The sequence below is a fragment of the Endozoicomonas montiporae CL-33 genome (assembly GCF_001583435.1).
In the GTDB taxonomy this organism is placed as follows: domain Bacteria; phylum Pseudomonadota; class Gammaproteobacteria; order Pseudomonadales; family Endozoicomonadaceae; genus Endozoicomonas_A; species Endozoicomonas_A montiporae.
The window spans coordinates 532,861-590,531 of the sequence record NZ_CP013251.1; the positions used below are offsets into that span (position 1 = coordinate 532,861).

Here is a 57,671-nt window from a genome sequence, read left to right on the forward strand (position 1 = left end):
ATTTTTCCGGCCAGTGCTTGGTGGGCCAGGTAGTGCCATGGATAAAGACAACATAAGGGTTGTCAGTGACCGCGTCACTGCGGAAGTGACTTTTATCCAGTTGAAAGTGTCCGGTTGTTTGCGGCACAGAATAACCAAGAGAAAGCGCGAACAGCTGCCTGACCCGCTCAACAGCGTGTTGATGCCAAGGGACAGACTGCGGATGTTTGTAAAAGGTAGAAGCTAGCGGTTCCCGGGCCGAGTGCTTATCAAGGCCAAACTTTGGCCCTTTGGCTATTCGGGTCAGGAAGGCGCTTTTTACCAGTCCCTGAGCATCAATCACGGCATCATAACGACGGGATTTCAGTAATGCCTTAAAGCGTTTCCACTCTCCGGACTGAAGGGTTTTCAGCGGGGATTTCCGCCAGCGGCGGATAGCCACCGGAATCACCTTGTCAACAGCCGGGTGCCAGCTGGGAATTTCTGCAAACCCTTCTTCCACCACCCAGTCAAAGCGAATACCTTGAATAGCATTGGCGGCGTCGGTCAGGGCTGGCAGCGTATGAATCACATCTCCCATTGAGGAGGTTTTAATAATAAGAACCTTCACTCCCGGCACTCCAGCAGCTCTTTACCCGTCAGATCCCCCAGAGCTTTCAGCACCATTTCAGGCCCCAGCTTTTTCATACAGTCCATATGACCCAGAGGACATTCACGCTTGAAACACGGGCTGCACTCTAGTCCAAGCCAGAGGGTTTTGCTGTTTTCATTCATTGGTGGAGTATGGGCGGCTGTGGTGGAGCCGTACACGGCTACCAAAGGACGAGACAGTGCGGCAGCAATGTGCATCAGACCGGAATCATTACTGACCACGGCATCGGCTTTTGACAACAAATCCACGGCGTCAGCCAGAGTGGTTTCACCCGCCAGATTACAGCAGTGATCCTGTAACGTTTTAGGCAGATAACTGACAATTTCAGACGTGACCTGACGATCTTTTGCTGAGCCAAATAACCACACCTGCCAACCACGCCGAGCCATGATAAGTGCCACTTCACCATAGTAACCGGCAGGCCATTGTTTGGACGGGCCAAACTCTGCGCCCGGACAAAGCGCCAGTACCGGAGCACCGCTGTTGAGACGATAACGACCCAGGGCGCTATCAAGGTTCGCTTCATTTACTTCCAGTGCCGGGATGGGCAGAGGATCGGGCAGAGCCTGTTTGTCAGGGTAAGCCAGTGCTACAAATCGCTCGATCATCAGCGGGTACTTTGTTTTGTCGAGCGTTCTGATGTCATTCAGCAAGCCGTAGCGCATTTCGCCACGCCAGCCCGTTCGAACCGGTATGCCCGCCAGAAACGGAATCAGAGCTGATTTGAGAGAGTTGGGCAGCAGTATGGCATGGTTGTAACCTTCAGCTTTCAGTGAACGTGCCACTTTTCGGCGCAGTCCCAGATTCAGGCTGCCATGGCCGACAGGCATATCGATCGCCTGTCTGACTTCTGGCATACGTTCCAGAATAGGGCTGCTCCAGCCTGGTGCCAGTACGTCGATAATGGCATTTGGGTACTGTCGTTTCAGGGCAATAAACAGCGTCTGTGCCATCACCATGTCCCCTACCCAGGAGGGGCCGACAATCAGGTACTTCACGGCTTGGACGGTTCCTTGATTCATTGGTATTCGTTATTCACTATCAAATGGCGTGTGCAGCGTTCAGGCACGCTACCGCCAGACAAAGCAGTCGTAACCAGTTCGTCAGAGATCGTTCAGCTTGTCAGTTTTATGTGCAAAAAATACACTGCTTCAACAGGTTTCGAGATACCTCTGCTGCTCTGAGACAGTTTTTGAAAAACTCTAAAGCAGCCCTGAAATAGCTCTTAAGCAACTCTTAAGCAACTCTTAAGCAACTCTTAAGCAAATTGTACCGAAAGGACTGTGCCAAAGAATCAGAGTAAATGCAGCATAAAAAAAAGTGGCGTAAGATTATACGCCACTTTTGTTGGTAAAAACTCAGTAATCGTCGCAAGAATGCCACAATGCAAAGGTCAGATCACTGATTTTACGTAGTCAAGCCATTCGGGAAATAATTCACTTTTACCAGTGACCTGATCAAAGTACATTTTTTGCAGTTTTTCAGTGACAGGGCCGCGTCTGCCGCTGCCGATCACCCGTCCATCGTGCTCTCTGATGGGCAGGACTTCGGCGGCAGTGCCTGTGAAAAAGGCTTCTTCCGCAACATAGACTTCATCACGGGTAATGCGCTTCTCACGAACTTCAAGACCCAGATGCTGAGCAAACCGGATAATTGTGTCCCGGGTAATGCCTTCCAGGCAGGACGTCAGTTCAGGCGTATAAAGAATGCCATCGTCTTTAACAATGAAGATATTCTCGCCACTGCCTTCTGCCACATAGCCTTCATTATCCAGCAGCAGTGCTTCTTCACAGCCACTGTCCAGTGCTTCGCGCAGTGCCAGCATGGAGTTCATGTAGTTACCATTGGCTTTGGCTTTGCACATGGTAATGTTGACATGGTGGCGGGTGTACGACGAGGTGCGAATCCGGATGCCCTGTTCCAGTGCTTCCGGCGACATATAGGACGGCCAGTCCCAGGCGGCGACAATGGTGTGGACTTTCAGGCCTTCAGCTCTTAGTCCCATGCCTTCGGAACCGAGAAAACTCATTGGGCGCAGGTAAGCGGACTCAAGGCCATTCTCGCGGACAACCAGCTTCTGGGCTTCGAGTAGCTCTTCTTTACTGTACTGCATTTTCATGCCCAGGATGTGGGCGCTGCGGAACAGGCGCTCGGTGTGTTCTTTCAGGCGAAAAATTGCCGGGCCGTGCCCGGTACTATAAGCACGTACGCCTTCGAAGACACCCATACCATAGTGCAGTGTGTGTGTGAGAACGTGGGTTTTGGCTTCACGCCAGGGAACCAGTTCTCCGTCAAACCAGATAACGCCATCTTTATCGGCGAAGGACATACCTAAACTCCCGCCTGTTATTCATTTTGATTGGTTTTGTTGGTCCGGCAATGCCGGCATCCATAATGATTCAGTTTTGTTGTTATCAGGCAGCTGTCGAGAAATGGAAACGATAACCGCCTTCGCTGATATACCCATCGCCTTTGAACATGTGGGGGCGTTGGCTGCTCACGGCAACTGCTCCTGCGTTGCTCTAGCTCCTGCGTCCATGCAGTCGTCACTCACCCCGATCACCTACTATCTGTAGGCTCACGGGGCTTCGCTCGTTTGCCGCCTACCCACATCTCCAAATCCAATGGATATAGGGTCATCGGTACTTGGATGCAGTGTGATGACCGTGACCACAGAGTGTGCTGTGGCCGGGTACAGTGCTGCAAGCGCTTCGGTTTATCGCGGGCAGGCAGGGTATTTGAGCATAAAACGGCTGTGAATTCCAAGCTGTCCGACGGTATTCCTGATCCAATATAGAATAGCTATTCCATCCACTCCTGCCAGAGGTTGCCCACTTGGGATCTGAACGGTTCAACAAGGTCGGGTTTGATAAATGACCGTTCATTTAAAAAAGCCCTTGAGTGGCTCGCCTTACGCAGAAATTTATAGGCTTCCCGTAACTGTTTGCCCTGTTCATGACTGATGATATTACTGTGCTCCAGCGATTCCGAGATACGTATGTTGTCGGTGTAGCGGGTAATACCCGGGTGATCATGGGAATAAGCCAGCACGGCGTACTGCATCAGGAATTCAATATCAACAATACCGCCTTTGTCGTGTTTCAAGTGGAAAAGAGGGTTGCCGTCGGCGTCGTTTTTACTGGAGCCAAGATGCTCACGCATTTTGATGCGCATATCCGATACTTCTTTTTGTAATGATGCTTTGTCTCTGGACTGACAGAGAATCTTTTTCCGCAATGTTTCGAAACGGGCCGTCAGGTGTTTATCACCAGCGACCGCTCTTGCCCTGACCAGAGCCTGATGTTCCCAGATCCAGGCATCGTTAAGCTGATATTTTTCAAAGGCAGCTATGGAGCTGACCAGCAAGCCGGATGAACCGGAAGGCCTGAGTCGCATATCGGCTTCATAAAGCGAACCGGATGTCGTCTGTGTTGTCAGGATATGAATAATCCGCTGCCCGAGGCGGGTAAAGAATGTACCACTGTCCAGAGGACGTTCGCCGTCAGTTTCTTTATTGTCGGCCCCGTCATGAACGAAGACTAGATCAAGGTCTGAACCTGGCCCCAGCTCTATGCCGCCCAGCTTACCGTATCCAATTACAATAAAGCCCGGATTGCAGGGGTCTCCATCTCGGTTAGCCGGACGACCATGTCGTTCTATAAGGTTGCGCCAGGCAATATCCACCACCTGTTCCAGAAGAACCTCTGCAATCCAGGTCAGGTAATCACTTTCTTTCATGAGTGGCAGCGTACCCGCTGTCTGGGCTGCAGCCACCCTGAGTACGTGTGCCATTTTAAAGTGCCGCAGTACTTCCATCTGGGATTCAAGGTCATCTTCCGGAATGTGCGCCAGTTGTTGGCGCAGTTCATCCGCCAGCTCTGCCTGTTTGGGCGGATTGTAAAGATTGCCGACATTGAGAAACTCATCCAGCAGAGCCGGATGGCGGGTGATTTGCTCGGCGATCCACGGGCTGGCTGTGCATAAACGACAGAGGTGATCCAGTGCAGCCGGATTTTCCATCAGCAATACCAGATAAGCGGTGCGGCGCAATACACTTTCCACGAGAGGAACCAGTCGTAACAGGCAGACGTCAGGTGCTTCGGTGGTGAGCACCTGTTCCATCAGAATCGGAATAAAAGTATCAAGCCGTTCACGGCTTTGTCTTCTCACACGCGTAATGGCCTTACCGTCACGCAGGGCGAGTAAACGATTGTGAACGGTTTTAACATCGCTGAAGCCTTTCGTTTCCAGCAGACTTATCTCGTCGTCTACTGACAATTCACCATCCCAGAGCATTTTCCAACTTTCAGATGGCGTGGGCTGGTCGTCATCCTGCTCATCCGGGTCGGCAATAACGTGATCAAAGTGATGTACTACACGTGCTTTGTGCTCATCAAGAACCTTAATCAATGTTACCCAGTCCGGGTGTCCCATGCTGTAGGCGACACGGTTTTGTGGTTCCTCAAAGTCGGGAAGATTCTGGGTTTGCTGATCCTTCAGTGCCTGAATGGCGTGTTCCAGGTCGCGCAGGTAGATATAGGCGTCGCGAAGCTCCAGACAGGCTTGTTCTGGCAAATAGTCTGATGTTCTAAGAACATCCAGAACATCCAGCAGGGCTTTGCGTTGCAGGCTGCGGTCGCGACCGCCATGAATCAGCTGAAAGGACTGGGCAATAAATTCAATCTCACGGATGCCGCCATGACCGAGCTTGATGTTGGTTTCCATGCCTTTGCGCTTTACTTCTCTCTGGATCAGCTTTTTCATATCCCGCAGTGCGGTGATGGCACCAAAATCAATGTAGCGCCTGAAGGTGAACGGTTTGAGGGTTTGCAGCAGCTGTTCTCCGGCTGAAACATCGCCTGCCACCGGGCGCGCCTTGATCATGGCATAACGTTCCCAGTCGCGCCCCTGATCCTGATAGTACTGCTCCATGGCCGAAAAACTCATTGCCAGTGCGCCGCTGGAACCATAGGGTCGAAGTCGCATATCTACACGAAACACAAAACCATCAGCCGTTTTGCTGTCGATCACTTTGATCAGTCGTTGCCCCAGTCGGGTAAAAAACTCCTGATTATCAAACGATCGTCGCCCACCAACGGTTTCGCCTTTATGGGGATAGGTGAATATAAGGTCGATATCAGACGACAGGTTTAATTCATGGGCGCCATGCTTGCCCATGCCCAGAATGACCATCTGCTGAGGTTCTGGTTCCTGACCCGGATCACTGCCCATCGGTGTACCAAACCCTTTGCAGCAATCCCGATAAAGCCAGTGCAGTGCCTGATCCACGCAGGCATCAGCCATTGCCGAAAGATCGGCTGTAGTTTGCTGCAGTGAAGCTGTGCGGTTGAGATCGCGCCAGATAATACGAACCATTTCCCGATTACGGTACAGTCGGAGGGCTTTCATCAATTCGGCTTCGGAATGGATGTCTGCCACGATCTCTGACAGTTGAATGTGGTGCAATTCCGGATCGAAGCGGCTTAGAAGGTCGGGGGTGCTCAGCCATTGATACACCAGTTCCGGGTGCTTTATGCATTGCTCTGCAGCAAAGTCACTGCCAGCCCAGGTGTTTGCCAGTTGTTGCAGGAAAGAGCTGTTTGATGGATCACTCAGAATATCGGGAGAAAAACCGGACGGGTCTTCGACGCAGTGAGCACAGAATGCCTGCCAGTGTTTGTTGACCACAGGGGCGATGATGGGTGAGATCGCAATCGGGAAGGACATGGAGCCAATACTCTGCTGCTGAACTGGTACGAAGATTCTAACTAAAACCGGCTGTAGCGAGAACATGAATTCTGCTAAGGTGCATCCTGTATGTATTTAACACAGATTCACAGCAGGCATGTTTGTAAAACGATCAACGCATAACGATAAGTCGTAAAGATGTTGTAGTTTTGTAAATTTACTACACGTTAGTACTGGTACTGATGGTGGAAATTGCTTATCTTGTAGTTATATTACATTTGATCGATATCATTGTTTTAGAAAATTTGCTGCTACGGATTCTCATCGAGCCCCATAACCCCTCAAGAGTTGATCATTTTTGAGATAAATTCGATGGAAGGTGATTAGCTGACTGCTTATTTGCAAACAGCGTCGGCTGGCGTCTTTTGGAAGGAGTCTGTGGCATGGATGTAAATAACGGTGACAAAGGTTAGCCGCAGTCATTCGCTGTGGTCAGGAGCCTGTCGGACTTAAACCTGTCCTTAGGGTTCCGGACTGACCGGGGGGGGGAAATCTGGACTATTCTGTCTTACTCAAGACGTTTTCTGATTGGGCGGGAAGGTTCTCAGGAACTCAGAATAAATCAGAATGAATAGTTCAGGCTGGATCAGGAGTGATCACAAGTCATAACCTTTTTTCGCCAAACGCTCTTTATTTTCGGAGCCGACATTTTCGGAATATAGTATGCACGACATCGATCCTATCGAGACCCGAGAGTGGCTGGACTCTCTGGATTCCGTTCTGGAGAAAGAAGGGGAGGACAGGGCGCATTACCTGATGACTCGCCTGTCCCAGCATGCAAGAGCCAAGGGCACACAGTTGCCTTACGCAATAACAACACCTTACCGCAACACCATTCCTCCGGAGAAAGAAGCCCGGATGCCGGGCGATCTGTTTATGGAGCGTCGTATTCGCTCTCTGGTGCGGTGGAATGCATTGGCAATGGTCATGCGCGCCAACCAGAAAGACAGTTCTCTGGGTGGGCATATTTCTTCGTTTGCCTCCAGTGCAACGCTTTATGACATTGGTTATAACTACTTTTTCCACGGGCATGAAAGCGACCGGGAAGGTGATCTGGTTTACTATCAGGGTCACACTTCTCCGGGCATTTACTCCCGTGCTTTCCTTGAAGGTCGTCTGACTGAAGACCAGCTGAATAGTTTCCGGCAGGAGGTTGATGGCGGTGGTCTGTCTTCCTATCCGCACCCGTGGCTGATGCCTGACTTCTGGCAGTTCCCAACCGTTTCCATGGGACTGGGACCTCTGCAGGCTATCTATCAGGCACGTTTCATGAAGTACCTGATTAATCGCGGGCTGGCACCGGATCAGAATCGTAAGGTCTGGGCCTTCCTGGGTGATGGTGAAATGGACGAGCCAGAATCCCTGGGTGCTATTTCTCTGGCGGGTCGCGAGAACCTTGATAACCTGATTTTTGTGGTTAACTGTAACCTGCAGCGTCTGGATGGACCGGTCAGGGGTAATGGCAAAATCATTCAGGAGCTTGAAGGTGTGTTCCGCGGTGCGGGCTGGAACGTGCTTAAAGTCACCTGGGGTCGCCACTGGGATCAGCTGTTTGCCAAAGACAAAGATGGCATGTTGCAGAAGTTGATGGATGAAGCCGTGGATGGTGACTACCAGAACTGTAAAGCCAAAGGTGGTGCCTGGACACGTGAACACTTCTTTGGTCGCTATCCGGAAACCCTGAAACTGGTGGAGCACCTTTCCGATGACGACATCTGGCGTCTGAATCGTGGCGGTCACGACCCTTACAAGGTCTATGCAGCCTATCATGCAGCGGTTAAGCACACCGGGCAGCCGACCATTATTCTGGCAAAAACCGTGAAGGGTTACGGTACCGGTACCACTGGTGAAGCATCCAATATCAGTCACAATGTCAAGAAGCTGCCGATTGATGATCTGAAACAGTTCCGTGATCGCTTTGATCTGCCCATCAAAGATGAAGATCTGCCTAACCTGCCTTACTTCAAACCGGCAGAAGACAGCCCTGAAATGATCTACATGCGCAAGCATCGTGAGAAGCTGGGGGGCTTTATACCTGCACGACGTGAGCAGTCTGATGTGCAGTTGGTTATTCCGGAGTTGTCAGCACTGGATGCGGTACTCAAAGGCAGCGGTGAGCGTGAAATCTCTACCACTATGGCCTACGTTCGTGTACTGGGTGCTCTGGCAAAAGACAAGAGCATTGGCAAGCACATCGTTCCGATTATTCCGGACGAAGCCCGAACCTTTGGTATGGAAGGCATGTTCCGACAGCTGGGTATTTACTCGGCAAAAGGCCAGAAGTATGAACCGGTGGATTCCGATCAGGTGATGTTCTACAAAGAGTCCATCACCGGACAAATTCTGGAAGAAGGCATTAATGAAGCCGGTGCGCATGCGGCCTGGATTGCTGCTGCAACGTCTTACAGCAGCAACAATGTCCCCATGATTCCGTTCTACGCGTTCTATTCCATGTTTGGTTTCCAGCGTACCGGCGATCTGGCCTGGGCAGCGGGTGATATTCAGGCCAGAGGTTTCCTGATCGGTGCGACATCGGGACGGACTTCGCTGAATGGTGAAGGTTTGCAACATCAGGATGGTCACAGTCATGTGCTGGCTTCCACTGTACCGAACTGCATCAGTTACGACCCGACCTATGGTTACGAGCTGGCAGTGATTATTCAAGACGGCTTGCGTCGTATGTACGGCGAGAACGAGAGCGTCTGGTACTACATCACCACTATGAACGACAGTTACAAAATGCCCGCCCTGCCGGAAGGCGACGATGTACTGGAAGGTATTGTCAAAGGTTTGTATTGCTTTGAAGAAGGCAAAAAGTCCCAAGGCAAGCGCGTCCAGCTCATCGGTTGTGGCACCATTCTGGAAGAAGTGCGTGCAGCTGCCGAACTGCTCCGTGATGACTTTGGTGTTGAGTCGGATATCTGGAGTGCAACCAGCTTTAACGAGCTGCGCCGTGATGGCTTGAACGCTGTTCGTCATAATATGCTGAACCCGGAAGCCGAGCCCCAGGTTTGCTGGGTTGAAAAGCAGCTGGCTGGCAGAAAAGGCCCTGTAGTGGCGGCAACAGACTACATGAAAGTCTATTCTGACCAGATTCGCGATTTTGTGCCGGGTACCTACATCACTCTGGGTACTGACGGTTTTGGTCGTTCCGATACACGCGCCAGACTGCGTGAATTCTTTGAGGTTGACCGTTACTTTGTCGTGATTGCAGCGCTGACAGGACTGGTTAAAGACGGTGAAATCAAACCGTCGGTAGTGACCAAAGCCCTGAAGAAATATAACATCAACGGCGATAAAGCTAACCCTGTGTACTGCTGATAAAAATGATGCCCTGTCTGTGTCGATGACCGGTTCCGGAGGTCGATACAGAATCAGGGCTTCATGCTGGAAGGTATAACGAATGAGTGATGAAATTATCAAGGTTCCTGACATCGGCAGTGGCAGCGCAGAAGTCATTGAAATCTGCGTTGCAGTGGGCGATTCAGTAGCCGCAGAGGATTCCCTGATTGTTCTGGAGTCCGACAAGGCCACCATGGAAGTGCCTGCTCCGAAAGACGGGCAGGTGGTTGAATTGCTGCTGAAAGTGGGGGACACCGTTTCAGAAGGGGATAACCTTCTGAAACTGACCGCTTCAGATGCCGGGGCGGAAACCGAAACCGCTGCTGTGACTGAAGCACAACCTGACAAGGTTTCCGAGCCTGAACCTGAGCCAGAAAAAGTTGAACCGGCTCAGCCTGCACCAGCAGCTGCCAGTTCTATACAGGATGTGCAGGTTCCAGACCTTGGAGCCGAGAATGTACCGGTTATCGAGATTTGCGTAGCCGTTGGCGACACCATTGCGGAAGACGATTCGCTGGTGGTGCTGGAGTCTGACAAAGCGACCATGGAAGTCCCTTCGCCTGTCAGCGGTGTGGTCAGGGATATTCTGGTTAAAGAAGGCGATGTAATGAATCAGGATGACCTGATTCTTAAAGTGGAAGTAGCGGGCAGCGCACCTGCTCAGGCATCACCAGCTGCTGAAACAACCACTGAGTCAATCCCTGAGCCAGCTCCTGAAACACCTGAACCGTCTTCTCAGGCTTCTGCTGCGCCAGCGACAGATGCCCCTAAAGCACAGGCTCCTGATCAGGCTGAGCTGGAAAAAGCCAATAAGCATTTCCACGCCGGACCTGCCGTTCGCAAACTGGCCAGAGAGTTCGGGGTTAATCTTGAGCTGGTCAAAGGCTCGGGGCCTCGCACACGGATTCTGAAAGAAGACGTACAGGCTTATGTGAAAGCCAGACTGAAAGAAGCCAGTTCGCCACAGGGCGTTTCCGGTGGTGCAGGTATTCCTCCAGTCCCTGCTCAGGATTATGGTAAATGGGGTGACATTGAAGAAGTTGCTCTTAACCGTTTGCGTAAAGTGGCAGCACAGAACTTCCAGCGTTCCTGGCTGAATGTGCCTCATGTCACCCAGTTCGATGAAGCCGATATCACCGATCTTGAAGCGTTCCGCAAAGCGAAGAAAGCCATGGCAGAAGCGCGTGGAACCAAATTGACCCCACTGCCGTTCTTCCTGAAAGCTTGTGCCTATGTTCTGAAAGAGATGCCGCAGTTCTGTTCGTCCCTGAGTGCGGATGGCGAATCGGTGATCTACAAAAAATACATCAACATTGGTGTGGCTGTGGATACACCGGATGGCCTTCTGGTGCCGGTTATCAAGGACGTTGATAAGAAGAGTCTCTGGGAACTGTCTGCCGAGTGTATTGAACTCGCTGGTAAAGCTCGTGACAAGAAGCTTAAGCCGGATGAAATGCAGGGTGGCTGCTTTACCATCTCCAGCCTCGGATCTATTGGCGGTACGGCCTTTACCCCGATTGTAAATGCCCCGGAAGTGGCGATTCTGGGGATTTCCAAGGCGGCTATGAAGCCTGTATGGAATGGCAGCGACTTTGAACCCAAACTGATGTGCCCGCTGTCTCTGTCTTACGATCATCGGGTCATCAACGGCGCTGACGCTGCACGATTTACGACATTATTAGGTCAATTGTTGGCCGATATCCGTATGCTGCTGCTGTAATAGTCAATGTCACTGACTTAAGGGGCAACCCATTGAAAACAAAGAGCTGTAGGTTGGGACGAACGAAGTGACTCCCAACACGTGAGTCTGTTGGCGGGTACAGTGTTTATGGCTGCTGTGATGCTGTGTCATGTCAAGAGCCACCGTGTTGGGAGGTCGCGTTCCGCTCGTCCCAACCTACGGTCCGGATGCACTGGTGCATCGAAACGGTGTGTTAAGTCACTGCCCTTATGTTTTTGTCCTTAAGCCAGTGCCATTGATATAAAAGTTTATTCCGAAGCCGACAACCTTTTCGCCAGCTCAATAATCGACTGACGCATCTCCATTAACTGCTCATTAGACAGGTTTTTATAAGCCTTGTCCCAATCATCAGGTACTGCGCTGCGCAGTGCTTCAACCAGCGCTCTGGCTTCAGCATTGCTACCCGCCTGATTCTCCAGCCATTGCAACCAGCGCAGATCAATGGTGGCTTCATGTAAGTCCAGCAGGCGTTTATGAATATCCATGACATTCGGGCAGCTGCCCTGCCATGGGTACATATAAATGACGTCACCTTCACGCCCGTCAGTAGGATCAAAAGGATCAGCCGTTGGCATCCGTCCGTGCCACTGCAGGTAACCGTCGGCATGGGTATGCCAGAGGTAAAAGCCTGCGGCCAGTCTTGGCGCAGGCATATTATAAAGCCAGACCTTACGCCGTGATTGCAGACTTTCAATGGTGTCCTTACTGACGCCATAGCCGTGGTTCATGATCGCAAGGTCTGTGACATCCAGCAGATCGCTTTGTTTCGGGTTGTTGAGATGCCCTGCGGTTCTCATGTCCAGTGACTGGCTGTGGAGTTTGCTGGCAGTCGTTTTTATGGTGGTGAATTTGTCAGGGTGTGGTTCGTCATAAAGTGACCAGTAGGGGAGTTGTAGCGAGGTGCTGGATATTTGCCCTCTCAAGGTGGCAAGCGATGCCATTACCTCATCAGCAGATTGTATCGAGAGCAGGTGCTTGAGAGGTGTATACGCAAGGGGAACATCATCAAAGCCAAACAGACGCAGCTGCTTCATTTGCTGGATGAATGTTTTACGACTTTCATCGTCTTTGGGGGTGGCCAGAGGTGGAGCAACATTGTTGAACCCCATGGAGGACATAAGAGCTAGATCGCATGCAGTGGCTAAAGGCTTGAGCTGACGGTTTGCAGGAAACCATTCGTAAAACGGGGCAGGTTCCAGATACAGTCCAACAGACTGGTTCATATCAGGCAGAGTGACAGGCAGTACATCAATGGCAAACTCGACCACCCTCAGGGTGCCCTTGCTCAGTAGTTGCAGGCTGCCTTTATAGAGGCCGGAAGGTGCTTCATCCGGTATTTCCACCTGCACATAAATGTTTCTGGGTACTTTTGGTTGAAGCGTCATTTTTGTCAGGTCGGCACGAAGATAACTGTCGGTAGCGACCAGCTCGTTGGCATTGGGTGTTGGTCGTTCATAACGCCAGTGCCCATAGCGGGTTTTCAGTGTCAGTTTTTGCCCTGAGCTATTGCGGGGGTTAGCAGTCACAATCACAGGGTTGTTATCAATCTCCGGGCTGTTGATTTGAAACTGAAGGTTGAGCAGGGTGTTTCTGCCAACGTGGTAGACGTTGTGCTGTTCATGATCGGTGAAAGGCTGAGGCGACTTATCTGCAAAGCTCAGCTTCTGTTGAGGTGGAAAGTCCGGTTTGCTGGCAGGCCAGCTTTCAAGAAAACGTTGTTTTCGCTGCTGCTCTGCTTCATTGGCAAAGGTGCTATGCAGCGGTTCCAATACCAGACCGGCAGCATAGCGGGCACTTCGGTCACCAATCCATTGAATGGTGAAGGTATTGTCTTTTATCGTAATGTTTGAAGTCACTGGTTTGGTTCTGCGTTCACCAATCAGTTGCCAGTGATCACCATCAATCAGTGCTTCTTTTTTGGAACCGGCAAAATAAACATCCGATAGCCACTGTTCATGGCTATAAGTCTCATCAAAAATGGGTTGCCCTTCAACCAGTATTTTTCTTTTCAGAAAATGCGGCAGATATTCCCACTCTCCCTGCTCCTGCTGCCAGAGTGTTAGCTTCCATTCCCCGTTTTCCCAAGGGGTTGAAAACGTGTCGAGTCCTTCCAAGCCGTCCTGAATCAGTGAATCGCCCGAGGGGCGAAAGCGCTGCAGCAGTTGTCCGCTTAACCGTTTATCGTTTGCCGTTACCTGTTCAAAACCGGGAAAAACCGGGCTGTCAACTTTACCGAAGTCTACTGCCAGTACTTGTCTGGGGCGTGGTGGTGGCGGGGTGATTTTAACTTCAGACAGCAAAGCGTCATCACTGCTGTTTGCCGTAAATATAATCATTTTTGTGTACGGTAGTGACAGAGGCTGTTTGCCTGAAGTCTTTAGACCCGTTAATGGTACGGTCAGGGAAAAATCACCCGGTTGGATGCTGAATTGCCGATTGTAGCGGCTGTAGTAATCATCAGAATTCAGATTGTCGATTCGGATGATCAGAATCAGTTTGGAGTCACTGTTGTTTCGGCCTTTGAGCTGCAGTTGGTTGCCTGGTTTGATGTTTAAACCATCAAATTTGTAGGTGTAAGGCAGGTCGGTTTCTGAATGGATCAGTATCCGGGCATTCGCCGTAGCGGGTGTGATGTTGAAAGTAAGGCAGGCAATCAGGAGTAAAGCGGGCAACTCCTGAAAGACAGAAAAAGCAATGCGGCTCAAAAGCGCGTCCGATGCCATGAGTTATCCAAACGTTGATCAACTACTTATAGCATCGGAACAGCCGGACGAGATTAAAGAGCAGCGATAAAGTTTTTCAGGGTAATAATGATCAGAACCAGCACCATCAGGGAGAAATCCAGACCGCCCATGGGAGGAATGATTTTACGGATTCGGCTGGACATAGGTTCGGTAATCTGGTGCAGCAGCATCAGGCCGGGGTTGTAACTACCCGGTGCGACCCAGCTGGCAATGGCAATGATAATCAGGCTGAACATGTAAATGTTTAGAACTTCCGTCGCCAGTTCTTTCAGGCTGAGAAGCAGAACGGCAGGAAGCGGTATACCGGCCAGGGCAAAACCTTTCAGCATAAACAGCACGTAGAACAGACCCACCTGCAATGCAAATGCGAGCACCAGAGAGGCGATGTCCATCCCTCCTACGCCGGGAATGACCTTGCGCAACGGGTTTAACAGAGGGGCGGTGATCTTAACAATGGCCTGAGAAACAGGGTTGTAAAAATCGGCACGAACCAGCTGCAAAATAAACCGCAGCAACACCGCCATGATATACAGGCCACCCAGTGCCTGAATCAGAAACGCCAGGCTGGAAGAGAGTGCTGACATAAAAATCCTTCAAATAAATAGCAAATCATAATGTAATAGTTATGTTGTTACAGGTCATTATTCAACCCCCTGGCCAGGCTGTATTGACTGAAAAATTAATCAGCCAGTTGTCGGGTCATCTCTGCTGCACGGTCAGAGGCCGCCTTCATGGCCTGTTCAACCAGCTGTTCCAGACCACCTGCCTGAAAGGTTTTGATCGCCTGCTCGGTGGTGCCGCCGGGCGAGGTGACCCGTCGGCGCAGCTCTTTTGCATCAACATCACTATAAACAGCCATCTTCGCAGCCCCGAGGGCAGTCTGCAAGGTGAGTTGTTTCGCGGTTTCCTGATCGAGGCCGAGTTTGACGCCCATTTCTGTCATGGCTTCCATAAACAGGAAGTAGTACGCCGGGCCACTGCCGGAAATGGCAATGACGGTGTCAATCCGGGCTTCATCCTGTACCCAGAGTACGATACCAACCGCTTTAAAAATGGTGTCGGTGATGGATCTCTGTGATTCATTAACCAGCTCATTGGCAAACAGCCCGCTGGCACCACTGCGCAACAGAGACGGGGTGTTTGGCATACTGCGGACAATGGGTAAACCCGAACCTCCCCACTTCTGCAGGCTGGCAAGATCAATACCGGCTGCTACAGAGATCAGCAGAGGTTTGGTTTCCTGCAGAGTTGGGGCAAGATCCAGCAGTACGGTTTTCATGACTTGTGGCTTAACGCAAAGCACGACAATGTCAGACTGTTCAACGGCCTGATGATTATCGTCGGTTACCTGAATGCCAAAGCGATGGCTAACGCTATTGCGTGTTTCTTCACTTCGTGCGGTTGCCGTAATGCTGTCTTTTGCCCAACCGTTGTCAATCAGGCCACCGATAATGCTGGAGGCCATGTTCCCGGCACCGATAAAGGCAATGCTTTGCTGGCTTGCTGTAATTGGTTCACTCATTGTTCCTGTTACCTGCTTTGCTGATTGGAATAGGTTCTGGCACCGAACAGGGCGGTACCAATTCTTACCATTGTTGAGCCTTCCTCTATCGCGGCTTCAAGGTCGTCCGTCATGCCCATGGACAGGGTGTCCATGTTAAGACCGAGTGTCTGATTTATAGTTTCAAGCGCCTGCTTCATGGCTCGCAGAGGAATGCGCTGCTGCTCTTTGTCTGGTGCCGGAGCCGGAATAGCCATCAGCCCGCGAAGGGAAAGATTAGGCAGCTCAGCCACGGCTTTTGCCAGTGCTTCCAGATTGTCCAGTGTGACGCCGGACTTGGACGCTTCGCCACTGATATTAACCTGTAAGCAGATATTCAGCGGTGGCAGTTCGTCAGGACGCTGATCATTCAAACGTTTCGCGATTTTTAGTCGGTCAACGCTGTGAACCCAGTGGAAGTGGCTGGCGATATCGCGGGTTTTGTTGGATTGAATGGGACCAATGAAGTGCCAGACAATGTCGTGAATATCAGACAGGGCATCAATTTTGACCAGTGCTTCCTGCAGATAACTTTCACCGAACTCGCGCTGACCCAGTTCACAGGCTTCACGCACCATTTCGGCGGGTTTGGTTTTGCTGACGGCCAGAAGTTTGACCTCGCCTTCTCGTTGACAGGCACTTTCTGCTTTATGGATTCGGTCAAAAACCTGTTCAAAGTGGCTTTTTAATAATGTCATCTGGCTGTAGAGTATTAGAAAAAATAAGAACAAGCATTTTACTGCTTCCGGAGTTCAGGGGGAACTTCATGGATATCACCGAGCTACTGGCATTCAGCTTCAAGCAGGGGGCATCGGATTTACACCTCTCTGCCGGGCTCCCACCCATGATTCGTATGGATGGTGATGTACGACGGATTAACCTGCCACCCATGGATCATAAACAGGTGCATGGCCTGATTTATGACATTATGAACGATAAGCAACGGCGTGATTATGAAGAGTGCCTGCAGGCAGACTTTTCATTTGAAGTCCCGGGTGTTTCACGTTTTCGTGTGAATGCCTTTAACCAGTCCCGGGGGGCTGGCGCAGTTTTTCGTACTATTCCCAGTAAAGTGTTGTCGATGGATGATCTGGGTATGGGGCAGGTGTTTAAAGACATCTCCATGAAACCCAGAGGTCTGGCCCTGGTGACCGGGCCGACCGGTTCCGGTAAATCGACGACGCTGGCAGCGATGCTCGATTACATTAACGATACCCGCTATGACCATATCCTTACCATCGAAGACCCTATCGAATTTGTTCACGAATCCAAGAAATGCCTGGTGAATCAGCGTGAAGTGCATCGTGATACCCGCAGTTTCAGTGATGCGTTGCGTGCTGCACTGCGTGAAGATCCGGATATTATTCTGGTGGGTGAAATGCGCGATCTGGAAACCATACGTCTTGCCCTGACTGCTGCAGAAACAGGCCATATGGTGTTTGGCACCTTGCATACGACATCTGCCGCTAAAACAGTAGACCGGGTGATCGATGTGTTCCCCGCTGAAGAAAAGGCGATGGTGCGTTCCATGTTGTCCGAATCGTTGCAGGCGGTTGTTTCTCAGACCCTGATCAAGAAAAACGGTGGGGGACGTGTAGCAGTCCATGAAATCATGATTGGTACACCGGCTATTCGTAACCTGATCCGTGAAGATAAAGTGGCCCAGATGTACTCGGCGATACAGACCGGTAATGCCATTGGTATGCAGACACTGGATCAATGTTTGAAAGATATGGTCAACAGGGGAGTGATTTCCCACGACATCGCCAGGGAAAAAGCCAAGGATCCGGAGAGTTTTTAGCATTTTCGACGTAAGCCTCCCTACTTTGAGTAGGGAGATATAAGTCGGGAGTCCGCAAGGACTCCGGTTGAGATTTTGACATAGCTCTTATCGTACTCTATGCTGCTCTTGGCTTTTAATTGGCTGTTATCGAAAACCAAGTGACAACCAATGTTAGAAAGCCCAGAATTTAAAATTAAACCGGAAGGACTGTCCGGTTCTGCTGATGGAGGCTTCTGTGTAAGTCCAGTCGTTATAGACTGGCTGTAGCCCTTGAAGTCAGAAGCCCCCTACTTCAGTTGGGGGAGCAGTCACCAAGAAGAGTTGGTATCATACCAATTGCGTCTTCTAAACATGAATTGCGCAGCCAATCCAAACCGCTGGTTCTGCGTCAGAACTCCTCGCAATAGCCAGCTATTATACCAATCGCAATAATTAGCTATTCTATTGCGCTGCCTTTTCAGCCGGTTATTCTGCGTTGGCATTCGTCGCCATAGCTACGGCTATGGCTTCTCACGCCGCCTTGCCTAACCGGCTGAAAAGGCATGCTCATAACGAAGCTAATTATTTTGATTGGTATTACTCGTCGTTATTCCTTGCCCAGCGATTTGGATTGGTTTGCTCATGGTCATATTTAGAAAACGGAATTGGTATCAGTTCAGTCTGTAGCACGAGGGTGTTTATTGGATTTAGTGCATTCTGCTGTGTATGCCGCTTGCAAGTCTTCCAACTGTTTGCGGTTCAGTATCAGGTTTTTACCACGCGCATCAACCAGATCGGCAAGGCAGGTTTGCTGTTTTGAGTGCTCTTTTTCCTGCTCCAGAGAAATGCCCGTCAGGCGAACTTCCATTAATTTTCCATGACCGTTAAGGTTAATGATTTTGGTAAATTCTCCAACGCAGCATATTGCACAGTCGGGCAGGTCGCCGTAGCTTTTTGCCTGTTGTTTTTCGGAAACTCCAAGTGTAACCAGCTCATAAGGTGTCATGTAACGTGTCACGCTGACTTTGTCAGGAGCTACTATGTGCAAATCGGTAATGCCGCCAGAGCACCGGTCCCCGCCACTGAAGCTTTGAACCAGTTCCAGATTGGCAGAACGTTTTTTTCCCGCAAGGGCTTCATCCAGAACAGGAAAAGAATCTAAATCCAGCCCTTTAAATAGAAAACCAAAAGTAAATGTACCTGATCCCCCATAATTTACGACGTATTTAACCAGAACCTGCTCGTTTTCCATTTGTCCGATCAGGTTGTAGGCAGCAAAGGCAGGCAGGACTTCCGTTTCTTCTTCTCTGGTGCCGGTCGTAATGCTGGTGGCATTAAAGGAGGCTAACCACGGACTTTTCTGGTCAACAGGCAAGTGTGCGTATTTTTTCTGGCAGGCACGCAGATCGAGTGATGTCATGGTTCTGATGCCACTCCCTCGTTCAAGTTCGGCAAAGCGATCAAGACAGAGGGGGTGCAGTGCATCAGCCAGTGCAGAGTTTGAAAGTAAAAATAACAGGGTTGTACTAAATAATCTGGTTATTCTCATCATTCATCCAGCCTTCCAGAATAATCTGAGCAGCCATTCCATCGACAGGGTTTGAACCGTAATGTTTACTGTGACCCAGTTTATCAGCCCAGTCTTTGGCTTCAAATGATGAGAGTCGCTCATCCGCCTCGAAAAAGGGGAGGTTAAAACGACCATGCAGACGCTTGCCAAATTTTCTTGCCCTGAGTGACATCTGTGATTCGGTGCCGTCCATATTCAGGGGAATGCCTACGACAACGGCATCGGGTTGCCACTCATTGATCAACTCCTCAACTTTGTTCCAGTCTGGAATACCGTCGCGGGCTTTCAGTTGTGGCAGTGCAGTGGCGGTTCGGGTGATGGCCTGACCGACAGCAACGCCGATGTTTTTGGTGCCGAAGTCGAAGCCAAGGATGGTTTTAACAGATGGTGATGTCATAGAACTCAAAAGTATGTCAGGCGTGTCCGACCTGACCGGACAGTAAATGCAAATTCACCCCCAGTGAGGATGCCGCTGCTGTAAGGCGCTGCTCGCAAGGAGTTGTGAAAATAATGGAGGGTCGGGCTGTACAGGTCAACCAGGTGTTTTCTGCCATCTCCTGTTCAAGCTGACCGGCTCCCCAACCGGCATAACCCAGGGCGACCAACGCATGGGAAGGCCCTTCATTGTTTGCCATGGCGACCAGAATATCCTTGGATGTGGTGAGGTTCAGCCCCTCTCCAACATTGAGACTGGACTCCCAGGGTCGGTCATTGGTATGAAGCACAAAGCCTCTTTCTGAGGCAACCGGTCCGCCAGCGTAAACGGCACTCTGACTCTGGGCCCAGGCATCCGGCGGCTCTATGCCCACCTGACGAAAAATTTCCCCAAGGGTGAGGTCGGTGGGCCGGTTGATGACCACTCCCAGCGCTCCGTCCTGACTGTGTTCGCAGATAAGCGTCAGTGTTTCGGCAAACGACGGGTCTGCCATCTGGGGCGTAGCGATCAGAAAGTGATTTTTGAGACTTTGGAAGCTTGGCGTTCTCATGGAGGCAGTATCGGGTGAAACTCGCCTGTTGGCAACTTTTCCGCACCAATTTGCAGCCCTCAACAAGATCGTGAGCAGTTTCTAATTACTGAATAAACGATCGCCTCGCTCAAAGCGCCAGGTTCGTATGATTTCGACACGATCATAATCTCTGAGGTCATTGCCAAAAGGCGCATAAGGGGCAGCCAGTTTGACGATTCGAATGGCAGCATCGTCGAGAATGGCAGAGCCTGAAGACTCCATCAGTTCAACATCGTGCAGTGTTCCGTCCCTGTTGATAGCCACCATCAGGCGCAGTTCGCCATAGAGTTTTTCCCTTCGCGCCTGCGGTGGATAATTCATATTACCCACCCGCTCAACCTTGCGACGCCAGGTTTCTTTGTAATAAGCACCGGGCTCCTGCATGGTTGAAGCGGCGGTCAGGCGTTTGATTCTCGGGCGCTTGGCGTACTCCTGACGCTGCTGGCTAAGCTGGGCTTCAAGGCTGGAAATTTCCTGTCTGAGGTCAATTCGTTTGCGGGGTTTAACCTGCTCAGGTGTATCCGGTGTGGGCTTTTTGTTTTCAACCTTGTCAGGGGTTTTCTGCTCGACTTCGGCGCGGGTGGCAATTTTGGCGGTCTGGGGCTGCTCCTGTTTAGGCGCTGTTTCTTCCCGGGTTTCCAGTACCACTTCGTTAATCTGGTTAGACTGGAACTCCGCCTTCTGGTCGGTCCGTGGTCTGGCTTTTTCTTCCAGCGTGCCACTGCCCTGCTGATGAAACTGGGCGATATAATCCGCTTCTTCGGGCTTTTCCTGACTTTTATAGGTGGCGAGCGTGACTTCCAGAGTTTTTGGCGGCGCAGGCATTTCCTGCAGTCCAAATGAAATGCCCAATACAACCGCTGCATGAATGGCGGTTGCCATGAAAACGGTGAAACCGAAGCGGTCAGCTGAAGAAACGCTGGTCATGGTGGACATTGACAGTCTTGTATCATTCCTTAACGTGGGTATTGATGACATTGTCTTGAATGTCACCATGGCTGGCAAGTGGGCAGGCGGATTATCTTGTTATCTTTGTGTTGTCATGACAGTGGATTTCCGGGAGCTTTTGCGATTTCTCCCGGATGTTACTGTCATGTCGTCAGGAAAGTTTTTCTTCAATTTTGTCCATCAACCTATCGCCGATGCTGATGCCAAACTGATCATCGAGCTGACGGATGCAGGTGGGGGACGTGACATTAATCTCGGTCAGGTAATCGCCAATGATATCCAGCCCGACAAACAGCAGGCCTTTCTCTTTAAGCGTTGGAGCGACTTGTTCTGCTATCCAGCGATCCCGGTCGCTTAACTCCTGTCCGACACCGCTGCCGCCAGCAGCCAGATTGCCCCGCAGTTCGCCTTCTGCGGGAATGCGTGCCAGGGCATAAGGTACAGGCTCGCCATCAATCAGCAGAACGCGTTTATCACCCTGAACAATCTCGGGGATGTACTTCTGAATCATAGCCTGTGATGTGCCGTGTTGAGTCAGGGTTTCAAGAATAACGCTGAAGTTCGGGTCTTTCGGGTTGGTGCGGAAAATAGACGACCCGCCCATGCCATCCAGTGGTTTCAGTACCACGTCACCGTGTTCTTCGGCAAACTCTCGTAACAGGCGTGCACTGCGAGCAACCATGACCGGAGGTGTGCACTGTGGAAACAGCGTCGCAAACATTTTTTCATTACAGTCGCGAATGCTCTGAGGCTTATTAACCACCAGAGTACCGGCAGCTTCTGCCTGCTCAAGCAGGTAGGTGCTGTAGATGAACTCCATATCAAACGGTGGATCTTTACGCATCAGAATCACATTCAGCGAGTCCAGAGGCAGCTCCTGACGCTCTCCAAGGGTAAACCAGTCATTAGCGTCATAACGAACATCTAATGAGCGCATGCTGCCACTGGCAACCCCTTCTTTCTGGTAAAGGTCGTGCTGCTCCATATAAAACAGTTGCCAGCCCCGCTTCTGCGCAGCCAGCAGCATCGCCAGAGAACTGTCTTTTTTAAATTCGATGGACTCGATCGGGTCCATGACTATGCCGAGCTTAAAGGTCATGTTGATACCGGGTTAACGCACAGAATAAAAGCGGCTAATCGAACGCTGATCAGCCTGCAAACTATATGGGGGAATTGTACTAGATTTCAAGAAAGGTCAAAGCAGCGGGTGGATTCACCCGCATTGGGTAGGTTTGGTATCAGTTCAGATCTTTATCAACCCAGTATTTAGTGCCCTGTAGTGTTGCCTGGGCAACCAGACCGTTTTCAGTAAACTGGTAAAAGGTAATGCCCAAATCGGTGTTTACTGTGCCGCTTATCAGTTCACCGCCTTTATCGCCGGACTTGATGGCGGCATCCGCTTGACCGGTGAAGTCCCAGCCATTTTTAATAAAATCTTCCAGTGTCTTGTGTTTATCAAACACGATGACAGCCCTGAAGTCTTTTATACCTAAGCCAATGCCCAGACCGGCGCTGGCCATGCGCATGTAAGTATCCTTGCCGGACTGGTTATCATGAACAACGCCGTAACCGGCACCGGCACTGAGCAGGATCAGGTTACTGTTCACGTTGCTGAAAACGGCATAACCGGCTGCTTCACTGAGCTGTGCTTCGACGCTGGGCTTGTAGTCGTACAGCATTTTCAGAGTTTCTGAACGCATGTCGTTTACATAACCCTGCCGCTCAGCTTTATTTTTTCCCTGAATACCAGAGCAGCCTGAAAGAAGACTGACGGCGACTATAAGGAAAAGAAAGGCGGCTATGGGTTTGGAAAAGAAGGAACGAGTAGCAAACAATGGCTTCATAGGGGAAACTCCGATAAAAACATGCAGGCCTGGTGCCTGCATGTTTTCAGAGTGCCTGTTTTGGAAGCATCAGAGAAAGTATCAAAGCTGGTTTGCAGGGGTTGCCAGAGCCTGACCCATCTTGATTGTAGACTCGGCCTGCCATTGCTCAAGCCAGTCCACTTTATCTTCGCCAAACAGAACAATAGCGGTAGAGCCCAGTTTGAAACGCCCCATTTCCTCGCCGCGTTCAAGTTTGATGCTGGCTGCAGCGGTGTCGTCGTAATCGGTGGTTCGCACTTGTTTTCGATACGGCGTCACCAGACCGGACCAGACGGTTTCAATACTGGCAACATTAATGGCGCCCACCATAATGACAGCCATGGGCCCCTGATCCGTATCAAAAATGCTGACAACCCGTTCGTTACGGGCAAAGAGGTTGGGTACGTTTTCCACAGTGCCTTTGTTCACAGAGAACAAACGACCGGGGACGTGAATCATTTTACGCAATGTGCCCGCGGCAGGCGTATGAATACGATGGTAATCCCTTGGGGACAGATAGATGGTGGCAAATTTGCCGCCCATGAACTCGGTGGCGAGATCCGTATCGCCACCCAACAGTTCGATCAGGCTGTAATCATGGCCTTTGGCCTGAAAAATACGACCATATTCAATGTCACCAATCTGACTGATGGCACCGTCGGCAGGGCTGACAATGGTATCTTCCTGTTCAGGCAGAGGGCGGGCACCTTCTTTTAAAGGACGAGTGAAGAAATCGTTAAAGTGCCTGTAGGACTCCGCATGTTCATCCTGTGCTTCGCTCATGTCCACATCGTAATGTTTGACGATCCAGTTGATCAGGGCATTTTTGAAGACAGGAATTTCGCACTCGACAAAATAATGCACCGCTCTGGAGATAAGGTGATGAGGCAGAATGTACTGGGTCAACGCGAACAGTTTTTCTTTCACTAAGGCTGTCCTGTTATAGGAAGGAGATTGTGATGGACGATTGTAAAGGATGCCTTGGGTTAAAGACAGACTGGCTTTTACCAGCTTTCGTCTGTGAAAGCTGACTCTAGGAGGCTGTCCGAGAATAGACTGCCCTACCGGCAACTGCTCCTGCGTTGCTCTAGCTCCGGCATTCATGCCGTCGTGCGGTCGTAGTAAATTGGTCTAAAAATCCGCTATTTTCTACGATCCTCGCTACGGGCGCTATTCACGGACAGCCTCCTGGACGCCTATTGGGCAATGGGTGTATCGGTCAGGTTGCCCCATTCTGACCAAGAGCCGTCGTAGGCTCTGACCGAGTTAAACCCAAGCACTTTTGCCACCAGATAAGTGAAGCCTGAGCGATGATGAGTCTGACAATGGGTGATAATGTCTTTTTCAGGTGTTATACCCAACTCGGCAAGTGTGTCAGAAAGGTTCTCCCGGATGCGATAATTTCTGGCAGGATCCATGGCAGCTGTCCATTCAAAATTAATGGCACCGGGGATGTGCCCGGCACGCATCGCAAGGACTTTTTCACCCGTATACTCAGCCGGAGAGCGTGCATCCCAGATGGCCGTACTGGCATTTTCCAGATGGGTCAGAATGTAATCTTTTGAAGCAATAACCGAAGGGTCAATCGACAAGGCAACAGGGGTAGGCTCAACCTGACGAGGTTCGCTTTCGGTTTTATGCCCTTCTTTCAGCCAGGCATGAATACCGCCGTTCAGGTAGGAATAGCGCTTGTGCCCGATGACATCCAGCGTCCAGATAAAACGACCTGCCCAGCCACCGCCTTCGTCGTCATAAACCACGATATGCTCATTACCGGTGTAGCCAATCAGTGAAAACAGGTTTTCCAATTGTTTTTGTGGTGGCAGCTTTCCGGTGGCCGGTGGTGTACCGACTACCAGATGCTGAGGTGCGACATTGATTGCACCGGGAACATGCACCTGTGCGTAAAGCTGCGGGTTGCACAGGTCAATGATTAACAGGTTACTGTCATCAAGGAGGCTTTCGAGCTCCGTTGGCTCCAGTACCAGTGGTAAAGTTGTTTGAGTCATTCTGCTTCCAACTGATCGTCGTGGATCTACGCATTATAGGTACTTGTCGCAGTGGTTAGAAGTTGGAGCGGAAAATCAAAGCAAAATCGTCAGGGCTGTTGCTGGGATGCCAGAATTTGTCGGTAGCTGAATAATCGCTCTTCGGTTATGTCACCTTCTTCAAGGGCTTTGTGAATCGCACAGCCCGGCTCCTGTTCGTGTTTGCAGTCCCTGAACTTGCAGTATCCCAGAAATGGACGGAATTCTCTGAACCCCTGAATAACTTCTTCCGGGGAAATGTGCCACAGACCAAACTCGCGAATGCCCGGGGAGTCAATCAGGGTACCTCCTGCCGGGAAGTGAAACAGCTTGGCAGCCGTGGTGGTGTGCATACCTTTACCGGTGGCTTCTGACAGCTCGCCGACGAGCGTATTTATACCTGGCAGAAGCACGTTCACCAGTGACGATTTTCCGACACCGCTTTGTCCCACAAAAACGCTGGTATGTTCATCCAGCAGGTCTTTCAGTTCGTCCAGCCCGTGATCGGAACGGGTGGACGCAGTCAGGATGCGATAGCCAATCTCCTGATAGATCGAGAGCATATCGATCATCATCTCCATGCCTTCGTCATCCAGCAGATCGATCTTGTTCAGCAGAATAACAGGTTCGATCCCGACGGTTTCTGCTGCGATCAGGTAGCGATCGATCAGGTTCAGGTGGGGAACGGGCACAGGTGCAATCACCAGCACAATGTAATCGATATTGGCTGCGACCGGTTTGATACGGCCGTGATTATCAGGACGGGTGAGCAGGCTGGATCGATCATCCAGAGCCACGACGACGCCAGTATCGTCTTTGTTGGAGGGTCGCCAGATGACCTTGTCGCCGGTGACCAGAGGAGGAAGGTTGCGACGAAGGTGGCAGCGACGAGGCTGTCCGGGGTTGCCTTCGGACTCGATATCCAGTGTGGCACCGTAATGGGCCGTGACCAGACCTTCCTGTTCAGGACCCAGATCTTCGCTCTGCAGCTCTTCTTCGATCTTGCTTTCCCGCTTGCGAGCCCGTGCTACACGCTCTTCCTGAATTTTCTGGATGCGCCAGCTTTGTCTGCGCGTTAGTTTGCGCTTACTCATGATATCTCTTAAGGTTCATAATGAAAGAATGCTTTGGTTTAGGAGGCTGTCCGAAAATAGGTTGCCCTGCTGCGGTGGCAGCAAATTGGTCTGAAAAAACGCTTTTGTTCGTCAAATAGCTCGCTATTCTCCTTACAAAACCGCTTTTTCATCCTCAATTTTCTGCCATCCTCGCTACGGGCGCTATTCTCGGACAGCCTCCTAGTCTCCACTGAGCTCAGAAATGTCGATTCTTCAACTCGCAGAGAATTTACCGATACCTTTGGTATCTACGATGTTGTTTTCAACGATGTTATTTAAGCGACGTCATTTCAAGGACATCATTTCAACGACATAGTATGAAGGTGTAGACTTAATATGCCAGCAGAAGTGCATAATTGCTGTACTTTTTTGACCATGCATGTCTTACCATACTGGCGCTTGTAACTCTACTTAACTACCGGGTGTTTGATGGCAAAAGCAGATAATCTGATCTGGATCGATCTGGAAATGACAGGTCTTGAACCTGAGACCGATCGAATCCTAGAGATCGCCACTATTGTGACTGACGGTCAGCTTAATCAGATTGCTGAAGGTCCTGTTATTGCAATCCATGAGAGTGATGACGTACTCAACAATATGAATGAGTGGTGCATCAAAACCCATGGTCAATCCGGGCTGACCGAACGGGTGCGCCAGAGTACGATCTCTCTGGCTGAAGCCGAACAGAGAACTCTGGATTTTCTGAAAGGTCACATTGAAGCAGGCATTTCCCCGATGTGTGGCAACAGTATTGGTCAGGATCGTCGCTTCCTGCATCGTTATATGCCCCAGCTGCATGATTACTTCCACTACCGCAATATTGATGTCAGCACAGTGAAAGAGCTGGCACGTCGATGGAAGCCTGCCATTATGGATGGCTTCGAGAAGAACGGCACGCATCTGGCACTGGAAGATATTCGCGAGTCTATTGAGGAATTGCGTTACTACCGCCAGTTCTTTATCAACGATTAAGACTCTTTTTTACTTCATATGCTGATCTAAAGCCCACTGCACATGCTCCTGTACCAGTTCTGACGGGTCATTCTCTCTGGTCTTAAGCGCCTGAATCACCTTGTCACTGGCAGGAGCATTGCCCAGCCCAACAGCGATATTACGCAACCAACATTCAAACCCCGCCCGGCGAATAGCTGACCCTGCTGTACGTTCCAGAAACTCTTCCTCAGTCCAGAGAAACAAGTCGGCGAGATCGACCGCGTCCAGCGAGTGCCTCGGACGAAAATCACTTTCCTGAGTAGGTTTGGCAAAGCGATTCCAGGGGCAGGCGAGCTGGCAATCGTCGCAACCAAAAATCCGGTTGCCCATTAGGCTACGTAGCTCAACCGGTATTGACCCGCTGTTCTCGATGGTGAGGTAGGAAATGCATTTGCGGGCATCGACCCGGTAGGGTTCAACAATGGCACCGGTTGGGCATTTGTCCATGCAGGATGAACAGCGTCCGCAATGGTTTTTATCGTAAGGTTCGTCCACTGGTAGAGGCAGGTTGGTAAACAGTTCACCCAGAAAAAAGAACGAGCCCGCCTGCCGGTTGATAATTAACGAATGCTTGCCCATCCAGCCTAGCCCTGCCTGCTGAGCCAGTGGTCGTTCCATCACCGGAGCGCTATCGACGAATGCCCGGTAACCGTGGTCACCTACCGCGCTCTCGATTTTTTTTCCCAGTTGCGTCAGACGTTTGCGAATCAGCTTGTGATAATCACGTCCCAGAGCATAACGGGAAACATAAGCTTTTTCCGGCTCGCCAAGAATTTTAACGGTCTCCGTGTCGGCAGGCAGATAATCCATACGGGCTGAAATAATGCGAATCATGCCCGGATGCAAAGCTTCAGGATTGAAGCGCAGATCCTGATTGCGCTCCATGTAATCCAGATCACCATTAAAACCCATAGCCAACCATTCTTTAAAATGTTGCTGATCCTGTTCAGGCACTTTGCCTTCAGAAATGCCGATGGCCTGAAAGCCGAGTTCCCTTGCCCATTGGCGAATATCTTCAGCCAGTTGGGCAAAATCAATCTTTGCAGAAGCCGGTTCGGTAAAATGCTCGGTAAATTCTGGGTTCGTTGGGTTCTTTGACACGGATTCTTGGGGATATAATCGGTTTAATAACATTTAATGAACCGGATGACTGAATAAGAGTCACGCCGGTTCGAATCAGGTGCGGGGATGTCCGTATGCGCAGTTTACCACAAGAGCTTTACACCGCTGAGCAGGTTCGTCAACTGGACAGACTGGCCATTGAGGGTGTGGCTGAATCCCCGGGTATTGATGGCTTTGAGTTGATGGGGCGAGCGGCAAAGGCTGCATTCAGTCATCTTCTGCATCAATACCCACAGCTAGAAGAGGGTAGCAGTCTTCAGGTATTTTGTGGTGCCGGAAACAACGGCGGTGATGGTTATCTTATGGCTGCACTGGCTCTGGAGCAGAGTATTCCGGTAACGGTAACAGCTCTGAAGAACCCGGATGACCTGACGGGTGATGCCCAAAAAGCCTTTGAATATTGTCGGGACAAAGGTGTCAGGATTGTTCTCTGGCGCAATGATTCGACAATAGCAGGTGACGTGCTGGTGGATGCCATGCTGGGTACCGGACTCAGCGGTGATGTGCGTGGTGATTACCAACTGGCGATAGAACGTCTGAACCTTTCTGAACGCCCTGTTGTTGCTGTTGATATTCCGTCCGGATTAAGTGCCGATACGGGTGCGGTTCTGGGTGATGCGGTGCAGGCCGACAATACGGTCACGTTCATCGGGACGAAACAGGGGCTGTTGACGAGTGAAGGGCCTCGGTTGTGTGGAACATTGCACTTTGCTGACCTGAACGTACCCTCTGTTGTTTATGATCAGCTAGAGCCAGCTTCAATCAGATTGACGCAATCAGCGATGAGGCTTATTCCCACTCCAAGAAAGCGGTCTGCCCATAAAGGCGATTATGGTCATGTTCTGATTGTCGGTGGTAATCATGGCATGCCCGGAGCAGTCATCATGGCTGCTGAAGCCGCTATCAGTTGTGGTGCGGGCAAAGTAACCGTAGCGACAAGACCGGAGCACCTTCTGGCTCTGGCTATTCGCAGACCTGAAGTCATGACAACGGGTGTGAATCACAGGACAGAGCTCCAGAGTATTCTGCACGACAAAACCGTTCTTGTGGTCGGGCCGGGAATCGGAACCGACCAATGGGCGCTTGATCTTGTTGATGAGGCTCTGAATGCGGAGTTACCTCTGGTACTCGATGCTGATGCCCTGAATCTGTTATCGGAGCATTCCCAATTGCGTCGGGCGCGAAAGTTTCCGATGATGCTGACTCCCCATCCGGGAGAAGCGGCACGGTTACTAGAAATGGATACGAGCGCAATTCAGAAAGACCGCTTTGACGCTGTAACCCGGTTGTCTGAACAATACGATGCGTGTGTCGTTTTAAAAGGTGCAGGCAGCCTGATCAGAAATGACGGCAAAACCAGCCTGTGTACTGCCGGAAATCCCGGTATGGCGGTGGCCGGAATGGGGGATGTGCTCAGCGGTGTGCTTGGTGCACTGTTGGCGCAGAAAATACCGATTTATGATGCTGCCAGACTGGGTGTCTGGTTGCATGCCAGTGGTGCAGATGCACTGGCGCAAAGACAGGGTGAAACCGGTTTGCTGGCAACGGATATTATTCCTTTCATCCGGCAGCAACTGAATGATTTAACCGGTTCAGTAGATGGTTGAGGAAGTATTGTCCCGGACGATGCAAGAAAAAGTGATGCAAGAAAAAGCGATTCAGAACAAGGTAAACAACAATCAGATCAACCTGCTGATTGACGATGAAGACGCCATGGTTCAGCTGGGGTCAGCGCTCGCTGAAGCAATGGGAGGCGAAGCGGTTATTTATTTGCAGGGTGATCTGGGCGCGGGCAAAACGACACTCTGCCGGGGGATTCTGAGACATTTTGGTCATCAGGGCGCAGTAAAAAGCCCGACCTATACACTGGTCGAACCCTATAACGTTGATGGACAACTGATTTACCATTTTGACCTGTATCGTCTGGCTGATCCTGAAGAACTGGAGTTTATTGGCGGCCGGGATTATTTTTCCGAAGCCGGACTCTGTCTGATCGAATGGCCCGGCCGTGGCGAAGGGGCTTTGCCAGATGCCGATCTGGAGGTGACGCTGGATTATAATTTACCGGGACGAAAGGCGACGATTGTTGCAGGTACTGTCAGGGGCATCACCATGCTAGCAAGGATGCAGGAGGGTAAATGTCAATAAAGCCAGGGATTATTGGGCAATTACTCAATCGTTTCAATCAGTCAGGCTCTAAACAGAAAGCAATTCCAGACAGCCGACGCCGGTTTATGGCGACAGGGGCCAAACTGGCTCTGGGGCTGTCATTGCTCAAAGCCGAAATCGTTCTGGCGGCCAGTAAAGTCATCAGAGATGTACGACTGTGGCGTTCACCGGATAAAACACGACTGGTGTTTGATGTCTCCGGAGAAGTTGCCCACAACAGTTTTACCCTGAGTAACCCGAACCGACTGGTGATTGATATCAAAGGTGCGACCCGTGGATCTTCTGTTTCTACGCCAAGCCTGAGCAATACACCCGTTAAAAGCATTCGTTACGGTGTTCAGAACAAGAACGACCTGCGGGTGGTTCTGGATTTGAGCGCCCGGGTAAAACCGGAAAGCTTTCTGTTGAAGCCTTATGCCACTTACGGTCATCGTCTGGTGATCGATCTGTTTGATACTGGCACTGCAGCGCCCAAACCTGTGGTGCCACCGGTGGTTGCCAAAGATCGGGATATTGTCATTGCCATCGACCCGGGTCATGGTGGTGAAGACCCGGGTGCTATTGCCCATGGTGGTGGCTATGAAAAAGACATTGTGCTGCAGATTTCCCGCGAGCTTAAAAAGCTGATTGATCGGGAAAAGGGCTTCAAGGCTGTTCTGGTTCGAACCGGGGACTATTACATCCCATTACGCCGACGGACGGAAATTGCCCGAAATGCTGGCGCTGATTTGTTTGTGTCCGTGCATGCTGACGGTTTCACCGATCGTCGTGCCCACGGTGCCTCGGTGTTTGCCCTGTCCCGAACCGGAGCCACTTCTGAAACCGCCCGCTGGCTGGCACAGAAAGAGAACTCTGCGGATCAGATAGGTGGTGAGGGTGGTATATCACTCACCGATAAAGACGATATGCTGGCCAGTGTTCTGCTGGATCTGTCGATGACCTCAACATTGTCTGCCAGTCTGGAAGTGGGCGATAAGGTACTGCGTAACATTGGTGGCATTAACCGTTTGCACAAAGATCAGGTCGAGCAGGCTGGCTTTGTGGTACTGAAGTCGCCGGATATTCCGTCGATTCTGGTGGAAACAGGTTTTATTACCAATCCGGAAGAGAGCCGTAAACTCAAAACCCGCAGCCATCAGCGAGCTATGGCCTTGAAAATTCACAAAGGCCTCAGATCGTACTTCTACAAGAAGCCGCCGGTGGACACTTTGGTAGCCAGGTTAAAACGTGAAGGGCGGATTAATACGCGTCCTGACCAGTATGTGATCCAGGCAGGCGATACGTTGTCAGAGATTGCCCAGCGTTTTGATGTCAGCCTTAACTCTCTCAGGCGTGCCAATCAGATCAGCAGTGCCAGCCGGATTCGAACCGGACAAGTGTTGGTGATTCCCAATTAGCGGCATATAGAATTACCGGATGTAGCTCTCCATTTGGAGGAAGCCTTTGAAGGAAGCCTTTGGAAGCAGCTCTCCGGTAATTGACGCTTTTTTTGCCTTGCCAGTCTGTTATTCTCTGAAGGCTTTGACTTAAATCGGAATGACACTGCTACATGAAACCTATCCGTTTACTGGACAACCGTCTCGCTAACCAGATTGCCGCGGGTGAAGTGGTTGAACGCCCTGCTTCTGTGGTCAAGGAGCTGTTGGAAAACAGTCTGGATGCGGGTGCCAGACGGGTAACGGTGGAGGTGGAAAGTGGTGGTGTAAAACTGATCCGTATTCGGGATGACGGTTATGGCATTGGTCAAAACGACCTTGCATTGGCACTGTCCCGTCATGCCACCAGTAAAATTTCTGAACTGGAAGACCTTGAAGGTGTGGCAACGCTGGGCTTTCGTGGTGAGGCTCTGGCATCGGTCAGTTCTGTCTCACGGCTGACGCTGACGTCCAATGTTGAGGGGCAGGAGTCTGGCTGGCAGGTGCGTACCGAAGGTCGTGATATGGAAGCTATTGTAAACCCCGCTCCGCATCCCATTGGTACAACGCTGGAAGTTAAAGACCTGTTTTTTAACACACCGGCAAGACGTAAATTTCTGCGCACCGAAAAGACCGAGTTTTCTCATCTGGAAGAAGTGGTCAAGCGTCTGGCGCTGTCGCGCTTTGATGTCGGTTTTACGTTGCGACATAACCAGCGCAGCATTCATCAGTTGCGTCCGGCGAATACTCAGGCAGAGAAAGACCGGCGTGTGGCATCGTTATGCAGCCCCAAATTTATTGAAAATGCCGTGATTGTCGATGTGGAAGCGTCGGGGTTGAAACTCTGGGGTTGGGTCGGGCTGCCGACATTCTCCCGATCCAGTGCAGATCTGCAGTATTTTTTCGTCAACGGTCGTGTGATTCGCGACAAACTGGTGGCGCATGCGGTGCGACAGGCTTACCGGGATGTACTTTACGGTGGACGGCATCCGACGTTTGTTCTGTATCTTGAACTTGATCCTTCCATGGTTGACGTCAATGTTCATCCAACCAAACATGAAGTGCGTTTCCGTGACGGGCGAACCGTGCATAACTTTCTGTTCAGCACGTTGCACCGTGCGTTGGGAGAAGTCACGCCGGATACTCAATTGCCCCCATCGACTCTGACGCCTGCACAACCACTGACAACAGGCGTAGAGGCAGGTGAGTTTCAGGGACAGGAAAATATATCGCTGACAACGGCTTCAAAGCCTGCCTCTCAGGCGGCGTTTGCCCCTACAGGTTCATCAACAGGAGCTGGTGGCTTTAACCGAACCATTGAGCGAGCACCAGAATCCGCCCAGATTCAGAAACACCTTCAGGCATACAGCGAGCTTTATTCTACCGCTGCCAGTCCGACAGAAGTGAATACGGCATCCCGATCTGTGGCGGTGGGTGAGACTTCGGCTCCTGAATATGTTCCGGCAACAACGAATGCCAGCAAGACATTGCCCGAGTCGGATACTTCAGGCATGCCGCCACTGGGATTCGCGGTGGCGCAGCTGAAAGGCATTTATATTCTGTCTGAAAATGAGCAGGGAATGGTGCTGGTAGATATGCACGCAGCTCATGAGCGCATTACCTACGAACGTATGAAAGTGGCTTGGCACGCCGATGGTATTAAGGCTCAGCCTTTGCTGATGCCAAAATCCATTGCTGTCAGTGATCGGGAAGCCAATGTTGCTGAAGAATTCAGCGATTACTTTGAAAAGCTGGGACTGGCTTTGGAACGCATGGGGCCGGAAACCTTACTGGTCAGGCAGGTTCCGGTCATGTTGCAAAATGCCGATGTGGAAAAACTGGTACGGGATGTTCTGGCTGATCTGTCTCAGCACGGTGACAGTGATCGGGTCGAGTCCCAGATCAACGAAATTCTTGCCACCATGGCGTGTCACGGCTCCGTAAGAGCCAATCGTCGTTTATCCATTGAAGAAATGAATGCCTTGTTGCGGGATATGGAACAGACGGAACGCAGCGGGCAGTGTAATCACGGACGCCCAACCTGGACTATGCTGACAATGGATCAGCTGGATAAGCTGTTTTTACGGGGACGGTGATCGGGGTAGCCGCCAGCACCCCTGCCTGAGGCTGGCGAAATAACGCTTTCGGGCTGATGTCGTGACAGGGAAATACGTGTGCCACGTTGGCTGAACTGCTGCTGTTATTCAGTATCAGCTTCAGCATCTTCAATGTCTTTAGTTATTTTCTCTAAAATCTCCTCTGCTTTTTGAACTATTGCGATAATAGTCTTTTTGGCGTGTTCATCTGACTCCTTTCTATCAATATCAATATTGAAAAATTTTCTCATTTTGTCTGATGACATATTGATGCTAACTAAAGTATTTATAGTATCGCCATCTATATTTTCTGCAACTTCTGCAACTTCTGTGATGTCTCCGATTCTCAGGGCATCACCCATGTCTACAAGTACTTTCACGAATAATTCCAAGCGGTTGCCATCAAGATGATCTACCCCAAAATACTGAAGAAATAAACCAAGCTCCATTTCAGTTTCTGCCGACATAGGCAAACGATCAGAAGAACTCGTTTTATGGTCAATTTCACCAGATGGGGGAAGCGGCACTGAGATAGGTGCCGGTTTTACGTTATTTGTGCAACGGCGAGAATCGGCCACAAGCCTTGGCGCTTCGGCTTGATAGCACGCTCCTGTCTGCTGAACCTCAGGGTTGGCTGATGCAGGCTCATTGCTAATTTCTAATATACTCGTCAAATAGGCTATATACTCAATCGCTGCACGTAATATGTTATATCTGGAAGTCTTTCCTTCGACGTGGACTGCCTGTTGTAGCACGGTAAAGGCATCTTTTATCTTTGCTTGTCTTGCTCTTTCCTGGGCGGCAATTTCTAATTTTCTTTGACGGTTTCGTTGTTCAATAATAGACTCGACTTCCTCTCTGGTAAGCTGGTTCGAGTCATCAGCCTCGACATCGGACCCTCCGCTTTCGCTTCCGCCAGAGAAAGTGATCATTTTCAACCCATCAGGTAATGTACCAGAATATTTCAGGCGATTCTCATCAAAAATATCCGCTTCAATTAGATAGGGTTTTCCTTTCGGAAGTCTTAATCTTAATATTTTTTTGTTATCTTCTTTGTCGAGATCGGTGCCGGATATAACTATTGCTTCTTCGTCACGAGCGGTTATTATTTTTATGGATTCATTGCGAAGTTTCTCATGCAATTTCATCCAGCTTGGTTTGAACGTAAACATGTCTTCTGTTTTTTTCTTTATGTTATATATCTCGTCGATACGTTTTCTTTGCTGCTGTAAAATGGTTTTCAGATAAAATTCGCTTTGCCGGATTTTTCTCCAGTGTTCGTCGTTATCCAGTCCCGCTGACGTTGTTAAAGGGATGAACGCTAAACTAGCTAAACTAATAGTGCCACCCATAGAAACCCGCAATTGACCGTTTGAAATACCATACAAACCGAAGCTCCGGAAACTATTTTCAGGAACATCTGTGCAAATTATTTTGTGGAGAGTCTCTCCTGTTTCCAGCGTACATTCATCTTTGACTAAAGAATCCTGATTCCACTCCCAGGTATCGCCCCGGATTTCTATGCTGTACGTCCCCCCGCCCTGGACAAGAATGACAAGAGCGGTTTTTGCGTCTGGTATTGTTCCCGGGAGATTGTGATCAGGTACCCTGGGGAGCTTTTCAGTAAGGTCGGTATTAAGATCAAGTGGGGGATTCCAATAAATACCGGTTGATTTTTTGTCGAAAACAAGAAGATCTGTATTGGCAGTATCATGATACCATGCCTTGGCGGCGAGCACGGCTGCCAAGGAGAGTGTTGATGCATGCATTTTCTTATAACTCGTACAAAGCTGCGAAATAAACAGGTGGAAATTTATACAAGGGAGAACAAGAGAGCAGTATTATGAATTGACATGGCTATAAGCATCAGGCCGAATGTAAAGTTACACCGCTTTAAAAACTAACGTTGTAGTGTATTATGAAACTGACCGATTTTGATAATTTTTGAAAATAAACCTGCTACCAATCAAATAGCTAATTTAGATGGACTATTTTTTTTTGCAAGGATCATTTATAGATAATAAAACTTAATGACTAGTATGGTAGAGCATAAAGATTAACAACCCCCCCTCCAAGGCGACATTTGATAGTGATAATATGAAAAAATTCTGGGCATTCCTGCTGTTAATTCTGTTGCTATTAATGCTGTTGCTATTAATGCTGTTGCCACAAAAAAATCCTCGTATTCGATTGCAGTCTCAAGCTTTCATCAATCAACCTGTTTTACAGGTGTGGGAAAAGCTGTCTGACTTATCCCAATTACAGAGCTATCTGCTGTTTGTTGACGACAGTGAAGTCACAAAGCTTCAGAAAAAAGGCGAGGGAACGCAGCGCACGATCTACCTGAAAAACAAACATAACGTACAGGAAGAGGTGATAGAGTGGGATCAGGGGCAAGGGTTTGTTCTTCGGCTCCACAAACCGTCATTTTTTCTCCCGTTCCACGATGTGGAAACCCGTTATCGTATCGAATCAGACGATGAAGCAGGGCTTCGCACTGATTTGGCGGTCACGTTGACGGTTCGTCCCCGTTTTGGGCTGCTGGGGCGCTGGCTGCTGGCACCCTTCATGACAACCCGTTTTCAGCGTTTGCTGGACGATCTGGCTGACGGGTTGAAATATTATTGTGAAACCGGTCTGCCGGTGACAGAACAGACAGTCACCACTTTTCGACAGTAACCGGGAACCTCCGGGGCTGCTATCGGTCAAAGCCACAACTGCCGTTAAGATCGGCTTTCGGTTAAACTCTGGTACCTTTGCATCCGGGCTTAACAAACTCATGGCGACCGATACTTTAAACCCGACTGAACTGCCCCCGGTGATTTGCCTGATGGGGCCCACGGCGTCCGGCAAAACGGATCTGGCGATACGCTTATCCGAGGTACTTCCCTGTGAGTTGATCAGTGTGGATTCTGCACTGGTTTACAAAGGAATGAATATTGGTACGGCGAAGCCTACAGCGGAAGAACTGGCACGAGCCCCGCACCGCCTGATTGATATCAAAGACCCGTCTGAACCCTACTCGGCAGCAATGTTTCGTGAAGATGCCCTGCGTGAAATGGCCGAGATCACGGCTCGTGGGAAAATCCCGCTTCTGGTGGGGGGAACCATGCTGTATTTCAAAATACTGCGTGACGGTATTGCGGAACTGCCTTCTGCTGATCCTCAGGTACGTGAACGTATTTTGCGTGAAGCTGAAGAATCTGGCTGGCCAGAACTGCACAAACGTCTGGAGAGTGTTGATCCCGAAACGGCAGAGCGACTCAAGCCTCGTGATGCTCAGCGTATTCAACGCGCACTAGAGGTGTTTGAAACCACTGGTAAGCCTTTGTCGGTTTGGCATCAGGAGCAGAAAAATCAGCAGTTGCCTTATCGGCTGACCAATCTCGCTATTGCTCCAAAAGAGCGTTCAGTGTTGCATGAGCGCATAAAGATGCGTTTTGAACAGATGATTGAAAGTGAGTTTGAAGCAGAGGTTCGTGGATTATACGCACGGGGCGATCTTGATCCGTCTCTGCCAGCCATTCGTGCGGTTGGGTATCGTCAGATGTGGAGTTATATTGAAGGCGAAACGGGCTTTGATGAAATGATCGAGCGGGGCATTATTGCTACCCGGCAATTAGCCAAAAGACAGCTGACATGGCTGCGTGGCTGGTCGGATATTGACTGGCTCGACAGTTTATCTCCCTCTTTGTTGGATGATGCCTTGAAAGTGCTGAAAAGTGCCCGAATATATTAGATAATTGTTTAATTCCTTGTTCGCACTGTTGGCGCAATTGGTTACAGAATGAACCGTTTGTGACGGATTGGCACGTAAGAACCTGCAATACTTTCTGCAGGTCCGGTTTGAGTAGCTAGTATTACCTATTGAAGGCAGAGTGGGGCATCGCTTACTGTTGCTCAGCATTTTTCTTGGCTGTACACAGATTGAACAATTAGTTACTGCCACTGCCGGTCAAGCGAATGGCTCACCTAAAAGTGAAACAAGGCTATTCAAAATCCGAGAATTAATAAGGAGTACAGAAATGTCAAAAGGGCATTCTCTACAAGACCCTTACCTTAATGTGCTGCGTAAAGAGCGCGTGCCGGTTTCCATTTACCTGGTAAATGGTATCAAGCTCCAGGGGCAGATCGAGTCTTTCGATCAGTTCGTGATCCTTCTGAAGAACACTGTAAGCCAGATGGTTTATAAGCACGCTGTTTCTACAGTAGTGCCGAGCCGTCCGGTTCGCCTGCCAATGCAAGGTTCTGATATGCCAGAGCACGAGCAGGAATAATTGACCTCAGGCATCAGCTTTTTTGTCCCTCTGGTTTTTTCAGGGGGGATGAACGAGTTTGAGGTACAAGCTGCTTCCTACACCAAAAGGCGCCTAGTGCGCCTTTTGGTGTTTCTGTATCCGGGAAAAAATGCCAGCTGGGTATCCCAGGTGGTTGAAAGCCATCATTGATATTACTATGCACACTGGATTAACCCTCTCTCAGGAGTATTTCATTGTTTTTTGAACGCCATGAAGGTGGTGAAAATGCAATTCTTGTCCATCTGGATATGACCGATGACAAGGAGCGCGAAGACCCTCACGAATTCAGGGAGCTGGCCCGTTCTGCCGGAATTAGCGAAATTGATTTTGTCACGGTCAGCAGTAATAAACCTTCGCCACGTTATTTTATCGGGCAGGGAAAAGTAGAAGAAATCCAGCAGCTGGTGAAGCTGCACGAAGCCGACGTGGTGCTGTTCAACCACGCACTCTCACCCAGTCAGGAACGTAACCTTGAAAAAGAATTCGAGTGCAAGGTCGTTGACCGCACCGGCCTGATTCTGGACATCTTTGCCCAGCGGGCGCGCACCTTTGAAGGTAAACTGCAGGTCGAACTGGCTCAGCTGCAACATCTGAGTACCCGTCTGGTACGTGGCTGGACTCACCTTGAGCGTCAGAAAGGCGGTATTGGTCTGCGGGGACCGGGTGAAACCCAGCTGGAAACGGACCGCCGTTTACTGCGGGTTCGAATTAAAAGTATTACCAAGCGGCTGGATAAAGTTCGCAAACAACGTGACCAGGGACGCCGATACCGCAAACGCGCCGAAGTACCGCTGGTTTCTCTGGTGGGTTATACCAATGCCGGTAAGTCCACACTGTTCAACGCGCTCACCGAATCCGACGTGTATGCTCAGGATCAGCTGTTTGCCACGCTGGACCCAACCCTGCGTCGTCTTGATCTGCCCGATGTGGGTGAATCCGTGTTGGCGGATACGGTAGGTTTTATCCGTCATCTGCCGCATAAGCTGGTAGAAGCTTTCAGGGCAACGTTGGAAGAAACCGCTCAGGCAGACCTGCTTTTACACGTTATTGACGCACATGACCCTGAAAGGCTTGATAATATCAAACAAGTGCATGACGTTCTGGAAGAGATTAAGGCCGACGAAGTACCAAGGCTTCAGGTTTACAACAAGATTGATCTGTTGGAAAACGTAGAGCCGAAAATCCAGCGTGATGATCAGGGTAAGCCGGTCAGGGTGTGGGTTTCAGCCATGCAGGGCGAAGGTCTGGAACTGGTGCTTCAGGCGGTAGCCGAACTGCTGGGTGAGGATCTGGTGCAGGGAACACTTCGTTTAGAACCCGCTCAGGGCAAAGTCAGGTCTCGACTTTATCAGCTGGGTGCGATTCAATCAGAAGAGTATGCCGAGACGGGGGAACTGCTGTTGGACATTCGTTTACCGCGACATGATTTCGACAGGATTTCCAAACAGGAAGGATTGCAAAAGAGCTGTCTTGTAGAACGTTAAGTGTTCAGATTGTGTAAATTGGGATCAATATCTTGATCTGAGTAGTGGACAATACCGATTCGGCTTGCGCTTTTTGCCACACAAATTCTACAATCTGGCTCAGAACGATAAACAGCCATGGGCAAAGAGAAGCTACTTTTTCTCACAGGTGTTGCTATCCGTGATGATGCAGGTAGTCGAACTCAGGGTGGATAGCTCCAACCTTATAACTTATTGCACGCTGAATGACCGTTCTTTGATTTGTGAAAAATGGATGCTGGTCGCTTGTTCAAATGGTCTGGCAGACTGGTTTCTCACATAACAGGGTGGTTTCAACAGACGTTGCAGCCGATTAGATACTGACTCTACGGAGACATATATGGCCTGGAACGAGCCGGGTGGAAACAACCAGGATCCTTGGGGTGGTGGTAACAAAGGGAAAAATCAGGGACCACCTGATTTGGACGATGCATTACGAAAGCTTCAGGATAAATTGAACTCCCTTTTTGGTGGTGGCAAAAGTGGCGGCAAAAGTGGAGGCAACTCCGGAGGGGGTAACTCTGCTTCTTCGGGTTCTTCTTCAGGGATGTTTGTCGGTGTTCTGATTCTGGCCGCCGTGGCCTATATCTGGAACGCTGTCTATACCGTTGACGAGAAAGAGCGTGCTGTTATTTTGCGCTTTGGTCAATTTCATCAGACTGTTGAGCCGGGTCTGCATATTTACTTCCCGCCTTTTGAAACCAAGTATCAGGAAAAAGTCACTGAGCTGCGTACCTACAATCTGCGTCAGCAGATGCTGACAGAAGATGAAAACATTGTTGAAGTGTCCATGTCGGTTCAGTACAACATTGGTGATGTTAAGTCTTATGTGCTTAATGTAGCCAAACCCCTGATCAGTCTGGAAGAGGCTTCCCAAAGTGCGTTACGTCACGTAGTAGGTAGCTCCGAGATGTACCAGGTGCTGACCGAAGGCCGTGAAACCATGGGTGTGGAAGTTCGCAAGCGATTGCAGGACTATCAGGACGCTTACGGCACAGGTTTGAAGGTTAACAAAGTTAACATCGAGAGCGCCCAGCCGCCTAAAGAAGTTCAGGCTGCTTTTGACGATGTAATCCGTGCCCGTGAGGATGAGCAACGCGCGAAAAACCGTGCAGACGCTTATGCCAACAAGGTGGTTCCGGAAGCACGTGGTCAGGCTCAGCGTGAACTTGAAGAAGCCAATGCTTACCGTGACGAACTGGTGGCCAGGGCCGAAGGTGAGGCGGATCGTTTCCTGAAGCTGTTAAGCGAATACCGTCGTGAGCCCAATGTAACCCGTGAACGTCTGTATCTGGAAACCATGGAAAGTGTTCTTGGTACAACCAGCAAAGTACTGGTGGATGTTGAAGGTGGTAACAACATGATGTACCTGCCACTGGATCGTCTGAATCAGCCCAGACAGGCGGGTCAAAGCACCGATGGTTCATCGGGTCTTTCACAACAGGATTTATCGAACATCGCTAATCAGGTGACCGAGGAGTTAAACAGGCGAGTGAGTAGTGCGCGAAGCAGCACCGGGAGGACTACACGATGAGTCAGAAGGGTTTTAGTGCTCTGTTGATAGGTCTGGTGGCTCTGATCGTTGCCTGGAGCAGTCTGTTTGTGATCAGCGAGCGTGAGCGTGCCGTTCAGCTGCGTTTTGGTCAGCTGGTTAAAGACGATATTCAACCTGGCCTGCACATCAAAATACCGTTTGTTGATAATGTCCGGGTATTTGATGCCCGGTTGCAGAATCTGGAAGTGCCATCCGAGCGTTTCCTGACTCTGGAGCAGAAAGCCGTTATCGTAGACTCGTACATCAAGTGGCGTATTGACGACGTAAGTCGTTTCTATCGTGCGACTGCCGGTGATTTGTTCCGGGCTAATACCCTGCTGTCCCAGCGTGCGGAATCCCGTATGCGGAACAAATTTGGTGCTTTGACTCTGAACGAAGTAGTGTCCGGCCAGCGTGACCGTCTGATGAACGAGATTACCAATGAGCTGAATTCGGTGGCTCGTGATGAACTGGGTGTGACGGTTATTGATGTTCGGGTCAAGAAAATCGACCTGCCACCTCAGGTAAGTGACTCGGTTTATGAGCGTATGTCATCCGAGCGTGACAAAGAAGCTCAGGAGTATCGCTCCAAAGGTCTGGAAATGGCGGAAGGTATTCGCGCGAATGCCGACCGTGAACAGCGGGTTATCATGGCGAACGCTTACCGTGATGCGGAAATGATTCGTGGTGATGGTGATGCGAAAGCGGCGGAAATCTACGCCAAGGCGTTCCGTCAGGACCCTGAGTTCTACGCCTTTACCCGAAGCCTTGAAGCTTATCGTAAGTCCTTTAACAGCACTGGCGACATCATGTTGCTGGAGCCTGACAGTGACTTCTTTAACTACCTGAACAATAAATCAGGCAAATAAGGTTGGTCTTGCCACTTTTTGATTGCAGAAGGACATTCTGCTGATGAAAGTGGCATTTAACCGATAATTTATCGACCACCGGCAGTGAAACCTTCCGCTGCCGGTGGTAAGATAGCGCAAACCGGGTTCCGCCCGGTTTTTTCGTGTATGAGGTTTATACGTGGAATTTGGCAAGCAATTACTGGTTGCAATCAGCCTGATGCTGGTGCTGGAGGGCATACTTCCTTTCCTCTACCCTCAGCGCTGGCGCAATCTGGTGGCAAAGCTCTCTGAGATTGATGATCGTCAGCTGCGAATAGCGGGGCTGGTCAGCATGATAGTCGGTGTCATTATGCTGAATATCGTTATTTAAACAGCCAGCAAAGCGAGGCTGAGAGTAACCTTCGTTATACGAAGAAGCGCCCGTGATTAGGTGAATGGAGAGTAATGCTTTAGTTCGAAATAGTCTGTTCCGCTTTTAGACATTGTCCTTAAATAATTTGTGACTCAAAACCGATTATTTACGAACACTGCCTGAAATAAGCTAACAAGAGAGGCTGTTATGACCGTCGCCGATCGCTGGCTGTTGCCGGATGGGATTGAAGAAATTTTGCCACCCCGCGCACGCAGGGCAGAAGCTCTGCGCCGGGAAATGCTGGATTTGTTTGATTGTTGGGGTTACGACCTCGTCATTCCTCCGCATCTGGAGTTTCTTGAATCCCTGACTGCTGGTGTTGGTCATGACCTCGAGTTGCAGATTTTCAAGGTGACAGACCTGATGACCGGTCGTACTATGGGGCTTCGGGCTGATACCACGCCTGCGGTAGCTCGCATAGATGCGCATAATCTGACGGACGAAGGCCCGGTGAGACTCTGCTATGAAGGCAGTGTGTTTCACGCACAGCCCGCCTCGTTGGGAGCATCCCGCTCGCCCATTCAGTTAGGCGCAGAGCTTTACGGTCATGCAGGACCTGAAAGTGATATCGAAGTGATTTCACTGATGCTGGAAACGCTCAGCGTTGTAGGCATAGACTCCCCCAATCTGGATCTTGGTCATGTGCAGATATATCGCGCACTGGTGGCCAGTGCCGGGTTGGATAGGGATCAGGAACAGCTTCTGTTTGATGCATTGCAACGCAAGGCGACCTGTGAAGTCGAGGAACTGTTGGCTGGCTGGCATGTTGATGCTGATCATCTTGGACTTGATATTGTGTCAATGTTCAAGGCTTTAGCTAGCCTTTCAGGCAAAGTGGATGTCATCGCAAAAGCCAGAGATGTTCTGGTAAATGCACCTCTGGAAGTGTTTGCCGCACTGGATGCGCTGGAAAATATTGCACAAGCTATTACCCGACAGTATCCGAAGGTCAATCTGTACCTGGATCTGGGTGAATTGCGTGGTTACAACTACCACAACGGGGTGGTATTTGCTGCTTATGTTTCCGGGCATGGACAGGCGATTGCCAAGGGCGGTCGTTACGATGGCGTGGGCAGGGCGTTTGGCCGTGCCCGTCCGGCGACCGGTTTCAGTACAGACCTGAAAGCGCTGCTGGATTTTAAACCGTGCGATGTTGAAGCACGAACCGTTATTTTTGCACCGGCTGATGTGGATTCTGCGATTGTGCGGACACTGCGCCAGCAAGGCCTGCGGGTAATCATTGAATTACCGGGGCAAAAGACAGACGCGGTAAGCTCGGGCTGCAACCAGCAGCTGGCGTACCGTGACGGAGACTGGCAGGTCGAGGCTTTATAGCAGACCGCAGTCACTAATTGCTGTATGCAGTCAACACTTGTCGTGCGACCGGTGTGATTGCTTTGTTATGAATTAAAGAGACCGTATCATGGGTAAGACTGTTGTCGTACTGGGCACCCAGTGGGGTGATGAAGGCAAAGGTAAAATCGTGGATCTGCTCACCGAGCAGGCTGAAGCGGTAGTACGCTTTCAGGGTGGACATAATGCTGGCCACACCCTGGTGATTGATGGCGAAAAAACCGTTCTGCACCTGATTCCATCCGGAATCCTGCGCGAGGGCGTTGTGTGCTACATCGGTAATGGTGTTGTGCTGTCCCCTGAAGCTCTGCTGAAAGAAATCCACATGCTGGAAGAAGGCGGTGTACCTGTACGCGAGCGTATGAAGATCAGCCCTTCCTGCCCTCTGATTCTGCCTTATCACGTTGCTCTGGATCAGGCTCGTGAAGCCGCACGTGGTAAAGCGAAAATCGGTACCACCGGTCGTGGTATTGGTCCGGCCTACGAAGATAAAGTAGCCCGTCGTGGTCTGCGTGTTGCCGACCTGCTGCACCCTGAGCGTTTTGCCCAGAAGCTGAAAGAAGTGATGGAATACCACAACTTCGCATTGCAGCACTACTACAAGGCTGATCCGGTTGATTACCAGAGTGTTCTGGACGAAGCACTGGCTATGGGCAAGGAAATTGCTCCAATGATCGACCGCGTTGTTGACCGCATCCACGGTCACCACGGCAACGGCGACAACATTCTGTTCGAAGGTGCTCAGGGTTCTCTGCTGGACATCGACCACGGTACCTACCCGTTTGTAACGTCTTCTAACACCACTGCTGGTGGCGTTTCCACCGGTAGCGGCTTTGGTCCTCTGTACCTGGATTACGTACTGGGTATCACCAAGGCTTACACCACCCGTGTAGGTTCCGGACCTTTCCCGACCGAACTGTTCGACGAGGTGGGTGCACACCTGGCCAAGCAGGGTAACGAGTTTGGTGCGACCACCGGTCGTCCACGTCGTTGCGGTTGGTTCGACGCTGTGGCTCTGCGTCAGTCCGTACAGATTAACTCTGTATCCGGTCTGTGTCTGACCAAGCTGGACGTTCTGGACGGTCTGGAAACCATCAAGATCTGTACGGGTTACAAGAATGCTGAAGGCGAGTCCATCACCACTCCGGTTGATGCGGACGAGTACGAAGCGCTGGAGCCGGTTTATGAAGAAGTACCGGGTTGGTCCGAGTCCACCTTCGGTGCCAAGAGTCTGGACGTTCTGCCAGAAAATGCCCGTGCTTACATCAAGCGTCTGGAAGAAGTCGTTGGTACGCCAATCGACATCGTTTCTACCGGCCCTGACCGTGTAGAGACTATCATCCTGAATCAGCCATTCGGCTAATATTCAGATGTGAGCTGCACTGTCTGCCTTATCTGGCGGACAGTGCAATATATTCGACACTTCTCGTTTTTCTTCTCCCTGAAACTCTCCATTAAACCTTTCCTGCTTCTTCGATTTTAGTGCGCCCGGTCACATCTGATTGAACATAGAGCCTTTGGAAAAAGCCATTTTTGCTTTTTAAGCAAAAATTATTTGTTTATTTTGCTGTTTTTTACAACAGGCGCCCACTTTAGACTGCAGCACTCGTTTGATTGACGGAGTTGTACATCATGCCAGCACCTTTGTTTTCTTCCATTGCCTTAGGAAAACACTCACTGCAAAACCGCATTGTTCTGCCACCAATGACTCGTTCCCGGGCTACCCAGCCGGGTAACGTGGCTAACGAGATGATGGCCCGATATTACGCACAGCGGGCTTCTGCCGGTTTGATTGTGGCTGAGGGAACCCAGATTTCTGAACTGGGTCAGGGTTATGCCTGGACACCCGGCATTTACAGTCAGGAGCAAATAGCAGGCTGGCAAAGAGTGACCCGTGCAGTACACGACAAAGGCGGTGTTATCTTTGCCCAGCTCTGGCACGTAGGGCGAGTGACACATCCGGATAATATTGGTGGTCAGCAGCCGGTCTCGGCTTCAGCCATTAAAGCCGAAAACGTTAAAGTCTTTATCGATAACGGGACCGATGAACCGGGCTTTGTGGATGTAGTGACGCCAAGAGCCATGACAAAGGACGATATTAAACAGGTCGTTGAACAGTATCGTCAGGCGGCGCTGAACGCCGTGGAGGCGGGGTTTGATGGTATTGAACTGCATGGCGCCAACGGTTATCTGGTGAATCAGTTCATTGATTCTGAATCTAATGCCCGTACTGATGAATACGGCGGCAATCTGCAAAACCGTCTGCGCTTTCTGAACGAGGTGGTTGGTGCAATGGTGGAAGCAATTGGCGCAGATAAGGTTGGGATTCGTTTTGCGCCTCTGACCACTCTCAACGGCACTGTCGATGCCAACCCGCAAGAAACTTATACCGCTGCGGCCGAATTGATGAATAAGCATGGCATTGCTTATCTGCATATTGCTGAGGCAGACTGGGATGATGCACCACTGATGTCGGTTAATTTCAAACAGGCACTGCGTAAGGCATTTAATGGAGTGATGATTTACGCTGGCAAATATTCCCCTGAAAAAGCATCAGCAGCTATCCGGGACGGTTGGGCTGACATGGTTGGTTTTGGTCGTCCGTTTGTTGCCAACCCTGACCTGCCTGCACGTATCAAGAATGGTTGGGAGTGGGCGACACATAATCCCGAAACATTGTTTGGTGGCGGAGAAGCAGGGCTGACGGATTATCCCTTTTATGAGCAGAAGTTGGGTCATGAAACTGTTTCAGACGACGTAAGTCTTACCTCTTGCACTTCCGCAAAAGCCACACTGTTTGACGCTCTGAAACATGGCAATTTTGCTCTGGATAACCGGGTTGCCATGGCACCCATGACACGTTCCAGAACCGATCAGCCCGGTGATGTGCCTAACGCCATGATGGCGACGTATTATCAGCAGCGGGCTTCTGCGGGATTGATTATCTCAGAAGGAGCGCCTGTTTCTTCTGTAGGTCGTGGTTACTCCATGACACCGGGTATTTATACCGAAGCGCAGATCAAAGGCTGGAAATTAACGACGGATGCTGTGCATCAAAAAGGTGGAAAAATCTTTATACAGCTCTGGCATGTCGGTCGTCGCTCTCATTCTTCCATCGCTGGTGAAGCACCCGTGTCTGCCTCTGCAATAAAGGAACCTGATCAGGTATTCGGCCCCCTTCCGGAAGGTGGCTTTGGAATGATTGAAACCGAGATGCCACGGGCAATGACCGAAGACGATATTCAGTCAACCATTAACGACTTTGTACAGGCTGCCAAAAATTCGATTGAAGCCGGGTTTGATGGTGTTGAAATACACGGTGCCCATGGTTATCTTATTGATCAGTTTATGCGTATTCAGAGTAATCACCGAACTGACCAGTACGGTGGCAGCCAGGAAAACCGCATGCGCTTTATGCTGGAAGTGGTTAAAGCGTTGGTGGACGCCATTGGTGGCGATAAAGTGGCCATTCGCTTGTCACCCTTTGTGACGGAAGGGTATCAGGAGGCTGATCCTGAAATCGTTGAATTGACGCTGAAAGCGATTGAAGCTCTGGCGCCACTGAATCTGGCGTATTTGCACTTTTCCGAGAATATTTCCAACTATCAGGAAGTGCCGGATTCGTTCAGAAAAGCTGTTCGCAACGTCTACCCGAATCCGATTATGGTGGCGGGGAAATACACCAAAGACAGCGGTCAGGCTATTCTGGCAAAAGGCTATGCGGATCTGGTGGCATTCGGTCAGCCATTTATTACGAATCCGGATTTCTTTTACCGGATTCAACATGACATTGATTTAACCCCTGTCGATTATGAAGCTCATTCAACCTTCTATGGCGGTGATGAGAAAGGTTATATCGATTACCCTTTTGCTGAACAATTGCTTCAGGCATAAGCTTTCCCAAACGGCACTGCTGATCCTGCCTTTATCTGGCGATCAGTAGTGCCTACTACTCTGTTTTATCCTTTCTGCCTGCTTCAGGGCTGCCATTCAGGTTATTAAATCTTCAATTTCTATCGTGACGGCATGGCTTCGGGTTACACTAAACCTATGTTCATACAATCAATCACGAAAAAACACCCGGCCACTATGTCAGCCACTATGTCAGGCACTATGTCCAGTTCTCCATCTCGAGAGGTTAAATAACCGCATGTCCAAAGGGTGGAAAGACACCGACCCACAGGCGGCTCAAGAGGCAACCCGCTATGCCACGCCGATTCCCAGCAGATTGTTTATTATGGAGTTCCTTGGTCAGCGGGGAGCCCCTGCCAGTCATAAGGCATTGTGTGCAGAGCTGAAAATCACCGAGCCGGAACAGCGTGAAGCCCTGTTGTTCCGACTCAAGGCAATGATTCGGGACGGTCAGCTGCATGAGACCCGCAAAGGCACTTTCGGGCTGCTGAGTAAAATGGATCTGATCAAAGGTCGGGTTCAGGGCAATAAAGACAGCTTTGGTTTTCTGATTCCCGATGATGGTTCGGAAGACCTGTATCTGTCGTGGCGAGAAATGCGGCAGTTGTTTGATGGTGACCGAGCCGTTGTGCGTGAAACCGGTGTCGATCGTCGTGGTCGGCGCGAAGGGCAGGTGATTGAAGTTCTGGAACGGAATACCACCCAGTTGGTGGGCAGGTATTACGAAGAGTCCGGTTCCAGTATTGTGGTACCTGAGAACTCCCGAATTGGTCGGGAGATTCTCGTTAAACCCGGTCCGGTCATGCCCTCTCAGGGGCAATATGTTCTGTTAGAAATCATCGAACAGCCCGGACGACGCACCCAGCCAATGGGTCTGATCAAACAGATTCTGGGAGAACGTCAGGATGCCGGTATGGAAGTGGATGTTGCCGTTCATACCCATGGTATTCCCAGAGAGTGGCCACTTGAAGTGGAAGAGCAGATTGCTGCTTTTAAACCGGAAGTCGCAGAGCGGGATAAGCAACATCGGGTAGATTTGCGAGACACGCCTTTTGTCACCATTGATGGTGAAGATGCCCGCGACTTTGATGATGCTGTGTTCTGCGAAACCAAGAAGAGTGGCGGCTGGCGTCTTTATGTTGCCATTGCCGACGTGTCTCATTATGTAAGACCCGGTTCTGCTCTGGACAAGGAAGCGCATAATCGCGGCACGTCGGTGTATTTTCCCGGTACAGTGATTCCGATGTTGCCCGAGGTGTTGTCTAACGGCTTATGTTCCCTGAATCCTGAAGTAGACCGGCTGGCCATGGTGTGTGAAATGACCATCAGCGCCAGAGGCAAAATTTCCGGTTACAAGTTTTATGAAGGCCTGATTCGCTCCCATGCCCGCCTGACTTACAATCAGGTCTGGTCCATGCTTGATCAGCCATTGTCGGATGAAGGCAAAGAATATCGCCAACAGCGTAAAGCGCTGGTTCCTCATATTGAAGAACTGTACAACCTGTTCAAAGTGTTCAAGCAGGTGCGGGCCGAACGCGGCACGATCGATTTTGAAACCGTTGAAACCCAGATCATTTTTGGGCGTAACCGCAAGATCGACAGAATCGTACCTGCCGTTCGTAACGATGCGCACAAAATCATTGAAGAATGCATGTTGAGTGCCAACGTGTGTGCTGCCCGTTTTCTGGAAAAACACGGTGTTCCGGGGTTATACCGGGTTCACGAAGGACCGACGCTGGAAAAACGACTGAACCTGAATATGTTTCTGGGCAGTCTTGGTTTGTCGGTGCCACAGGGGAAAATCAAACCGGCTGATTTACAGGCTTTGCTGGAAGAAGTCAGAGACCGGCCAGATTTTCAGGTAATCCAGACCATGGTGTTGCGTTCCATGAGTCAGGCGGTTTACACATCCGATAATCAGGGTCACTTTGGTCTGGCGTTTAACGCCTATGCCCACTTTACTTCCCCGATTCGCCGCTATCCGGATTTGCTGGTGCATCGTGCGATTCGTCATATTGTTCGTTCATCCGTTCCCAGTCGTCATGTTACCCGTGTGGGTGCGAAGGATATGAACCGCAAGACGATTTACCCTTATGACGATGCCCAGGTCGAGGCCATGGGGGAACACTGCTCAACCACCGAACGGCGGGCGGATGAAGCAACCCGGGACGCGATGGACTGGCTGAAGTGTGAATACATGCAGCAGCACATTGGCATGACGTGCAAAGGTGTGGTGTCTGCGGTGACCGGCTTTGGTTTGTTTGTGGCACTGGAAGATATTTTTGTCGAAGGTCTGGTACACGTCACCAGTCTTCCGGGCGATTATTATCATTACGACAATGTTCACCAGTGTTTGCGTGGTGAGCGAACCGGGCGTCGTTTTGGTCTGGGTGACGAGCTGGAGATTATTGTCAGCAACGTCAACATGGAAGACAAGAAGGTTGACTTTGAGCTGGCGGACGGTGCAGCTATAAAACCCCGAAAGAGTCGTAATAGTCGTAAAACCGGTTCAAAACAGCCTGGCGGCAAGCAGGTAGCCAGTGTCGCCAAAAGCCGTGCTGCTAAAAAAGCTTTGATGGAAGCGGCCAAAGGCGATGAAAAGGAAAAAAGGGGTGGCAAGAGACGTAAGCCACCCAAGGGGAAGAAAAAAGCTAAAAAAGCAGTGGGTAAATCCGGTTCTGCCGGAAATAAACCAAAAGCCAGTACCGGTTCATCACCGGCTAAGCCAAAAGGGCGTCAACCGAGGAAGCGTAAAGGGGTGCAATTAAAAGTGTTCTAACCAGTAGCTTTCCAGTACTTATCCCAGTCACCATTAGCTCTTAAAGTTCTGAGGTTCAACATGTCGTGTGCATACTCTGGCTTCCACCATGCTCCGGGAAGTTTCAGCCGGGTTTGGACAACAGAACGATTGGAGCTCTCTATTTCACCCGAACCAATAGGCAGGTTGGCAGCTTCTGCCGCTTGGTAATCAAATTGCCCGGGACGATTCCTGATGTAGCGATGGCACTCTTCCGACTTATTGGCTTCCTTCCCTGACTTGCCGTTGCTATGAGGCTCAAGCTCTGCCAGAACTTTCTCTGAGCAGCCTGTTTTCATTCTTGTTTTTTGTTTATCAGTCCATTTTTGGCAGGCTTTTTCATCTTTACCAACGCACTCTTTGGCAGCGTCTGCGATGTATTCGCAAAGGTGATAGTAATCCACCAGGAAATGCCCCTGAGACGCAAACACCCGATCTGCCTGACTGGCAATCCATTTTGCCCCATCGCTCACGCAATGAATCGACGACTGCCGGTTCAAGCCCTGTTCAATAGCACAACTTAACCATTGATCGCCGGCTTCGTCAGGCTCTCCCATGATGACACGATGCCGTTTATTACAACTCCCTTGCTCATAGACCAGGCAAAGTTTGGCTTCTTGCCAGTCAACTTTTCTGGTCTTACGTTTGTCGCCCTCAGCCTTCTCGTCAAAAAGAACCACAGGAATCATACTGCCGTCCATCTCACCGATCAGTTGTTTGCCATCCCCCACACATTCCTGACGATTTTGTAGGGAAGCTTTTGATTGCTCACTCATGCAACGGGCATGACCCAAAGTAATGGCTCGAACAGATGACTCGGGTACGACAACACCATAATGTTCTTCCAATTTCTGTGAGGCTGTTTCGAAGGAACTGTCTGATGCAAAATCAACTAAACGTCGTTGTAGCGGTTGAGAGTAGTCACGACAGTGAATATGCGCGTTCTCGGAAAAAGGCCGGACACGATGGCCTGCAACAGTCAGGCACCGCTCACATAGGCTGACTTTGCCATAAGTGGTCATCCAGTGAATGTCTTTTTTTTAGCTTTTGATTCTGGGTGAAGAGCATGAGCTTCATCAAATCTTTGCTTCTCTTTACAAGAGCCCCAGTCGGTTAAAAGCTCATTCCCGAGTTCTTTGAGGTTCTCAATGACAGCTTCTTCTGCTTCATCAGCCCGGTCAAGATACCCGGACTCGGCTTCTACCAGATTGATCAATTCAGATACTCTATTTTCCAGTTCAGGGTGAGCCGCAAGTTTTTCAGCAAGGGTTTTGGAAGTAGACATAGGTAGTATCGGAGGAAAAGTGGACTCATTATATTATGATCAAATTCTGGGAGATTGCTGAGCGGGAACACTTTTAATTGCACCCAGCGTAAAGCGTCTTCGTGATGCCTTTTTGCCCCTCGCGTTATGAATGCATAATGCGAGGGGCATTGACTGTTTCAGCCTAATGATTATGGATTATCAAACCGCTTAAAGGTAAAAAGGTTCAGACCTTTATTTTTGCGGTATGAGTAAATGGATGATGCAACAATTGCTCCTGTTTCAGCAGCCACTATTACCCAGCCGGCTATCATCCAGTTTTTATAGGTATTTGCTGAGGATGCCAAGTCACTGACTTTTGTGGACAGTTGATTGATTTTTGCCATCAGGTAACTGTAATAGTCGCCTTCATAATCGTAGGTCAGGCTAAAGTCAGGGTCTTTGATGCCTTGGCCACACAACTCAGGCCAGGCATTGTTATCGTTTTCTATCAGAGTGCGATTCAGATTGGTTACTGCATACAGAGGAGTAAAACAGGTTCCTGCTCTGGGCCAAGTGGTTATATTGTTGGTTTCATCAAAGAACATTTCCCAGCTGGGTGTCGTTTTCAGTGGGTGCATCCGGTAGTTTTCATGACGGTACACATACTTACCGGAATCAGGGCTGTTATTGTTGGCAATTAACATGTTATTGGTAATGCCATTGGCAACTATTTCTACTTTTAAATGATCATTTGAGCTTTGCAGGAATTGAAATGCAGTGTCATTTTGAATGAGATGATCACTCGGCGAGTAGAAATAGTTTTCAGCTACGGTTGGTATGGAACCTTTTCCTGAGTCATTCAGCCCATCCAACACCAGAATGGTTCTTTTCTGGTTGCCAGTTGTTTCTCCCAGAAACAGATAGTTATGCTCAATTTCACCCTTGACAGCTTTTAACCACAATCCGCGCTGGTGATCAGTACTGGACGTTGTTCCGGATGTTATAGCCACATCAGGTGCTTAAGATTAACTGTTTGAGTTACTTCTGACGATCCGGCTCCGGCAATTATGGCGACATTTTCTGCACCATTAGACTCAAGCCAGCTTCGATTAATTTTCTGCACACCTTCTACAGTGCTACCACTGCCTTCATTATCTGCCCATACGGTTGACTGCAAACCTCTGCGCCCAAACAGACTGGCCTAGGAGCCTGTCGGACTTACCACTGACCTACTGCAAAAAAGCCGGATTTGGCCATTTTTGACGATCCTTTTCGTTGAATAGCTCGCTATTCGCCTCAAATGATCGTCAAAACTGTCTCAAACCGGTCTTTTTCTCGCTACGGTCGGCTAAGTCCGACAGGCTCCTAGGTCAGAGTGAACTGTTTGATGCCTTCAGCATGCACCAAAGTTTTTTGAACGGGCAGATTTTTCATTGTTTTTATGGCAGCAGCACTGAACCTTCTGGCATCAATGCCCAAGCCTGTTACGGTGCTGCCTTCCGCCATCTCTACCAGATCGTAAACGGTGTGCGCACCAATGCTAAAGTGCAACCCCGGAGTAATATGGAAAAAGCCCTGACTTCCCTTGCCGGTGGATAATAGTCCCATGCCTTTTTTCAGAACCAGAGGCCCTGTCAGCTCATAAGGATTTTCTTTAGTCCTTGCCGGAGTGATCAACAACTCTCCTTCTTTGGCACTATTGACCTCTGCAGTCAGATCAGTGATGCCTGATAGCACTTTTACTTTGCTTTGGTCGTATGCTTTACAGGTTTTGTGATGCTCTGAGAGTTCGTTGTACTTGGAACATTCCGGGCTGATCTCGGCGTGCAGTAACGATGACGACAATAATGATACAGCTACCGCTGTGTAGAGCTTGCAGAGTCGCATTGGCATCTCCAAAGGTGCGATGTTTTTTTAAGCACATTGAAGATAGATAAAGATTCAAATAGCAATAGTTATCATTTGCAATATCTTGATGGTTCTTTTTTGAATAATCGCTATAACCATTTCTGCAAGCTGGCTGCCAACAGACCTGAAGTGGTTTGCCGTGTTAGTATGCATTTTTCCCTTTTATTGCCTTTACTGGCAGCATGATACTTCCTTTCTGACTCAGGTTTTCCAATAAACTGGTTAAAGATCAGAGCGCCTGAACAGTAAGGATTTTCACAGGATTGAACGACCCCCATGAATGATGATGTAGTATTTGGCCTGCACGCCGTGCAGAGCCTGTTTGAACGCTCTCCGGAAAAAGTGCTGGAGCTGATGATTCAGAAAGGCCGAACTGACAAGCGTATTAACCAGCTGGTAGAAGATGCCCGTGCTCAGGGTGTTACGGTACGTTTTGTGGAACGCAGTCGTCTGGATGGTCGTGTTGATGGCGGTGTGCATCAGGGAATTGTTGCCCGTGTTGCCCAGGCAAAAGTGTATCGCGAAGGTGACCTTGAAGACCTGCTGGAAAATCTGGACGAACCGCCTTTTCTGCTGATTCTGGATGGTGTCACCGACCCGCATAACCTCGGTGCCTGTCTGCGCACTGCTGATGCCGCCGGTGTTCATGCCATGATTACGCCCAAAGACAAATCTGCCAGCCTTAATGCTACGGCCAGAAAGGTCGCCTGTGGTGCTGCCGACAATGTGCCGCTGGTTCAGGTGACGAACCTGTCCCGGACTATGGAATGGTTGAAAGAGCGTGGCATCTGGATGATTGGCACTGCCGGTGAAAGTGCGGGCAATGTGTATCAGGCCGACCTGAAAGGACCTCTGGCTCTGGTGATGGGCGCAGAAGGAAAAGGCATGCGTCGCCTGACCCGCGACAAGTGTGATTCTCTGGTGTTTATCCCGATGGCAGGCACTGTTAGCAGTTTGAATGTATCGGTTGCCACCGGCGTTTGCCTGTTCGAGGCTGTACGTCAGCGCTCTTGAATTATGTTGTGGCAGGCGGCGTCATGTTGGTCATGCCTGCCATATTTCGTTTTTAAACACTGATCAGGCGACACTGGTTTCGCGTGAAATAATGGCTGCGAGCTGGTCGTTGTCCTGTGTCATTATGTCGGCTTCGTAACAAGGTTTTCCTGCAACGGAAAGAATAGTGGCTGATGCATCAGGAAAAGGTAGAAAATCGCCTTTATTCATGGATAACAGTGTTTCCAGAGAGATCTGGTCCATGGCAATACTGGCTGTCAGCATCATTGGCACGCAGGATAATGAACGCTTCAGCTGATTGAGCATGGACGTTGTATTGCGTTTATTGGTTCTGCTTTCTATTGCCTGTTTGAGTATTGTGGTCGGGTACTCGATTTTAATAAAACCAGAGGTTTCATCGATCTGAACCTCAAACAGATCGGTGGCAATATGATCATTTTTCTTGCTATGGATTCTGTAAGCGTCAGAAGCTTCCCGGGCATCTCTGAGCATTTCAATATTAAATTCGCCCACTGACGACATGGACTCTCTCATGTGCTGGAGTAACAGGGTGGTTACACGACCGTACAAACGCCACTCGGCCGAGGTAGGCTGCCTTGATTCTGTCCGGGGGCAAAACTTGTCCAGCTGCCCGCCGAAAATTTTCTCGATCAGCGTCCGAAACAGTTTTTGTTCTATCACAATCAGGCAATAGCTGTTTTTATATTGGTTAACCGATGCCCAGCTTTTGAAACAAAGGTGGTCACTGTCTTCATTCATCGATTTCCACTCTATAGAAGACGATGTATCTACATGAACCAGGCTTTGGGTCAATTCAGCAAGGTCTCTTTCAAGCATTGCCCCGCAGGATTTTACGGCTTTGTTGAAAACTCTTTCGTACTTTTGCAGGCTGTTGCCTGCCATATGCAGATCATAGGGGGTTACAGAGGTCACTCAGAGGGTTCCATGCAGACAGGAATGGGTAGGGAATAAATCAATAGCAATGCATAAATATTACGCTGCCCGCATGATATATTGCTTTTCGTGTGGCTCAATAAGTGGATTTATACACTGTGTATTAAGTCTGTCGAAGCCTTGACGGGGTAACAGGCAGGTTGTCGGGAATGGATTTGTCAGTGTGTGATTTTTTCTAGGTAAAAGTACAGTGTCGTGTTTCTGCGATACGATTGCAGCGCTCTGTAAGTAGTTTTGTATGGGTAATTGCTTACAATAGTGACCATAAAAAAACAGGTTCTCAGGAAGTGTACCTTATGACAGAAAGAGTTAATGCCGTATTGCTGGATAGTGCAACACTGGGGGAAGGCACGGCACTGGATCCGTTTGTTTTCCTGCCGATTGATCTGACGGTTTATGAACAGACGACGACAGAACAGGTGTCTGAGCGTATCGCTAACGCCGATATTGTTTTGACCAATAAAGTGGTTCTTAATGCCGATACACTCCGGCTTGCCAGTCAGTTGAAGTATGTAGGTGTTCTGGCCACCGGTATGAATAATGTAGATCTGGCCGCTGCGTCAGAACAGGGTATAACGGTCAGAAATGTTGCCGGTTACAGTACAGTCAGTGTCGCTCAACATACCATGGCAATGATATTGTCACTGGCGCAGTCGCTGCCTGCTTATCACAGTGATGTGATGAACGGTGTCTGGCAGAAGAGCGAAATGTTCTGCCGCCTTGATCACCCTGTTATGGAGCTGACTGGCAAGAAGCTGTTGATCGTTGGTTATGGTGCTCTCGGGCAGGCAACAGCCAGGCTGGCAGAAGCGTTTGGCATGGATGTGTATAAAGCCAGAGTTCCGGGCTCGGAATCAGCCTCTGATGATCGCATTGAGCTGGATGAGGGCTTAGCCCTTGCTGATGTTGTCAGTCTGCATTGCCCTCTCACGGAAGACACCCGACATCTGATTGATGCCAGACGGTTGTCTCTTATGAAATCTCATGCCTTGCTGATTAACACCGCCCGTGGCGGCATTGTTGATGAGCAGGCACTGGCTGAGGCCTTGCAGACAGGGATTCTTGGTGGTGCGGGTTTCGATGTGCTGACTACAGAGCCTCCTGTCAGTGGCAATCCTCTGTTACAGATATCGTCACCCAACTTTATTCTCACACCGCACTGTGCCTGGGGAAGCCCTGAATCTCGAAACCGGGTTGTCGAACTGGCCGCAGATTATCTCAAAGCCTTTCTTGATCAATAACCATCGTGCCGCCCGGGTGATGACCTGAGCGGCAACGGTCTTTCAAGCCATGCTCTCTTGTGCCGAAACAGAACAGTACGACGGGTACTGAATAAAAGGCACTTCAATGAAATTAGCTGCGGGGCATTTTCTATCAGGGGCTGTAGCTCTAATTCTTTTAATAACTGGTGGTGTTGCTTCTGCTGAAAGTATTGTCAGTTGTCCTGTCGGTATGAAGTATCAGGGGAATACTTGCTATCAGCCCTGTAAGTCGGGTTATGAGGAGGATGGTCTTGTTTGTCGGCAGGGGTGCTCCAGCGGCTTTAGCTGGGATGGCTCTGCCTGCTCGAAACTTTACGGTCTGGTCAGTTATTACCCCGACAGTTACACGCGCTCTACCAGTGTACCTGAAGTGTGTGATTCATCGTCTTTCAGTAAAGCGCTGTCTGCCCCCGGTTCTGCGGAACCATTTACCCTGGTGGTGTCATCCGACAGCCAGTACCCATGGTGGAGTAGAACCGAGGAGAATACGGAAGAAACCAAAAGAAGGGGGGAGCTGACCAACAAACAACAAATCAGGGCGATGAATACTATCACCAACATCACACACGCTTCGGGTGAGCAAACGGTGACAGGAACCTGGCCTGATAACAATAACCTGACGGACTCAAGGCGTGGCAAAGCCATACCCAAACCCAAAGGGGTAATTATTAACGGTGATCTGACGGCTTTCTGGCATGACTGGCAGGTAGAAAAGTATATGGATCTGTACCATCGAAATGACGATGATCCGAATAATCAGGAAAACCTGAAACTGGATTTGTTCCCGGGTCTT

The 57,671-nt window shown here is 50.0% G+C and carries 47 protein-coding genes (2 of these 47 only partly in view); 22 read left to right on the forward strand and 25 right to left on the reverse strand.

Annotated features, from left to right (window positions below; translation table 11 throughout):
• From waaC to glnE, 4 genes are all read right to left on the reverse strand, one after another.
• A protein-coding gene (gene waaC, locus EZMO1_RS02365; RefSeq protein WP_034879364.1) for a lipopolysaccharide heptosyltransferase I crosses the window boundary here: on the reverse strand, positions 1 to 589 show its 5' portion. Its footprint begins 446 nt before the window's first position; only the first 589 of its 1,035 coding nucleotides appear in the window; it begins with the start codon at positions 587 to 589; its stop codon lies off the left edge, out of view.
• Positions 586 to 1,629: a lipopolysaccharide heptosyltransferase II gene (waaF, locus tag EZMO1_RS02370; RefSeq protein WP_086936455.1), complete on the reverse strand. Its 1,044-nt coding sequence runs from the start codon at positions 1,627 to 1,629 to the stop codon at positions 586 to 588. The genes waaC and waaF overlap by 4 nt, the downstream gene beginning before the upstream one ends.
• 395 nt (positions 1,630 to 2,024) lie before the next feature.
• A complete protein-coding gene (locus tag EZMO1_RS02380; protein ID WP_034879361.1) occupies positions 2,025 to 2,960 on the reverse strand; it encodes a branched-chain amino acid transaminase in 936 nt (311 codons plus the stop codon).
• Between the two features lie 473 nt (positions 2,961 to 3,433).
• Entirely contained in the window at positions 3,434 to 6,358 is a 2,925-nt protein-coding gene (gene glnE, locus EZMO1_RS02385) for a bifunctional [glutamate--ammonia ligase]-adenylyl-L-tyrosine phosphorylase/[glutamate--ammonia-ligase] adenylyltransferase (RefSeq protein ID WP_034879503.1), read from the reverse strand.
• Between the two features lie 684 nt (positions 6,359 to 7,042).
• On the opposite strand from glnE, the gene aceE reads away from it, so the two are divergent.
• Positions 7,043 to 9,700 carry a pyruvate dehydrogenase (acetyl-transferring), homodimeric type gene (aceE, locus tag EZMO1_RS02390; RefSeq protein WP_034879360.1) on the forward strand — a complete coding sequence of 886 codons (2,658 nt, stop codon included), beginning with the start codon at positions 7,043 to 7,045 and terminating at the stop codon, positions 9,698 to 9,700.
• An 82-nt stretch (positions 9,701 to 9,782) separates the two neighbouring features.
• Positions 9,783 to 11,441, forward strand: coding sequence for a dihydrolipoyllysine-residue acetyltransferase (gene aceF, locus EZMO1_RS02395; protein WP_034879359.1), 1,659 nt, complete (start codon positions 9,783 to 9,785; stop codon positions 11,439 to 11,441).
• A 269-nt stretch (positions 11,442 to 11,710) separates the two neighbouring features.
• Here aceF and EZMO1_RS02400 read toward each other — a convergent pair whose 3' ends face one another.
• The 4 genes from EZMO1_RS02400 to EZMO1_RS02415 all read right to left on the reverse strand — a co-directional run bounded on the left by EZMO1_RS02400 (position 11,711) and on the right by EZMO1_RS02415 (position 16,444).
• Positions 11,711 to 14,185, reverse strand: coding sequence for a hypothetical protein (locus EZMO1_RS02400; protein ID WP_034879358.1), 2,475 nt, complete (start codon positions 14,183 to 14,185; stop codon positions 11,711 to 11,713).
• Between the two features lie 53 nt (positions 14,186 to 14,238).
• Positions 14,239 to 14,790, reverse strand: coding sequence for a YggT family protein (locus EZMO1_RS02405; protein WP_034879357.1), 552 nt, complete (start codon positions 14,788 to 14,790; stop codon positions 14,239 to 14,241).
• Positions 14,791 to 14,885: 95 nt separating this feature from the next.
• Positions 14,886 to 15,728: a pyrroline-5-carboxylate reductase gene (gene proC, locus EZMO1_RS02410; RefSeq protein WP_034879356.1), complete on the reverse strand. Its 843-nt coding sequence runs from the start codon at positions 15,726 to 15,728 to the stop codon at positions 14,886 to 14,888.
• 8 nt (positions 15,729 to 15,736) lie between these two features.
• Complete coding sequence (locus EZMO1_RS02415; RefSeq protein ID WP_034879355.1) at positions 15,737 to 16,444, reverse strand: YggS family pyridoxal phosphate-dependent enzyme; 708 nt, start codon at positions 16,442 to 16,444, stop codon at positions 15,737 to 15,739.
• Positions 16,445 to 16,512: 68 nt separating this feature from the next.
• Here EZMO1_RS02415 and EZMO1_RS02420 point away from each other — a divergent pair, with 68 nt between their 5' ends.
• Positions 16,513 to 17,547 carry a type IV pilus twitching motility protein PilT gene (locus tag EZMO1_RS02420; RefSeq protein ID WP_034879354.1) on the forward strand — a complete coding sequence of 345 codons (1,035 nt, stop codon included), beginning with the start codon at positions 16,513 to 16,515 and terminating at the stop codon, positions 17,545 to 17,547.
• A gap of 637 nt (positions 17,548 to 18,184) precedes the next feature.
• On the opposite strand, the gene EZMO1_RS02425 is transcribed toward EZMO1_RS02420, so the two are convergent.
• The 9 genes from EZMO1_RS02425 to rsgA all read right to left on the reverse strand — a co-directional run bounded on the left by EZMO1_RS02425 (position 18,185) and on the right by rsgA (position 26,019).
• Positions 18,185 to 19,060, reverse strand: a complete 876-nt coding sequence (locus tag EZMO1_RS02425) for a hypothetical protein (RefSeq protein WP_034879353.1) — start codon at positions 19,058 to 19,060, stop codon at positions 18,185 to 18,187.
• Complete coding sequence (gene ruvX, locus EZMO1_RS02430; RefSeq protein ID WP_034879352.1) at positions 19,035 to 19,475, reverse strand: Holliday junction resolvase RuvX; 441 nt, start codon at positions 19,473 to 19,475, stop codon at positions 19,035 to 19,037. The genes EZMO1_RS02425 and ruvX overlap by 26 nt, the downstream gene beginning before the upstream one ends.
• 16 nt (positions 19,476 to 19,491) lie before the next feature.
• The gene (locus tag EZMO1_RS02435; RefSeq protein ID WP_034879351.1) at positions 19,492 to 20,064 is read right to left on the reverse strand and encodes a YqgE/AlgH family protein; all 573 of its coding nucleotides are present in this window, start codon (positions 20,062 to 20,064) and stop codon (positions 19,492 to 19,494) included.
• Between the two features lie 81 nt (positions 20,065 to 20,145).
• Positions 20,146 to 21,021: an energy transducer TonB gene (locus EZMO1_RS02440; RefSeq protein ID WP_034879350.1), complete on the reverse strand. Its 876-nt coding sequence runs from the start codon at positions 21,019 to 21,021 to the stop codon at positions 20,146 to 20,148.
• A 163-nt stretch (positions 21,022 to 21,184) separates the two neighbouring features.
• Entirely contained in the window at positions 21,185 to 22,132 is a 948-nt protein-coding gene (gene gshB / locus EZMO1_RS02445) for a glutathione synthase (RefSeq protein ID WP_034879349.1), read from the reverse strand.
• A gap of 139 nt (positions 22,133 to 22,271) precedes the next feature.
• Positions 22,272 to 22,877: a lipid-binding SYLF domain-containing protein gene (locus EZMO1_RS02450; RefSeq protein WP_051790705.1), complete on the reverse strand. Its 606-nt coding sequence runs from the start codon at positions 22,875 to 22,877 to the stop codon at positions 22,272 to 22,274.
• A gap of 81 nt (positions 22,878 to 22,958) precedes the next feature.
• Positions 22,959 to 24,002 carry an archaetidylserine decarboxylase gene (gene asd / locus EZMO1_RS02455; protein ID WP_201772244.1) on the reverse strand — a complete coding sequence of 348 codons (1,044 nt, stop codon included), beginning with the start codon at positions 24,000 to 24,002 and terminating at the stop codon, positions 22,959 to 22,961.
• Positions 24,003 to 24,094: 92 nt separating this feature from the next.
• Complete coding sequence (locus EZMO1_RS02460; RefSeq protein ID WP_034879347.1) at positions 24,095 to 24,907, reverse strand: sulfurtransferase; 813 nt, start codon at positions 24,905 to 24,907, stop codon at positions 24,095 to 24,097.
• An 89-nt stretch (positions 24,908 to 24,996) separates the two neighbouring features.
• Positions 24,997 to 26,019 (reverse strand): small ribosomal subunit biogenesis GTPase RsgA, encoded by a 1,023-nt coding sequence (rsgA, locus tag EZMO1_RS02465; protein ID WP_034879346.1) that lies wholly within the window; start codon positions 26,017 to 26,019, stop codon positions 24,997 to 24,999.
• A 450-nt stretch (positions 26,020 to 26,469) separates the two neighbouring features.
• Between rsgA and orn the strand changes: the two genes are divergently transcribed.
• A complete protein-coding gene (gene orn / locus EZMO1_RS02470) occupies positions 26,470 to 27,012 on the forward strand; it encodes an oligoribonuclease (RefSeq protein ID WP_034879345.1) in 543 nt (180 codons plus the stop codon).
• A gap of 9 nt (positions 27,013 to 27,021) precedes the next feature.
• Here the strand turns inward: orn and queG are convergent, their stop codons facing one another.
• A complete protein-coding gene (gene queG, locus EZMO1_RS02475) occupies positions 27,022 to 28,071 on the reverse strand; it encodes a tRNA epoxyqueuosine(34) reductase QueG (protein ID WP_034879499.1) in 1,050 nt (349 codons plus the stop codon).
• A 158-nt stretch (positions 28,072 to 28,229) separates the two neighbouring features.
• Between queG and EZMO1_RS02480 the strand changes: the two genes are divergently transcribed.
• The 4 genes from EZMO1_RS02480 to mutL all read left to right on the forward strand — a co-directional run bounded on the left by EZMO1_RS02480 (position 28,230) and on the right by mutL (position 33,835).
• Positions 28,230 to 29,762, forward strand: coding sequence for a bifunctional ADP-dependent NAD(P)H-hydrate dehydratase/NAD(P)H-hydrate epimerase (locus EZMO1_RS02480; protein ID WP_034879344.1), 1,533 nt, complete (start codon positions 28,230 to 28,232; stop codon positions 29,760 to 29,762).
• Positions 29,755 to 30,303 (forward strand): tRNA (adenosine(37)-N6)-threonylcarbamoyltransferase complex ATPase subunit type 1 TsaE, encoded by a 549-nt coding sequence (tsaE, locus tag EZMO1_RS02485; RefSeq protein WP_269077898.1) that lies wholly within the window; start codon positions 29,755 to 29,757, stop codon positions 30,301 to 30,303. The genes EZMO1_RS02480 and tsaE overlap by 8 nt, the downstream gene beginning before the upstream one ends.
• Positions 30,294 to 31,721 carry an N-acetylmuramoyl-L-alanine amidase gene (locus EZMO1_RS02490; protein WP_086936375.1) on the forward strand — a complete coding sequence of 476 codons (1,428 nt, stop codon included), beginning with the start codon at positions 30,294 to 30,296 and terminating at the stop codon, positions 31,719 to 31,721. The genes tsaE and EZMO1_RS02490 overlap by 10 nt, the downstream gene beginning before the upstream one ends.
• Before the next feature lie 152 nt (positions 31,722 to 31,873).
• Complete coding sequence (gene mutL / locus EZMO1_RS02495; protein WP_034879343.1) at positions 31,874 to 33,835, forward strand: DNA mismatch repair endonuclease MutL; 1,962 nt, start codon at positions 31,874 to 31,876, stop codon at positions 33,833 to 33,835.
• A gap of 104 nt (positions 33,836 to 33,939) precedes the next feature.
• Here mutL and EZMO1_RS02500 read toward each other — a convergent pair whose 3' ends face one another.
• Positions 33,940 to 35,604, reverse strand: a complete 1,665-nt coding sequence (locus tag EZMO1_RS02500) for a helix-loop-helix domain-containing protein (RefSeq protein ID WP_034879342.1) — start codon at positions 35,602 to 35,604, stop codon at positions 33,940 to 33,942.
• A 328-nt stretch (positions 35,605 to 35,932) separates the two neighbouring features.
• Between EZMO1_RS02500 and EZMO1_RS02505 the strand changes: the two genes are divergently transcribed.
• The 11 genes from EZMO1_RS02505 (at position 35,933) to rnr (ending at position 50,476) form a co-directional block, all read left to right on the forward strand.
• Complete coding sequence (locus EZMO1_RS02505; protein ID WP_034879341.1) at positions 35,933 to 36,514, forward strand: SRPBCC family protein; 582 nt, start codon at positions 35,933 to 35,935, stop codon at positions 36,512 to 36,514.
• Positions 36,515 to 36,614: 100 nt separating this feature from the next.
• On the forward strand, positions 36,615 to 37,574 hold the full coding sequence (gene miaA, locus EZMO1_RS02510) for a tRNA (adenosine(37)-N6)-dimethylallyltransferase MiaA (RefSeq protein ID WP_034879340.1): 960 nt from the start codon (positions 36,615 to 36,617) through the stop codon (positions 37,572 to 37,574).
• Positions 37,575 to 37,860: 286 nt separating this feature from the next.
• Positions 37,861 to 38,112, forward strand: coding sequence for an RNA chaperone Hfq (gene hfq, locus EZMO1_RS02515; protein WP_034879339.1), 252 nt, complete (start codon positions 37,861 to 37,863; stop codon positions 38,110 to 38,112).
• A gap of 215 nt (positions 38,113 to 38,327) precedes the next feature.
• Positions 38,328 to 39,617 carry a ribosome rescue GTPase HflX gene (gene hflX, locus EZMO1_RS02520; RefSeq protein WP_034879338.1) on the forward strand — a complete coding sequence of 430 codons (1,290 nt, stop codon included), beginning with the start codon at positions 38,328 to 38,330 and terminating at the stop codon, positions 39,615 to 39,617.
• Positions 39,618 to 39,975: 358 nt separating this feature from the next.
• Positions 39,976 to 41,169, forward strand: a complete 1,194-nt coding sequence (gene hflK, locus EZMO1_RS02525) for an FtsH protease activity modulator HflK (RefSeq protein ID WP_034879337.1) — start codon at positions 39,976 to 39,978, stop codon at positions 41,167 to 41,169.
• On the forward strand, positions 41,166 to 42,038 hold the full coding sequence (gene hflC, locus EZMO1_RS02530) for a protease modulator HflC (protein WP_034879336.1): 873 nt from the start codon (positions 41,166 to 41,168) through the stop codon (positions 42,036 to 42,038). Before hflK ends, hflC begins: the two co-directional genes overlap by 4 nt.
• A gap of 160 nt (positions 42,039 to 42,198) precedes the next feature.
• The gene (locus EZMO1_RS02535) at positions 42,199 to 42,390 is read left to right on the forward strand and encodes a DUF2065 domain-containing protein (RefSeq protein ID WP_034879335.1); all 192 of its coding nucleotides are present in this window, start codon (positions 42,199 to 42,201) and stop codon (positions 42,388 to 42,390) included.
• Positions 42,391 to 42,579: 189 nt separating this feature from the next.
• Complete coding sequence (locus EZMO1_RS02540; RefSeq protein WP_034879334.1) at positions 42,580 to 43,767, forward strand: ATP phosphoribosyltransferase regulatory subunit; 1,188 nt, start codon at positions 42,580 to 42,582, stop codon at positions 43,765 to 43,767.
• Positions 43,768 to 43,855: 88 nt separating this feature from the next.
• Positions 43,856 to 45,148: an adenylosuccinate synthase gene (locus EZMO1_RS02545; protein ID WP_034879333.1), complete on the forward strand. Its 1,293-nt coding sequence runs from the start codon at positions 43,856 to 43,858 to the stop codon at positions 45,146 to 45,148.
• A gap of 269 nt (positions 45,149 to 45,417) precedes the next feature.
• Positions 45,418 to 47,679 (forward strand): alkene reductase, encoded by a 2,262-nt coding sequence (locus tag EZMO1_RS27510; RefSeq protein WP_236632091.1) that lies wholly within the window; start codon positions 45,418 to 45,420, stop codon positions 47,677 to 47,679.
• A gap of 256 nt (positions 47,680 to 47,935) precedes the next feature.
• Complete coding sequence (gene rnr, locus EZMO1_RS02560; protein WP_034879332.1) at positions 47,936 to 50,476, forward strand: ribonuclease R; 2,541 nt, start codon at positions 47,936 to 47,938, stop codon at positions 50,474 to 50,476.
• Here rnr and EZMO1_RS02565 read toward each other — a convergent pair.
• From EZMO1_RS02565 to EZMO1_RS02580, 5 genes are all read right to left on the reverse strand, one after another.
• Positions 50,473 to 51,516, reverse strand: a complete 1,044-nt coding sequence (locus tag EZMO1_RS02565; RefSeq protein WP_051790088.1) for a hypothetical protein — start codon at positions 51,514 to 51,516, stop codon at positions 50,473 to 50,475. The two genes, rnr and EZMO1_RS02565, sit on opposite strands and share 4 nt — an antisense overlap.
• Positions 51,513 to 51,779: a hypothetical protein gene (locus EZMO1_RS02570; protein ID WP_034876910.1), complete on the reverse strand. Its 267-nt coding sequence runs from the start codon at positions 51,777 to 51,779 to the stop codon at positions 51,513 to 51,515. The genes EZMO1_RS02565 and EZMO1_RS02570 overlap by 4 nt, the downstream gene beginning before the upstream one ends.
• A 170-nt stretch (positions 51,780 to 51,949) precedes the next feature.
• Entirely contained in the window at positions 51,950 to 52,750 is an 801-nt protein-coding gene (locus EZMO1_RS02575) for a hypothetical protein (RefSeq protein ID WP_145912440.1), read from the reverse strand.
• Entirely contained in the window at positions 52,741 to 52,917 is a 177-nt protein-coding gene (locus EZMO1_RS26480) for a hypothetical protein (protein WP_160174109.1), read from the reverse strand. The genes EZMO1_RS02575 and EZMO1_RS26480 overlap by 10 nt, the downstream gene beginning before the upstream one ends.
• A gap of 188 nt (positions 52,918 to 53,105) precedes the next feature.
• Positions 53,106 to 53,627 (reverse strand): hypothetical protein, encoded by a 522-nt coding sequence (locus EZMO1_RS02580; RefSeq protein WP_145912441.1) that lies wholly within the window; start codon positions 53,625 to 53,627, stop codon positions 53,106 to 53,108.
• 297 nt (positions 53,628 to 53,924) lie between these two features.
• Here EZMO1_RS02580 and rlmB point away from each other — a divergent pair, with 297 nt between their 5' ends.
• Positions 53,925 to 54,662: a 23S rRNA (guanosine(2251)-2'-O)-methyltransferase RlmB gene (gene rlmB, locus EZMO1_RS02590; RefSeq protein WP_034879329.1), complete on the forward strand. Its 738-nt coding sequence runs from the start codon at positions 53,925 to 53,927 to the stop codon at positions 54,660 to 54,662.
• Between the two features lie 63 nt (positions 54,663 to 54,725).
• Here the strand turns inward: rlmB and EZMO1_RS02595 are convergent, their stop codons facing one another.
• On the reverse strand, positions 54,726 to 55,595 hold the full coding sequence (locus EZMO1_RS02595; RefSeq protein ID WP_145912442.1) for a FliM/FliN family flagellar motor switch protein: 870 nt from the start codon (positions 55,593 to 55,595) through the stop codon (positions 54,726 to 54,728).
• Positions 55,596 to 55,912: 317 nt separating this feature from the next.
• Here EZMO1_RS02595 and EZMO1_RS02600 point away from each other — a divergent pair, with 317 nt between their 5' ends.
• Entirely contained in the window at positions 55,913 to 56,857 is a 945-nt protein-coding gene (locus tag EZMO1_RS02600) for a D-2-hydroxyacid dehydrogenase (protein ID WP_034879327.1), read from the forward strand.
• A gap of 106 nt (positions 56,858 to 56,963) precedes the next feature.
• Positions 56,964 to 57,671, forward strand: the 5' portion of a protein-coding gene (locus tag EZMO1_RS02605) for a metallophosphoesterase family protein (RefSeq protein ID WP_034879326.1). It continues 645 nt past the right edge of the window; 708 of the gene's 1,353 nt are visible here — the first part of the coding sequence; it begins with the start codon at positions 56,964 to 56,966; its stop codon lies off the right edge, out of view.

Excerpts from the sequence above, each read along its gene's own strand:
- EZMO1_RS02380 (WP_034879361.1), bottom strand. The coding sequence starts at position 2,960 with ATGTCCTTCGCCGATAAAGATGGCGTTATCTGGTTTGACGGAGAACTG.
- glnE (WP_034879503.1), bottom strand. The coding sequence starts at position 6,358 with ATGTCCTTCCCGATTGCGATCTCACCCATCATCGCCCCTGTGGTCAAC.
- aceE (WP_034879360.1), top strand. The coding sequence starts at position 7,043 with ATGCACGACATCGATCCTATCGAGACCCGAGAGTGGCTGGACTCTCTG.
- aceF (WP_034879359.1), top strand. The coding sequence starts at position 9,783 with ATGAGTGATGAAATTATCAAGGTTCCTGACATCGGCAGTGGCAGCGCA.
- EZMO1_RS02400 (WP_034879358.1), bottom strand. The coding sequence starts at position 14,185 with ATGGCATCGGACGCGCTTTTGAGCCGCATTGCTTTTTCTGTCTTTCAG.
- EZMO1_RS02405 (WP_034879357.1), bottom strand. The coding sequence starts at position 14,790 with ATGTCAGCACTCTCTTCCAGCCTGGCGTTTCTGATTCAGGCACTGGGT.
- proC (WP_034879356.1), bottom strand. The coding sequence starts at position 15,728 with ATGAGTGAACCAATTACAGCAAGCCAGCAAAGCATTGCCTTTATCGGT.
- EZMO1_RS02415 (WP_034879355.1), bottom strand. The coding sequence starts at position 16,444 with ATGACATTATTAAAAAGCCACTTTGAACAGGTTTTTGACCGAATCCAT.
- EZMO1_RS02420 (WP_034879354.1), top strand. The coding sequence starts at position 16,513 with ATGGATATCACCGAGCTACTGGCATTCAGCTTCAAGCAGGGGGCATCG.
- EZMO1_RS02425 (WP_034879353.1), bottom strand. The coding sequence starts at position 19,060 with ATGATGAGAATAACCAGATTATTTAGTACAACCCTGTTATTTTTACTT.
- ruvX (WP_034879352.1), bottom strand. The coding sequence starts at position 19,475 with ATGACATCACCATCTGTTAAAACCATCCTTGGCTTCGACTTCGGCACC.
- EZMO1_RS02435 (WP_034879351.1), bottom strand. The coding sequence starts at position 20,064 with ATGAGAACGCCAAGCTTCCAAAGTCTCAAAAATCACTTTCTGATCGCT.
- EZMO1_RS02440 (WP_034879350.1), bottom strand. The coding sequence starts at position 21,021 with ATGTCCACCATGACCAGCGTTTCTTCAGCTGACCGCTTCGGTTTCACC.
- gshB (WP_034879349.1), bottom strand. The coding sequence starts at position 22,132 with ATGACCTTTAAGCTCGGCATAGTCATGGACCCGATCGAGTCCATCGAA.
- EZMO1_RS02450 (WP_051790705.1), bottom strand. The coding sequence starts at position 22,877 with ATGAAGCCATTGTTTGCTACTCGTTCCTTCTTTTCCAAACCCATAGCC.
- asd (WP_201772244.1), bottom strand. The coding sequence starts at position 24,002 with ATGAATGCCGGAGCTAGAGCAACGCAGGAGCAGTTGCCGGTAGGGCAG.
- EZMO1_RS02460 (WP_034879347.1), bottom strand. The coding sequence starts at position 24,907 with ATGACTCAAACAACTTTACCACTGGTACTGGAGCCAACGGAGCTCGAA.
- rsgA (WP_034879346.1), bottom strand. The coding sequence starts at position 26,019 with ATGAGTAAGCGCAAACTAACGCGCAGACAAAGCTGGCGCATCCAGAAA.
- orn (WP_034879345.1), top strand. The coding sequence starts at position 26,470 with ATGGCAAAAGCAGATAATCTGATCTGGATCGATCTGGAAATGACAGGT.
- EZMO1_RS02480 (WP_034879344.1), top strand. The coding sequence starts at position 28,230 with ATGCGCAGTTTACCACAAGAGCTTTACACCGCTGAGCAGGTTCGTCAA.
- tsaE (WP_269077898.1), top strand. The coding sequence starts at position 29,755 with ATGGTTGAGGAAGTATTGTCCCGGACGATGCAAGAAAAAGTGATGCAA.
- EZMO1_RS02490 (WP_086936375.1), top strand. The coding sequence starts at position 30,294 with ATGTCAATAAAGCCAGGGATTATTGGGCAATTACTCAATCGTTTCAAT.
- mutL (WP_034879343.1), top strand. The coding sequence starts at position 31,874 with ATGAAACCTATCCGTTTACTGGACAACCGTCTCGCTAACCAGATTGCC.
- EZMO1_RS02500 (WP_034879342.1), bottom strand. The coding sequence starts at position 35,604 with ATGCATGCATCAACACTCTCCTTGGCAGCCGTGCTCGCCGCCAAGGCA.
- EZMO1_RS02505 (WP_034879341.1), top strand. The coding sequence starts at position 35,933 with ATGAAAAAATTCTGGGCATTCCTGCTGTTAATTCTGTTGCTATTAATG.
- miaA (WP_034879340.1), top strand. The coding sequence starts at position 36,615 with ATGGCGACCGATACTTTAAACCCGACTGAACTGCCCCCGGTGATTTGC.
- hfq (WP_034879339.1), top strand. The coding sequence starts at position 37,861 with ATGTCAAAAGGGCATTCTCTACAAGACCCTTACCTTAATGTGCTGCGT.
- hflK (WP_034879337.1), top strand. The coding sequence starts at position 39,976 with ATGGCCTGGAACGAGCCGGGTGGAAACAACCAGGATCCTTGGGGTGGT.
- hflC (WP_034879336.1), top strand. The coding sequence starts at position 41,166 with ATGAGTCAGAAGGGTTTTAGTGCTCTGTTGATAGGTCTGGTGGCTCTG.
- EZMO1_RS02540 (WP_034879334.1), top strand. The coding sequence starts at position 42,580 with ATGACCGTCGCCGATCGCTGGCTGTTGCCGGATGGGATTGAAGAAATT.
- EZMO1_RS02545 (WP_034879333.1), top strand. The coding sequence starts at position 43,856 with ATGGGTAAGACTGTTGTCGTACTGGGCACCCAGTGGGGTGATGAAGGC.
- EZMO1_RS27510 (WP_236632091.1), top strand. The coding sequence starts at position 45,418 with ATGCCAGCACCTTTGTTTTCTTCCATTGCCTTAGGAAAACACTCACTG.
- rnr (WP_034879332.1), top strand. The coding sequence starts at position 47,936 with ATGTCCAAAGGGTGGAAAGACACCGACCCACAGGCGGCTCAAGAGGCA.
- EZMO1_RS02565 (WP_051790088.1), bottom strand. The coding sequence starts at position 51,516 with ATGACCACTTATGGCAAAGTCAGCCTATGTGAGCGGTGCCTGACTGTT.
- EZMO1_RS02570 (WP_034876910.1), bottom strand. The coding sequence starts at position 51,779 with ATGTCTACTTCCAAAACCCTTGCTGAAAAACTTGCGGCTCACCCTGAA.
- EZMO1_RS02580 (WP_145912441.1), bottom strand. The coding sequence starts at position 53,627 with ATGCGACTCTGCAAGCTCTACACAGCGGTAGCTGTATCATTATTGTCG.
- rlmB (WP_034879329.1), top strand. The coding sequence starts at position 53,925 with ATGAATGATGATGTAGTATTTGGCCTGCACGCCGTGCAGAGCCTGTTT.
- EZMO1_RS02600 (WP_034879327.1), top strand. The coding sequence starts at position 55,913 with ATGACAGAAAGAGTTAATGCCGTATTGCTGGATAGTGCAACACTGGGG.